Here is a 57,671-nt window from a genome sequence, read left to right as displayed (position 1 = left end):
AGACACCTTCGGCCGCGGCGCACCATCACCTCGCCTGGCTCAGGGTCCTCGCCGCGCGACCAGCGCGCCTATCAAACGGGTGGACAGTGTCCGGCAACGTGCATCAGTCGGCGCTCGTGGTATCAGGGCTAGCACCCCGTACAGTTGCCGCCATCGCCGCTCTCGCCGAGCCTGCGGCGCGCCGCCGCGCTCGTTGAAGGGACTACCGCCATGCCGACACACAGCCGTGCCGTGCCAGCTCACATCCTGCTCGTCGAGGATGACCCTGGCGACGAGCTCATGGCCCGGGAGGCGTTCGAAGACGACGCCCTCGATAGCCAGCTGCACGTGGCCCGCGACGGCGAGCAGGCCCTCGACTTCCTCTATCAGCGCGGCGACTTCACCAACGCGCCACGGCCCGACTTCATTCTGCTCGACCTGAATCTGCCTCGCGTCGATGGACGGCAGGTCCTTCGCGAGATCAAGAACGACGCAACGGTGGCCAGCATCCCCGTCGTCGTCCTCACGACCTCGGCCGCCGTCGAAGACCTCGTCGCCTGCTACGACGCCCACACCAACGCCTACATCACCAAACCCGCCGGGTACGAAGAGTTTATCGATGTCGTCCGGCAGATCAATCAATTCTGGCTCGACACCGTCCGGCTGCCCAGCGACGCCGCACAATGACGATCCTCAAGACCGCGCCGGCCGGGCATTGCCATCGCACCCACCACGTGCGCTGAATCCCGCGGCAGAAGTTGTTCTCGATGGTCGACGACGCCCGGACCGGGCCCAGTGACGACGATCGCAGCGATCGGCAACCCGGACGTCGCTACGACGCCCCCGGTCCCGCGCGTTCCTATACACGGTGTCGACGAGCACGGCGCGCTGCTGATCGTCAACCTGACCGGCGTGCCGTCCCAGGCCTCACCGCACGCGGCGTCGTCGTCAGCGTCTAGAACGCGGCTCGACGGCCGTGGCCAGACCCCTGATTCGACTCAAGCCTCATGAGGCGTTGCTGCGGGTCTTCCCGTTCGCGCACTCGACCAGGTGTTCACCATCGTTCGGTCCTGCACGACGTGGGCGTCGAGCTCTGACCTCGAACCTCCCGTCCCGTCCGGACCCGATCCGGTCAGCGCTCAGATCTGCGACGGATCAACGCACGTCAACGCCTTGTCAAGCTGCTAAGTGCACCGGCCAGCCCGGCTGCTCGGCGGCGAATATCGAGCTCACTCGCGCCACAGATCCCCGATATCGGCTACCAGCTTCCTCCTGGATGCTTGCAGTCCCCGGTTCCCGTCGGCCGTAGCGAGCGACCTGCTGATCGAAAAGCCGCGAGGCGCTGAAGTTCGGGTCGGTCCACGACTCCATGATCAAGCCACTCGTTCCGTACGGGCCCCACATGCGGATGTCGCCGTCAGTGACGGAGTCCTGAGTGATCTTCTCGACCATCGAGCAGCCGATGAAGCCCATGGACTTCGCGCTCCAGTTCCCGCCTGTGGAACTCCTGCTTGGCGTCGGATTGGTACCGCGGCTCTGGCGGACGTTCGATCAGGGGCTGGTAGTGCTGCCGGTACAGGCGACGCCGTCGAACGCGAACCTGTCGAGAACGAGTCGCTATTGTCGCCTGGAATCGCTCATAGGAGCGATTCGGAACCGCCCCTTAGGATGGTGCATGAAGGAGATTGTGGACGGTTGGCGTTGCGGCAGAACGAACGGCCCGTCGGTTCCGGACCAGCCTCCAGTTTCGCTCGATCAACCGGTCGGCCTGACTCGAACGCCGATCCCTTCCCGCTCGCGCCGCTGCAGGATTCGGCGATGACCCTTCGCCGACTTGCCGCTGCTCTTGCCGCCACCGCCTCGCTTGCCGGGTGCGGACCCGAAGCTGATGTGGTCAGGCCGAACAACCTCGTCGGCGCCTCGGCGAGCGCCACTCCGAGTGGGGCGCCAAGCCAATCGCCGGTTGAGGCGCCGACCGTGACCGTGGGAGCGCCGACGACTGTCGGGGTTCCGGGCGCGGCGACGACGAAAGCCGCGCCGGACAAGACAACCGCGGCGGTGCCAAAACCCACGAAACCGGCGGCGCCGAAAACGGCGAAGGCCGCACCGCCACCGGCGGTTCACTACAAAAACTGCGATGACGTCCGCGCGCAAGGGGGCAGCGCCGTTGTACCGCGGACAGCCTGGCTGTCGGTCAGGGCTGGACCGCGACGGTGACGGGTAGCCTGCGAGTAGCTGCCGCGCTCCCACTCCCGATCGGTGCACCCGGGGGGCCGTCATGCTCGGCGGGCTCCGCGCCGGCCGCCCCCTAACGCGTCGGCCAGGTGTAGCTGCTGGCCAGCCTGGCCCCGCCGATGCGGGTACGGGCCGACGAGAAGAGCCTGTGCCTTCGCATCCCGACCCGCGTGCCTACCTCGCCCACCCCGAACGGCTGCGAACGGCCGCTGACCGGCGCCACGCCATCCCACCCCGGCTGGTCCGCGACGCCAGGCTGGGCCGGCCCTTGGGCCGGCTCGTCCGCCCGGTCGTCTGGCGCGCTGACACGGACCCCGGTGCGTGACGTTGCAGCGCAGATCGGGGCCGCGCGGCTGTCGTACGCCCTCGTGCACGAGGGCAGCGGCGTCGGCATCATGACCGACCTCGACTTCCGCCGTCGTGTCGCGACCGGCGAGGTCGGCCTCGCCGCCCCGATCGCCATGCTGGCCTGCGCCCCCGTGCTGACCATCGCGGAGGACGCGATCCAGGCCGCCGCGCTGCTGAACATGATCGAGCACGGGGTACACCATCTGGTCGTCGCCGATCTTGCCGGGCGGCCGATCGGCGTGCTGCGCGCGGTGGACCTCGCCGGCGCCGAGGTGCGCGATCCGCTGCTCATCGGCCCGGCAATCGAAGAGGCCCGCGCCGTCGACGAGCTCGCCGCGGCCGGCCAGCTGCTGCCCGCGACACTGGTCGAGCCCGGCGCCGGCGGATTGCCGGCCACCCATATCGGCGCCATCCACGCGGCGGTCGTCGATGCCGCCGTGCGCTGCACCTGCACCCACTTCCCGCCCTCGACGGCGTGTGACACTCCTGGATCCTGCTCGGCTCGCTGGCCCGCCGGGAGCCGCTGCTGCTGTCCGATGTGGACACTGCGCTAGTCTGGGGCGAGCCTTCCGGCCGACGGGCTCGACTCGGGTACGGTGCGGCACGAGGCGCGCGAGGTGCTGTGGGTCCAGCAGCAGCGCGGTTTCACGCTATGCGCCAACGGCGCGAACGCCCACAACCCGGTCTTCAGCCGGGCTCGATCCGAGTGGCTGGCGGCCGCATGCGGCTTGCAGCACGACCCGACCCAGGACAACGCGCTGCTGCTCTCGGCGATGGTGGCCGACAGCCGCCCGCTGACCGACCCGCAGCTGGGCGACTCGCTCACTGCAACGGTCCGCTCGCACACCCGCACCAGCCAGTTCCTGCGTGCGCTGCCTGGGGTGGTGCGCCACGACCGGCGGCGACGGGGACGGGGCGACCGGGCCGGTCGGGACGTTCGGCCCTGAGCACGACCGCGGGCGCCCGATAGCGTCGATGCTGTACGGGCCGGAAGACGCGAAACACCCGGGGGTGACTCGGATGGCCGCCACGATGATCGTCGGCGCCCTGGCGGCGTGCACCTACGCCGTGCTGATCGCCCTACACGTCGCGGCGATCCGCCACGACCGCGGCGTCGCGGGGGCGAACCGCCCCCGGGTCGCCCGGTGGCTGGCGGCGAGCGGCGAACGGCGGCGGGCGCGCCGGGAGAGCAACGCCGTCCAGCGCCGCATCGACGGCGAACTCGACAAGGCCGCCTACCAGGTGACGATGGCGCAGATCGCCGCGCAGGACGCGATCGAGCGCCCGCTCCAGGTACCGAAGTCGCTGCTGTAGGGCCGCCGGCCGCTGGCGAGGACCACGGTCCTGTCCGAAGGAGGCGCCCGCCATGCACAAGGCTCTACTCGAGGCGGTGCGCGACGCCCGGCTCGCCCCGCCGATCCTCAACTCCCAGCCGTGGCGCTGGCGGACCCACCCCAATGCGGCCGAGCCGCACGCCGACCCGGCCCGCCAGCTGCTGCACCTCGACCCGCAAGGGCGGCTGATGACGCTCAGCTGCGGCGAGGCGCTGCATCACGCCCGGGTGGCGCTAACCGCCGCCGGCTACGAGCCCGCGGTCCAGCGGCTTCCCGACGCCCGGCGTGCCCGGCAACGCGGGACAGCGTCACGGCTTACCGCAGCATGCACGCCGGACCGACCGGCGCCCCTTCCTCGCGGGTGCCGTTCGATACGTTCGCCTAGTGTCCTGAGTCGTTAAATCGTCGTCAGTGGGTACAGGTGTGTTATGCCGTTGCCGACAGCAGTACCGATCGTGCTTACTGATGACGAGCGAGAGCAGTTGCTAGCGTGGTCGCGTCGTCCCTCGAGTGCGCAGGCCCTGGCGTTGCGGTCGCGGGTGGTCCTTGCCTGCGCGGCTGCCGGCGGGGCCGCGAACGGGCAGATCGCCGAGGAACTCGGCGTTTCGCGTAGCACGGTGACGAAGTGGCGGAACCGGTTCGCCGGTGATCGGCTCGACGGCCTGCTGGACGAGCCGCGGCCCGGCCGGCCCCGCACGATCGCCGACGCTGATGTAGAGCGGGTGATCACCACAACCCTCGAGACGACACCGAAGGACGCCACGCACTGGTCGACCCGCTCGTTGGCTGCTGAGGTTGGTCTGTCGCAGACCGCGATCTCACGGATCTGGCGGGCGTTCGGATTGCAGCCGCACCGGCAGGACGCGTGGAAACTGTCGAAGGACCCGCTGTTCATCGACAAGGTCCGTGATGTCGTCGGGCTGTACCTCGATCCGCCGGAACGCGCCGTGGTGTTGTGCGTGGACGAGAAGTCGCAGATCCAAGCACTGGACCGCACCGCCCCGGTCCTGCCGATGCTGCCCGGCACCCCGGCCCGCGCCACCCACGACTACGTCCGGGCCGGCACCTCAAGCCTCTACGCCGCCCTCGACCTGGCCACCGGCCAGGTGATCGGCTCCCTCCATGCCCGGCACCGCGCGATCGAGTTCAAGAAGTTCCTCCAGACCCTCGACCGGCAGGTCCCGGCGGACCTGGACGTGCACGTGGTGCTGGACAACGCCTCCACCCACAAAACCCCGACCATCAAGCGCTGGCTGACCGCCCACCCGCGGTTCGTCCTGCACTTCGTCCCGACCAGCGCATCCTGGCTCAACCTCGTCGAACGCTGGTTCGGGGAACTGACCACCAAGAAACTCCAACGCGGCACTCACCGCACCGTCCGCGCCCTCAACACCGACATCCGCGCCTGGATCGAGGCCTGGAACAACAACCCAAAGCCCTATGTCTGGACCAAGACCGCCGACCAGATCCTCGAATCCATCGCCCGCTACTGCACACGCATTAACGACTCACGACACTAGCTGCGCACCGCCGCCACCCGCGAGAGAGCGCACCTGTTCGTCCTCGCGGCCAGGACATCGAGTTTCTCCGGTACGCCGCTCAGGGCGCGCAGACCATGGAGGCCCGCGACATCCGGGCCACGCAGGACCTGCGGCAGTGGACACACCGGCCCGCGCACGCAGCCGACGGCATTGTGCCGGGCACCGTCTCGCCCTCTGTCGGCCGACCGCCCCGTACCGTTGCGCGACTTCACTCTCGGCGACGAGGCGACACTGCAGTCCAGTCCCGGCGACAACGCCGGCCGCCGAGTACCTCGCGGAGGCGACCGAGCAGGACGCGCCACTGGACTGGCTTGCCGCCGGGGAAGCCACAGCGCGGTGTGGCTGACGGCGACCTCCAACGGGCTGGCCGCCTCGCCGATCAGTAAGGTGATCGAGGTCCCCCGGCTCTCGCAAGCTGATCCAGCGCCTCCTGCCCGCCTCCGCGCACCCGCCGTCCGTCCTCCGCGTCAGCCTCGCACCCGCGTCGCGACCGCCCGACAGTCCCCGCCGGCCCACCGTAGACGGCTGATGAACTCACCCGTTCCAGCAGCATTGCGGTTCTGCGCGGTGCACGTTGACCGCATCGTCCTCCGCGCCCGGCCGCGGGGGCCGGCGATTGCTGGTATATGGCGCGGCCAGCCGGTGGCGGCCTCCTCCGCATCCCATCGGGACTGTGCGGAGAGGCCGCCACCGTGATCGGGTGCCATCCGGGCTTGGTCAGGCGTTGACCCTGGCCGGGGCCGCGCTCTTGGGGACCGCGAAGCCCGCGCTGCCCGGGGTCCGGGCGGCGTGCACGAGACCGGCCGCGCCGAGCAGGAACAGCAGGCCGGCGGCGAGGTACGCCACGAGCGCCGCCTGTCCGGCCTTGGCGCCGAACTCGCTGAACCCGTACGAAGTCAGCAGCAACCCCCGCAGCGTCTCACCCTTGAACACCGTCTCACGCGCCGCGTTGGTGTCGGTGAGCTGCTTCTGCACGTCGGCCACGGCAGCGGTGTCGCCGGACTTCTGGGCGTCGGCGAGCTTGGCCTTGAGCTCGGTCTGCACGTCACCGAGCTGCGCGTAGGTCTTGCCGCCGGCGATCGACTTCAGGTGCAGCCCGATGAACTCGTTGGCGTAGCACTCGGCCTGCTTGCCTGAGTTGAGCGGCTGGCCCGCGTACTCGACCAGGCACGCGGACTTCTTCTCCTCCGCCGTCAGCGTGTCCGCGGTCTTGAACGTGATCTGCTGCTGGCCGAGCTGGTCCTTGACGTAGTTGTTGGCGAAGTTGGCGTTGCTGGTCAGCACGATGCCGGCGACGAGGAGCAGACCGGCCAGGACAACCAGGCCGAGGCCGACGATGAGATCGAGGGTCTTGCGCTTCATGGTGCCCTCCCTGGGCTGCTGGATGCGCATTCAGCGTGGGGCGGCCGCGGCGCTGGCTGCAGAGTCGAAGCACCCTCCTCCGGCGGGACCTCCGGCCCGCTTCCAGCTGACGAGGCGGCGCTGATCGGCGAGTCGCTGCCGGTCACCCGGGAGTCCGGCGACGAGCTGTCCGCGGGGACCGTCACCGCCACCATCCGGGGCGTCGACGAGGTGGACCGGCCCGGTGCGTTCAGCGCTCTGGGTCGCATCGCTGCGCTGGTGGCCGGGCAGCCGCGCCGTCCGACACCGCTGCAGTGCAGGCTGGCCGGGCGGCCAGCCGGTGGGCGAGATGCTGCTAGCGACCGTCAGCCTCACCGTCGCCGCGGTACCGTAATCACGGCCGGCCGCGAACGCAACCGGGGCGTGGACGCTGCTGTCGCGGTGTCGCTGGCGCTGCAGCTTGGAGCGCTGTGGCGGCCTGGCTGCGCATGGACAACGCCCGAAGGAGGCGTGAGATGACCACCACCAGCAGCAGGCTCTTCCCTCTGGACCTGATGCAGCTGCCGAGCACTGTTCGGGATGCAAGCCGTCCGGGTCGAGGAGTACACCAACGGCGACACCTACGTGGTGCGCGCGGAGGCCCCTGGCCTGAACCCGGAGAAGGACGCGGACCGAAGACGTGGCGCCCTGCGCGGAGCGGGTAGCAGGCGTGCTCGACCAATAGGCGCGGGAGGAGACATCATCTCCGAGCGCAACACGGTCCTGCGATCGATACACCACGTCGCCCTCGCCGTCCGGTTCTGCGGCTCACTGATGGGAGCCGCCGGCCTCAAGGGCGCCGCGTCACAGGCGCGGCCGCGGGAACGGCTGGTAATCTCGTCGAACCGCTGGACGGTTGGCGCCGGCAAACTTGGCGGCGATGCCCGCGCACCTGACGGCTCTGCCAGTCTGTTGGCCGCCCAGCGCGGCGTGCCGGCGATGAGCGCGGCGAAGGCGGCCCTCACAGCTGGTGCGCTCGCGGCCACCGCGTACAGCCGCTGCCTCGGCCACCAGCCGAGGCCCGCGACGTCACGGTCGCCGGGGTTACCGGGCCAGCGTCCGGCACCCCCGAACGGATCGGCGTGGCGCAGCCGCCACTGGGCGGTGCCGGCGCTGACCGACGCTGACCGGCGCAGTAGTCGCCGTCACCGTGCTGGCCAGGCGAGCAGCAACGCCCCCGCTCGGTCGCTCGCGGCGTCGCCGCCCGGGCGCGCTAGGCGCTCCGGGTCGGCTGAGGCGAATCCCAGCGGCACTCGCCGAGGCGACCGCACTGACCATCGTCTCCGACGTCCGGTGCACCGTCGGGGCCGGTGGCGGCTCGGGCGCCGTGGCGTTACGGCGTGGAGATGGCCGAGAAGAGCTCGCCGACGCGATCATCGGGGAGGGCTCGGGCGACATCGGCCAGGGCGACCATGCCGACCAGGTCGAGCCCGTCGATGACGGGAAGCCGTCGTACCTTGTGCTGCGCCATCGTGTGCAGGATCGCATCGGTGTCGTCGTCGGCGCCGATGGTGACTGGTTTTCCTTCAGCGAGCTCGCCCGCACTGACACCGGCCGGGTCGCGCCCGCCGGCGATCACCTTCACCACGATGTCGCGGTCGGTGATCATGCCTTTGATGCGGCGGTCGTTGCCGCAGATCGGCATCGAGCCAACATGGAGGTCGGCCATCTGCTGCGCCGCCCGGGCGAGGCTCTCGTCCTCCCCGATGCAGGCGACATCGGGCGTCATGATGTCTCTCGCGGTCGTCATAGGTCCTCCTGCGCGTGCGTACCGGAGCTCCCTGGAAGCCGTGAACCAACCAGAGCTACCCATGGGCGACGCCGTTACACCGATCCTGGCACATCCTGCCGGCGACGCGCAGCATTCCCGTTGACCCCGCAATCAGGAGGTGAAAGTTGGATTCCGGCGGGTAGTTGTGCTGATCACTCGAATCTGTTCGGTACCGGTGATCGGAGAAGACGTATGGCAGACGTGCAGGACGGCCGCGGCAAGGTCATCGAGCTGGTGGGCAGGGCGCAGTCGGCGATGCTGACCACGATGACTCCCGCCGGGGACCATGTCAGCCGGCCGATGGCCGTGCAGGAGACGGAGTTCGACGGTGATTTGTGGTTCTTCGCCGCCGCCGATTCCGACAAGGTCCGTCAGATCCAGGCCGAGCCGCGGGTCAACGTGTCGCTGTCCAACGACAAGAAGAGCGAGTGGACCTCGATCGCGGGTACCGCTGAGATTGTCCACGACCCGGCCAAGGCTGAGCAGCTGTGGTCCAAGCCGTTGGAGGCCTGGTTCCCGGACGGCCCGCGCAGTCCCGGGGTGGCCCTGATCAAGGTGCATGCCGACACCGCCGAGTTCTGGGACGCCCCCACCAGCAAGGTCAAGCAGCTGCTGGGCATGGGCCGGGCGATCCAGCGTGACAACCCGGACGAGTTTCCGGTCGACAACCGCACCGTCGAGATGTGACGGCAAAGCCGGCGCGCATGGGCCGCCCGTCCGGCGGGTGGCTCTCGCTGGCCTAGGCGGTGATAACTCGCGCCGAAAGGTCGTCCGACGGGTCGCCGCCGCTGAGGTCCATGAAGCGAAGGCTGGCAGCGCCGCAACGCTCGATCGCCCCGTCAATTAGCCGTAGAGGGCGTGACCGCTCCGCGCCGCGGCGCATCACGTCGTCGCAGCCGCCGTTGAGCGAGACCAGCGGCGGCGGCAACGCGAGGGCGGCGTACAGCTGTGCGACAACGACCGGCGCCAGTAGCTGGCCGCGGATCGCCAGGTTGGCGTACTTCCGGCGCGGGTCGTCGACATTGAGTGAGCCAGACCAGGTCAGCCCACCCCGCAGGGCGTGCCGGATGTCCGCGGGCCGTGCAGTCCTCGCGCATACACCGCCCTATGTTTGGTGCCCGCCAGCCGGGTAGCTGCGCGGGGAACCTGGTATTGGGCCCGGACGGATTCGGGGTCGGGCTGGTCGAAGATGGTCCGGACCAGGGTCGCGACCCATGGCTGCGCCGTTCTTCGGGACCTTCGCCGGGAGGTTGCGCAGATAGTGCGTGCGCCAGCGTTGCCAGCCGGCGACGGCAGGGTGGCGACGATCGCGTTGACGAGGCCGCGGCGGGCGTCCGAGACGGCCAGTTTGACCCCCGAAAGGCCCTGGGCGGTCAACGAGCGCAGGAACGCCAGCCATCCCGCGCCGTCCTCGTCGGAACGCACGTCCAGGCCGAGGACTTCCCGGCCGCTGTCGGCGTTGACCCCGACCGCGCCCAGGGCGTGGACATTCACCGTCCGGCCATACTCCCGGACCCTCACCACGAGGGCGGTCATCCACACGAATGTGTAATGCGCCGCGTCCAGAGGCCGGTTGCGGAACGCCTCGACCTGCCCGTCCAGATGGGTCGTCATCTCCGACACCTGCGACTTCGACAGCGACGTGACCACGAGCTGCTCGACCAGCTTCTCCACCCGCCGGGTCAACACCCCCAGCAGGTACGCCCTCCCCACCATCACGAGCGCCCGTTCTGCCCGCCGGCGATGCTGCAGCCACCAGTCCGGGAAACCAGTCCAGGGAAATACGAACCCGAGCACCGCCACACTCGCTGCCGAGTTCCCGCACCACGCTCCGCACCTGGTCGCCGCCGGCCGCACGGCGCTGGCCTGCCTCCCGTTGCCCGGTCCCGATGGACCGATCGGCGTCATCACCTTCTGGTGGGACAACCCCCACAGCCCCGACACCGCCGAACGGATCACGCTTACCACCCTCGCCGGCTACACCGCCCTCGCCGTCCAACGCGTCCTCCAGCTCCAAGATCGCATCGACGCCGCCACCACCCTGCAGCAAGCCATGCTCACCGCCCTACCCCCGACCGAAGGGCTGCAACTGGCCGCCCGCTACCACGCCGCCCACGCCGGCGATCAGGTCGGAGGCGACTGGTATGACGCCTTCCAGACCACAACCGGCGCCACCATCATCGTCATCGGCGACGTCGCGGGCCACGACATCACCGCCGCCGCGCGAATGGGCCAGCTCCGGACCACACTGCGGGCCCTCGGCCACGACCGCGACGAAAAACCCGACCAGCTCCTCACCCGCACAGATGCCAACATCCAGCAGCTCAACCTGGATATCCTCGCTTCCGCGGTCGTCGCCCGCCTCGAACCGAACCCCCTCCAGCCCGCCACGTTCGACCTGTCCTGGTCCACGGCGGGGCATCCCCCGCCCCTGCTGCAACATGCCGACGGCAGCATCGACATCCTCACCGGCTCCGACCTGCTCCTCGGCGCCGACCACACCAGGCCTCGCTGCACCAGAATCGTCACGCTGCCGCCCGGCGCCACACTGCTGCTCTACACCGACGGCCTCGTCGAACTGCGCGAGATCGACATGCGCCAGCGCATCAGCAGACTTCGTGACCTGCTCGCCAGCCTGCACGACCACCCACTGGACCGCCTACTCGACACCCTCGTAGAGTCCCTCACCAGCCACAACCACGAAGACGACGTCGCTGTCATTGCCTGCCGCAACGTATCGCGGCCCTCGCAGACTCGACATCGGTCTCAGAACCTTGAACGCTCCTTCCGTTACGGTACGGACATATCCATGCGCCCGCGAGACGACGCTGGCAACGCTGTTCGAAAGGTCGCACGGACCCATCCCGATCCGCGTGATAGGGATGGATGCTCGTCGGCTATCGATAGCCGCGGATTTACGCCGGTGCTCCATCGGTGAGTTCAGCCCTTGCTCTGATAGTCCGCTTCGCTGGCGCCGGTGTCACCGTTGCCGCGGGCCGCCTTCTGGATGCGTCGCAGCTGGCGGTGGTGCACTGACGGCATTCGATGGGTGCACAGCTGTCTGATCAGCTCGATGCCGGTGGAGCGGCTGGAGAAGTACTCGGGGGCGGTGTATTGCGCCTGCACGAGCGTCTGCACCGCTTCGGTGGGCCGACCGCGGAGTGCGTGCAGCCGGGCCAGGTCGATATACAGCGCGCAACGCCTGGACGGCCTCCAGACGTTGCGCGGCTGCAGGCCGGCGGCGGCGCGGTCCGCGTCGGCATCTGCTCCGCGGTCCAGCGCGATGCGCAGCATCCATTGCCGGACGTTGGTGCTGCCGAACGACAAGCCGAACGCATCAGGGGTGCCGCGTGCAAGCCTCGCCAGCGAGTGTGCTTCCTCAAGATGGTCGGATACCGCCGACCATGACGAAGTCGCGCTGCGCGCGGCGGCCAACGCCGCAGTGAGGTGCAGCATGCCGCGGATCGACGCCGTGGGCGGATGTCCCTGCGGCAGCTGCCGCAGGCATGCTTCGGCAATGAGCAGAGTCCGGGTGGCGCTGTGACGGCGCGACGCGGCGTGCGCCTGGGCGAAGCCGGCAGCACCGAGCAGGAGCGGATGCCCGAACAGCCGCGCGGCGCGGGCGCACCGGTCAGCGGCCATGCCTGCGGTAGCGGTGTCGCCGAGCCCCCTGGCGATGAACACCGCGTCGAAACACAGGTGCGCCAGCAGCGGTAGCGCCGCCCGGCTGCCCGCATTGGCACCGCGGTGCGCCTCGATCAGAGGCTTCGGCAGCGCGGCTCCGGCCGCGGTGTAGCGGCATTCGGTCCGCAATCTCCGGATGCGGACGGCGCCGGTGTCGACACCGCTGCCGCTCGCCGTCCACAACGAGCTGGACGAGGGGAGCACCTCGTCCAGGCGGGTCCGAGCAAATGCCCCGATCATCGTGAGATCGCCTCTCCCGCGGCGCCTGCCGTGCACCGGCAGTTCGCTTCCCCCCGGGCAACCTGGTGAAACAAAATTTACTACTTCGTTGCCGGCTACCGGATTTGTTTCCGCCAATCGGTCAAGGGGTAGCCGCTCGATCAATTTCCGGACTGTTTGATAGGAGCGGCCGTGATGATGAGTCTGCCGGAAGTCACCTCCGGGCCGCGCGTGGGTGGCGGCGCTAATCGATTCATAGGCGTCGAACTCGATGCCGTCGATACTGACACCGTGGGAGGCTTCTGGGCGGCCGTGCTGCGCGGCACCCTGGCCGCGGACGGGCTGGGCGGCTGGCGGGTGCACACCTCCCGGCGTCACTCGGTGTCGGAGGTGATCTGGATCAATCCGGTCAAGCACCCGCGCACGGTCAAGAGCCGGGTCCATTTTGACTTGCGCCTCGGTGCCGAGTCACCCGACGCGCTGCTACGCGCGGGCGCTGTGGTGCTGCGCAGTCCCGGCCGTGACCCGTGGTACGTGCTGGCCGATCCGGAGGGCAACGCCTTCTGCGTGTACCCGTGCGGGCCGGACCGGCCAACCGGCATCTTCGAACTCGTGGTGGACAGCCGTGACCCGCACGCCCAGGCGGCCTGGTGGGCGGCCGTCCTCGGCGGCCGGGCCGAGGCGGAAGGCACTGCTGCCGCCGTCACCGGCGCCACGGCCCTTCCGTGGGACTACCTGCTCTTCGACGCGGTCCCGGAGCCCAAAACCGTGCCGAACCGGATGCGCTGGCACATCGAACTGGCCCAGCCCGACCCGGGCGGGCTCGTCAAGGCCGGCGCCACCCTGCTCGACGTCAGCGGTCCACAATCCGACCGGTACTGGCACCTCGCGGACCCGGAAGGCAACGAGTTCTGCGCACACGCTGCTGCCCGATCGCGCTGACGGTGTCCGCGAGGATGGAAATCTGGCACCGACGCCCCGTTGCCTTTTCGGGTCCCCGTAGGGGACGTTCGGTCGCCTGGTCCGGTATGACTTACCACCCCTGTCGTGTGCATGATCCGGTGGTGTTGTCGCCGGGCTGGGTGGCGCCGATGGACCGCTGATAGGGATACGACCGCCCGGCGTGTTGGGGTAGGTCTCTTCGTAACGTGGCTGTCGCCAGTCGACGCCAGCGGGCGGCCAGGGCTGGGGCCCGTAGCCCGGGGAGGCGATGTGCACGGCGATTACCAGGTGTTCCTCGGGTTGGATGTCGGCACGGACGGCCATCATGCGGTAGCGCTGAACCGCGAGGGCAAGCGGCTGCACGACCCGGCGCTGGTCAACACCGAGGCGAAGCTGCGGCAGGTGTTCGACCGGCTCGCCCGGCACGGCCGGGTCCTCGTCGTGGTCGATCAGCCGGCCTCGATCGGGGCGCTGCCGGCCGCGGTCGCCCGGGCCTGCGGGCATGAGGTGGTCTATCTGCCCGGGCCGGCAATGCGCCGCATCGCCGATCTGCACCCGGGCGCGGCGAAGACGGACGCCCGTGACGCGTTCGTCATCGCCGACGCCGCCCAGACGTTGCCACACACGCTGCATCGGGTCGACATCGGCGACGAGGCTCTGGCTGAGCTGGAGGTCGTGGTCGGCTTCGATGACGACCTCGCCGGTGAGCCACCCGGATCAGCAATCGCATCCGCGGGCTGCTGACCCAGATCCACCCCGCACTCGAGCGGGAACTCGGACCGAAAGTCTCCAGCACAAAGCCGTCCTGGACTTGCTGTCGCGCTGCGGCGGCTCGGCCGGCCTGCGCAAGGCCGGGCGGTCGAAACTCGCCGAGATCGTCCGTCCGCACGCGCCGCGCATGGGCGAACGCCCGTCGAACGCCTGGTCGAGCAGATTGTCACCGCGCTGCGCGAGCAGACGGTGACCGTCCCGGGCACCGCCGCGGCGGAGACGATCCTGCCGAAACTGGCCGAGGGCCTGCGCGCGGTGCTGCGTCAGCGTGACGGTGCTCGCCGGCGAGCTCTCCAGCGCCGGCGGCGACTATGTCACTGCCTTCGCCATGTACGAGTCGAAGTACCGAGGGTCAAGCCAAGAACATCAATCTCTACGACTACGCCAGACCGTCAAGTAGTGGCTATACCGGGCCGCTGCGTCGCCGCCCGCTACCGGGGAAGACACCACGTCGGAAGGCCAGGGCCGATCGGCTCGCTCGCGTCGTCGGCGCCGTTCAGGCCACGGACCGGTCGACCGGCGGCGCGCGATACGCGCGGCCCGCCGGTCCGGGTGGCGGCCGTGGCAAAGGTCGCCAAACGGATCGGACACCAAGGTCCTGTCGGCGCGCAACGGACTGCGGCCCGGAGCGGTCGGGGCAGGCACGAGGGTCTTCGTGGCCGGCACCATCCAGGGCTCCGGGACGTCGGCGTCATACACGGCGGCCTACGTTCTGATGCACAATCAGCAGGCCGGCGCACCGCAGTCCGGTCCGCGCCGTCGACGGCGCCTACGGCTGAGGCCATGACCGGCTGATGCACCAGCATCGGTGCCCGCAACGTCCGGGCACCGATCGCGCGCCGCTGAACCTTTTGTTGTGTGCGTCTGCTCAGACAGAGGCCCGCGCGGGGTTGTGGCTCAGTGTGTTACCGCGCTTTGTCCTGCAGTTCTGCGCGGACGGATTCGGTGAGGTCGTTCCAGGAGTCGACGAACTTCTGGATGCCTTCTTCTTCGATGGTGGTGAACACGTCGTCCAGGTCGACGCCGGCACCGGTCACGGCCTGGATGACCTGCGCCGCGTCGTCGTAGGTCTGCTCGATCGGTGTGCTGAGGGTTCCGTGGTCGGCGTAGGCCTTGAGCGTCTTTTCCGGCATGGTGTTGACCGTGCCGGACGCGATGAGGCCGCTGACGTAGAGGGTGTCGGGGTAGTCGGAACTCTTGACGCCGGTCGAGGCCCATAGGGGGCGCTGCGGCGCGGCTCCCTGCTGCTGCAGCGCTCGCCACCGGTCGGAGGAGAAGACCTCCACGTGGGCCTGATGGGCCAGCCGTGCGTTCGCCAGCGCGGCCTTGCCTTGCAGGGACGGGTCGGCGCCGGCCTTGTCGAGGCGTTTGTCGACCTCGGTGTCGACGGGGAGACGAAGAAGGACGCCACCGACTCGATCCCTTCCAGCGATGCGCCGCTCCGCGCTCGCTGCTCGAGCCCGGACAGGTAGGCGTCCATGACAGACCGGTACCGTTCGGGGCTGAAGATGAGGGTGACGTTGACGCTGATGCCCTGGGCGATCGACGTGGTGATGGCCGGCAGAGCCTGTTGGGTCGCCGGGATCTTGATGTACAGATTGGGCCGGTCGACCAGCCACCACAGGTGCGCGGCCTCCGCCGCCGTGGCGTCGCTGTCGCGGGCGACCCCGGGCGACACCTCCAGTGATACCCGCCCGTCGCGGCCGGTGCGCTGCGCCACCGGGGCGAGCATGTCACAGGCGTCGCGGACGTCGGCCGCGGTGATGGTGCGCAGCGCCTCGTCGACGCTGACGTTCCGCACGGCCATCGCGTGGACCTGGTCGTCGTAGGATGCCGAGCCGCTGATCGCGGCGGCGAAGATGGTGGGGTTGGTGGTGACGCCGACGACCGAGTAGTCGTCGATCAGCGACTGCAGGTTGCCGCTGCGGATACGGTCACGGGAGAGGTCGTCGAGCCAGACGGCCACCCCCGCCTTCGACAGTTCGGCCAGCGGCTCGTTCTGCGCCATGATCAGTGCCTTCCGGTTCGGTGAGCGGACGTTCAGCGGTCACCGGTGGGATGGTGCAGGACGCCGGCGCTGTCCGGGCCGGTGGGTGCGGCCGGCGGCCCGTCGGCGGCGGCGAGGCTTTCCCGGGCGGCTGCGACGACGGCGTCGGCGGTGAGGCCGAACCGCTCGTACAGCACGGCGTAGGCGGCGCTGGCGCCATAGTGGTTGAGCCCGACGATCCGCCCGGCGTCGCCGACGAACTCCCGCCAGCCCATGGCGATCCCGGCCTCGACGCTGACCCGGGCGCGCACCGCGGGCGGGAGCACCTGCTCGCGGTAGTCGCTGTCCTGCGCGGCGAACCACTCCCAGCACGGCAGTGACACGACCCGCGTCGGGACCCCGTCCGTCTCCAGCGTTTCGCGGGCGGCGACCGCGATCTGCACCTCCGAGCCGGTGCCCATGAGAATGACCCGGGGGGTTCCGCCGCTGGCCTCGGCCAGGACGTATCCGCCTCTGGCGGTCCCGTCGGCGGACCCGAAGCGGGTGCGGTCGAAAACGGGCAGATTCTGCCGGGACAGCGCGAGGCCGGCCGGGCGGTCGCTGTGCTTGAGGATGGTGCGCCACGCGACCGCGGTCTCGTTGGCGTCGGCCGGTCGGACGAAGTCCAAGCCCGGGATCGCCCGCAGTGCCGCGTAGTGCTCGACCGGCTGGTGGGTGGGGCCGTCCTCGCCCAGGCCGATGGAGTCGTGCGTCCAAATGTACGTCACCGGCAGTTGCATGAGGGCGGCCAGCCGGACCGCGCCGCGCATGTAGTCGGAGAAGGTCAGGAACGTCCCGCCGTAGACGCGGGTGCCTCCGTGCAGGGCGATACCGTTCATGATTGCGCCCATGGCGTGTTCCCGGACGCCGAAGTGCAGGGTACGCCCGTACGGGCCGCCGCTCCACATCTTGGTCTGCCGGTCCGGGGGGAGGAACGACGCCTCGCCTTTGACCGCGGTGTTGTTGCTCTCCGCGAGGTCGGCCGACCCGCCCCACAGTTCTGGTAGGACGGGGTAGAGCGCGGCCAGAACCTCGCCGGAGGCTTTGCGGGTGGCCACACCCTTCGGGTCGGCGTCCCAGCGCGGCAGCCTGTCGGCCCAGTCCGAGGGCAAGGTGCGGGTGGACATGCGATCGAGTAGCGCGGCGCCGTCCAGGTCGGCGGCCCGCCACGTGTCGAATCGCTGCTGCCATTGCGCGTGCGCCTGCCGCCCCCGTTCCGCGACCCGCCGGGCGTGCTCGAGAATCTCCGGGGCGACAGCGAAGGTCTTGCCCGGGTCGAAGCCGAGGATCTCCTTGGTCGCACGGACCTCGTCATCGCCGAGCGCGGCGCCATGCGCCGCACCGGTATTCTGCTTGTTCGGAGCCGGCCAGGCGATGATCGTGTGGAGCACGATCATCGATGGGCGGCCGGTCTCGGCCTTCGCCGCGGCCATCGCCCGGTCGACGGCGGCGAGGTCCTCACCGTCATGCACGTGTTGCACATACCAGCCGTAGGCCTCGTAGCGCCGGCCGACGTCCTCGGTGAACGCGATCTGCGTGTCGTCCTCGATCGAGATCCGGTTCGCGTCGTACACCAGGACGAGATTGCCCAGCTGCTGCGTGCCGGCCAGCGACGACGCCTCACCGCTGACCCCCTCCTCCAGGTCACCGTCGGAGGCGAACACCCACACGGTGTGGTCGAACACGCTGCGGCCTTCGGCGGCGTCGGGGTCGAGCAGGCCGCGTTCGCGGCGGGCAGCCATCGCCATGCCGACGGCGTTGCCGACGCCCTGGCCCAGCGGCCCCGTCGTCGTCTCCACGCCCGGGGTGTGATTGACCTCCGGGTGACCCGGGGTCAGCGAACCCCAGGTGCGCAGTGCCTGCAGGTCGGCGAGCTCGAGGCCGTAGCCGGACAAGAACAGCTGGATGTAGAGGGTCAGGCTCGAGTGCCCCATGGAGAGCACGAACCGGTCCCGCCCGGCCCACTGCGGGTCGCCCGGATCGTGGCGCAGCCACTTCTGGAACAGCAGATACGCGGTCGGCGCGAGACTCATGGCGGTGCCGGGATGCCCGTTGCCGGCCTGCTGCACCGCGTCCATGGCCAGCACCCGTACGGTGTCGATGGCGCGCCGGTCCAGCTCGCCCATCCCCTCGGGCAGGGTCGGACGTGGTTGCACAGGGCTCCCGGTCGGCGCATCGCTCGCAGCCTCGGCCGACGCCTCGTCGTGCGTACTTCTCGTCCCGGCGGCGGTATCCGTATGATCGGCGGCCATCGGGCCCTCCATCATGTTCGGCGGTCAACGCGCAGCCGCAAGTTGGACTCCTGTGCCACCTACCCCAAATGCCGACTTGAACGCGGACCCCACCCAACAATCTTTCCGGGCGAGGGTCACGTCCGCCGCAGCCGGGGAGAATCGTGGCCGTCACCCGGTCACCTCGCGCGGATTGCGCGCGGAAGGCCACCGTTGCGATTGCGCCCCAACACCCTGGCGGTATCGCATGCCCCTGCCGTCGAGCTGACAGCCGCGCTGATGTCTGGCAAACGCCTCCCGTGCCTGATCCGCCACCGCGGGCAGTGGACATACGGCTGCCGACCTATCCATCATCAGCTGCGTGGAGCTCGTGCGGCTTCGCGGTTCAGCCTCCATCCGGATTGCGATGGCGAGCAAGTGCAACGGCACGAACCTGCCCCGTCGAGGTGTCGCGGATGGCGTGCAACGTCCGGCCAACTGCCTGCTGCGACTGGCTGGCATCCGTCAGTTCGAGTACCCGGGCTGCGTCAGTGTGGACTGGGCCAACCCACCCGGCACCGAAAACGGCGAGCGCAACCGCTCCATGGCGTGCTCGTCAGTGACGATGACCCGTCGAGCCGGCTCAGGTTCTACCACGGCCGACGGCGTGCAGAAGAGGCTGACCTGCTCATCGCTGTACCAACTCATGCTGCAGCTCCGGTCCAATGACAGTGGCGATGGCGGATCGAATCCCTGCAGGTCGAGAACTTATGCATCGGCGCTGGCGACTCACCAGCGGATTACGTCACACCCGCTGCGGCAGCTACCAGGTATCAGGGTGCGACCCCGAGCATAGCGATGGCGGGACCGCCAGTGTGGCTGGCACGCTCGTGGCCGGCTCGACCGGCTTCGATCGCCACCTCGTACGCTCGACACAATCGCCACAGCTGAGAGGCTGCCGGCTGGCGGCAGGACCGGATCCGGTGCCGGACCAGGTGCTGGCCTCCCGGTCGGGGTTCCGCTGAGCGGCGGGAACAGCAGTCTGCACCTTCGACGCGGCGTCCCACGCTGTCGGACCTCTCCGGCGGGCAGCATGATGGGCATGAACGACCACGAGGATGCCGGCACCATCCGGGACCGCGCACCGAAGGCGGGCGAGCCACCCTGCGCCCGCGCTGGAGACCTCCGCCGCCGTATGCGGAGAGACATCCGCGACACGGGCCCGACGACGCGCTCGGGGCCTGACCCTGAGCCACTCGTGGTCGTCAAACCGACGCTCGGCAATGTCGCCCTGGCGCTCGACGCGGGGTCGGTGCTGCTGTCCCGCTGTGACTTCGGCGCGCCACGCTGAGTGATAGCGTGCTCGGCAGCGGTGAGCCGACGTTCGTGCCCGACCCGTCGGTCGATGCGCGTACCGCCGAGGCGATCCGGATCGTACTGCAGATGGGCGCCACCATGGCCGCGCCGGCGACCGGTAACCACGGTGTTCACGAGGTGCTCATGGTCGCCCACCGGCACGGGCCATTTTGGAGCGGCCGACCTGGAGCAGTTCACCGCGTTCTCCGCCCACGCCGGTCTGGCGCTAGACGTCGCCGCCTCGCGCCACAGCGGATCGTGGCCGACGTCGACGGCTCGCCGGAGGCGACCACCGCGATGGAGTGGGCAGCCGCCGAGGCCGAGCGGACCCGAAGTCGGCCGTACGTCCTACACACCTACCAGCTCGGCTGTCCGGCGACCTACTTCAACCAGCCGACCGCACCCCTCGCCGCGGAGGCGCAGCGGTGCGCGAACAATCTCGTCGCCGACGCCGTCACCGGCGTCTGGACTACTGCCGGTTCAGGTGGTGACTCGGTGGGTCAGGGCGGTGCGCGGCGGCCGCCACCAACGGTGCGCAGGGCCGGCGGGACCCGAACAGGACGACGAACTGTTTGTCGCGGATGACGGCTGTGCAGAGCGCGTTGCGTTGCAGGGGCGACGCCGGCCGGGCCGTGGTGCATCGGGGTGAGGACCTGGATGTCGCGGCGCGGCTCGAGGCCGGACTTCGCCAGGATGCGGGTGCAGGCCACGTCGGCGGTCAGCGCGGCGGCCTCATAGGATTCCTCGCACGAGAACAGGAAAAGGTTGGTCATACCCTGCAGCTGTGGGGATCCCCGGCGTTGATGTGGTGCGCGTTGACCACGACCCCCGACCTGGGCGTCCTGCCGGAACCTGCGCGAGCTGCATCTGCGGCGCGTTGTCGGTGGCGAGGACGTCACGCAGGACCTCGCCGGCACCGACCGACGACAGCTGGTCGACGCCCCGACGAGGTCGCACGTTCGCGCCGGGCGGGACCGTCTTGACCAGCTTATTGGTCTGGATCAGGTCGAGCATTGACCCCTCGTCCAAGACGAGGACGTCGAAGTCTAGGGTTGTTGCGGTCGAAGGCGGCGTCGCCGCCGGGACGTAGCTGCAGCAGCCGGTGCACGATCACGGCGGGGTGGCCGGTGAGCTCGGCGAGGCGTTTCGCCGCCCGGCCGGCAGGGGCGACCAGGGCGACTTTCGCTTTCTTCGCGGCGGCGAGGGTGACGATGGAACGGACGATGAAGCTCACGCTGCAGCCGGGACCATCAGTGAGGACGCGACCTTCGACGTCAACGCGAAACGCACCGCTTGCTGCAGCTCCGCGGCAAGGGTATGCCGGTGCGGGCGCGCAGCTAGGTGAGGGCCTTGGCCCAGTCGACGCCGGCAACGTGCGGCATCCGGCCGGCCCGCTCCAGCAGTAGCTGGCGAGACCGGTCTCGCCGCGATGGAACGGCACGAGGTACACCGCGATCGCTGGCCCGTCCGGTCCGTGTACCAGCTCCCGGGCCACCCCCTCCTCGCTGGCGAGCCGTTACGGCTTGGACTGCACGACAGGAATCGACTCCTGGGCGTACTGCTTGAAGATTCGCACCGCCGCCAGGGACGTGGACACGCCGACGACTTGGAGGAAGACCATCCACCTCCTTGATCGCCTTTGCTCCTGCCACGCGGCGGTGATCTTGGCGGTTTGTCCCGGGCCCAGCCCCGGGACCTCGATAACCGGCCAGGTTTCTCCTCGACGACGCGGAGCGTGTCGAGGCCGAAGTGGGTGACGATCCGTTCGGTGAACACCGGCCCGACGCCCTTGACCAGGCCGGAGCCGAAGTAGGGGTTGAATGCCCGGGATGGTGGCGGGCAGGACCGTGGTGTACGACTCGACCTCGAACTGCCGCCCGTACTTCGGGTGGCTCGATCACCGTCCGACGAGACGGAGCTTTTCCCGGGCTGAGCGCCGAGCAGCGCCCCGATTATCGTGAGCAGTTCGTCTCTGCTGCGACTGGTCGCGACCCGAGCCACGGTATAGCCGGCGTCCTCACTGACGTACGTCAGTACGTCACACGCTTCATAACCGCGTCGAGCACGACTCAAGGCGGTCGTCCAGCGGCGGGCGCGACGATCACGGCGACCATCGTGCCCGGCCATTCGATTGGCCCGCCACCAGAGCGACGCAGGGCGAAGACGTGATTGCGGGCGGGCGGTGCGCTGATGCGCCCGCCCGCCGCAGCGGCGTCGACCCGTCACCGCAGTCGATAGGGCAGTACGGAAGCGGGGACATCCTTCGATTTACCAGGATGTGCGGTACGCAAACCTTCCAAAGCCGACGGCGCCGGGCGCTCGAGGGATGAATGTCGCCGACGTGACCCGAGGCGGCTCGGCGATGCCAACCCGTCAGCCTCGGTGCCGGGACCGAGCGAGACCATGCCGCGTGGCCAGGCTCGCTGGAATGAGGAACCGCTCATGCGCTGTCGAATCTTCCGCGTAAGCGCGTAGGACCGGCAACACGTCGACCCTATGTGCCCCTGTAGGTCATCGTCCGCCGCCGCGGCGCATTCCGCGACAGCACGAACACTAACTCTTCTCGGTCCTCCGGCGTAGCAGGTTACACACGGAACGATCTCGTGAGATCGACGGATGGAGCATCATCCACCGGGACGTCATCGCTGCCGGACGGCGGCGGCTGGCCGAAGCTGCGACGTTCCGCCGGTATGCTCTGGGGTTGCATGCTGGCCGCCGACTGGCAATACCAGAGCTGTGCGGGGTGTTTCGTCGAGTTCGAGATAGGACCTGCGTGGGCAGTGGTGACGGTGCGACGTTCCCGGCTGACGATGAGCGCCCTGGTGTGCTGGCACGGACGGGTCTTACGGCGGCCCCGGACACGACGTTTGACCGGTTCGCCTCGTTGGTCCGGCGGGTGTTGCACGTGCCGGTGGCGCTGATCAGTCTCGTCGAGGCGGACCGGCAGGTCTTCCCCGGCGCGTACGGGCTGACCGATCCGTGGCAGCAGCGCCGGCAGACCCCGCTGTCACATTCGTTCTGCCAGCACGTTGTTATCGCCGCTGCACCGCTGGTGATCGAGGACGCCCGGTCCGATCCGCGGGTGGCCGGGAATCTCGCCGTCCCGGAGCTCGAGGTGGTGGCATACGCGGGGATGCCGCTGACCGCTGACGACGGCGCCGTGCTCGGGACGCTGTGCGCGATCGACACGGCCCCCCGCCGGTGGACGCCGGACGAACTGGCCCTGCTGGAGGATCTGGCAGCGGCCTGCTCGGACACTCTGCGGCTGCGGATCGCCCACAGCGACGCGCTGCACCAGGCGGGCGATGCGCAGGCCCGGTGGGTACAGACGGACGCGGCGTTCGACCGCAGCCAGCTTCTGCTGCACGCAAGTGTCGCCCTGGCGGAGACCAGCACCGCCCCCGACGTAATCGACGCGCTCCGGGACCTAGTCACCGGCACGTTGGATCCGGCGTACATCGGGTTGTCTCTGCACGACGGGTACGGCCGTATGGACCTGCGGTCGAGCCAGACGCTGCCACCCCAGGTCGCGGACCGGTGGGACCGCTATCCGGACACCGCGGCGACTCCGTCCGCGCTGGCAGTCCGTACCGGCGCGCCGGTCCTGCTGCCAGACCTGACGGCGGTGCAGGCGGTGACGCCGGACGCCGTCGACACGTTCACCCAGATGGGCTGGCAGTCCGCGGCCAGCGTGCCACTGCCGAGCCCGACCGGCCCGGTCGGGGCGTTGACCTTCGTGTGGGAACAACCGAATGCGCTCGGCGAGGCCGAGCAGGCGGTCCTGGCCGCTTTAGCTGGTTACGTGGCGCAGGCCCTGCAGCGTGCTGAGTTCCTGGCGGCCCGGCAGACCGTCGCCGCCGTACTGCAGCGGGCGCTGCTCAGCGCGGTCCCGGACGTGGCGCCGTTCGAGGTCGCTGCCCAGTTCGAACCCGCCGTCCGCAGCGAACAGGTAGGCGGGGACTGGTACGACGTGATCCGCATCGACGCCGAGCGTCTCGCCATCACCATCGGCGATGTCAGCGGGCACGACATCGGCGCGGCCGCGTTGATGGGCAAGCTCCGCAGCAAGCTGCGGCTGCTGATCGCCGACCGGCAGGAGACGCCGTCGGCGCTGCTAGCCCGCCTCGACGCCGCCAACCACACCCTCGGCGACACGATCATGGCCACCGCCCTACTCGCCGTAGTGGAACCCGACCCCGCCGGTGGGCACATACTGCACTGGTCGAACGCCGGCCACCCCCGCCCGCTGCTCGCTACCGGCACGACCGTCACCATCCTGACCGGGCACGATCTGCTCCTCGGCGTCGACCCGACCCGGCCACGCTCCGACCACACCCATCCGCTGCCGCCGGGATCGACGCTGCTGCTCTACACCGACGGACTCATCGAATCCCGCGGCCAGCATTACCTCGACCGGGAACAGCAACTGCTACACACCTTCGCCGGTCTCGCGACCACACCGCTACCGGACTTGCTGCAGACGCTCTACACAACATTCGCCGGACCCGACCACGAGGACGACGTAGCGCTCCTCGCCGTCCGGACCCCCTAACCGGCATCGCAACCCGTCACACGTAGGTCCGCGCAATCCCAGCAGACCGCCACGGTCGCCCGTAGCAGGCCGACCGGATCACGGCCCGGATTCAGCTCGACTCGGGCGAGCGCCTCCACCGGCACCTTCGCCCGGGCCGCCTTGCCGATCGTGGCCCGTTCAGCGTTGGTCGGCGCATCCGCCCGCGGATGGCGGCGATCCGGCCGCGCGGACGCCGGCGAACGCAACGGTCCGCGGGGCGGCGAGGCCTTTTCGAAGGGGGCCCTCGCCGTCGCGGGTTTCGAAGTCACCGACGTCTGCGACGACGCCTCGGACCGTGCGGCGCTGCGGTCCGACCGGCTGCGGGCCGGCCGGTTATGGGCCGCCGTGGCCGGCGCGCGCCCGGACGCCCCTGCCGCAGACTTCGCCGCCAATCCAGCGGCCTCTCGTCGGCTCGTCTGCCTGCGTTCCCGCGTCGCCATGTTCCCTCCCCCGAGGTGGCTGCTGCGTGTCAATCACGGACCGATCCCACGAGGTGGGCACGGCCACTTCCTGAAACGGCTCCGGCTAGCCGCCAATGGTTCTACCCGAGCAGCCGTCCCCTAACATGCTTGCTCCGGCGAACGCCACCCGAGGAAACGCGCCTCAACCACAGCGTCCGGGAACTTCCGGAATCCCCGGCGCTGGCTGACGAGACGGTTTAGGCACTCAGGGCAGTGGTAGGTGTTACATCTAGAGCAACTCAAAGTCCGTGCCAGTAGCCGGTGTCAGCCTAGCGGGCGGCCTTGTCGCCTTGCAGACATGCCGCACAAGACCAGGATTTCCGTGTCTCGCCGCACGGGCTGTGCGGAAGTGCGAGGTTCACGCTGGCCCCTTGCGTTTGGAGACATGACGTGGACGCCTTCCCGCCGCTCGTCATCGACCGATTCGGTAACGAGGCCGGCGAGGCGGCGATGCACCGGCTGGGCTTGACCGAGCACGTCTCGAGCTGGGAGAACGCCATCCGCGAGCCGACCGGCCCCGGCCACGCCGAGTACTGGTACCTCGACGCGCACCTCAACGACGACAGCATCGTGACCGTCACACTCGCCACCAAAGACCCCGGCGGCGACCCGGACCGCGACCTCACCCCCATCGCGCTGGTCCACTACCACAACCCGAACGGCGTCTCCCTGACAGCGGAAACCGTGTTCGCCGGCGGCGAATTCGCCGCCCGGCGCGACCACAGCGAAGTCCGGATCGGGCCGAACACGCTGACCGGCGACCTGCACCACTGCCACCTCGTGGTCAACGACCCGCACATCTCACTGAACCTGACGTTCAACGCCACCGTCCCACCGGTACGACTCGGCACCGGCCGCAAGATCGTCAGCGCGCGCGAACACTACATCGGCTGGCTCATCGCCATGCCACACGCCCACGTCACCGGCACGCTCACCACCCACGGCCACACCCGCCAAGTTCACGGCGACGGCTACCACGACCACACCTGGTGCAACGTCCCCGTCACCGAATACCTCTGCGAGGGCTACCGAGCCCACGGCCGACTCGGCGACGAAATCCTCATCTTCGGTTCGGATCGCAGCACACCATCCACCGGCGAACTGACACTGCCGTTCCTCGTCCGGTTCCGCGACGACCACCTCACCGTCACCGACCGCCGCGGCGACCTCACCGTCGAACGCCACCGCCCACACCGAGCCGACCTGCTCACCGACCACCTCCAATTCTCCTGGCACAACCCGGACAACCCCGAGACCATCACCATCGACGTCACCGACACCGACCTGCTCCGCACCGACATCCAACAAGCCTTGCGATACCGGCAATACCGAGGACACGCCACCCTCAACGCCACCATCGACGGCCGGACACAACCCCCGAAAACCGGCACCCTCATCTTCGACAACATCCAACTCGACTGACGTGCCACGCACCGCGAACAGATCCCCTCGCGGACGACTCGGCGGTCAGTGCGCTCATGACGGCCTCCGCGTCACGGTTTTAGTCGTGCCTTCGCTATCCCTCCGCCGGCGCATACGCCAAGGGTGGCAAGCCCGCCGACGTCGGCGACCCGCCTCGGCGACCACGGGCCGGTGGGCGGCCGAAGCTCCCGCGCCGTGTCCGGAAATCGCGCGGCCCACGCTCCGCCAAATACAGTGCACCGATCGAGACGATCGTGTGCATACCGGCCGACGCCCCAGGCCGGCCTGACGTCGACGCAGCTGGCCGGTCCTGTCCCGCGGCCGTTGGACCGGCCCTCGTGGCAGACCCGGTTCCTGGCCCTGCAGCTCCTCATGGGAATGACAGACGGAACGGTCCCTATCGACCGGGCCGACGATCGCGTTGCCGACCGCAGGACGGCGGCATGAGGCTCCGGCGTATCTTGGCGCGCGCGTCGGCTGGTTGGCCCCGCCGATCACGAACGGCACGCGGCGGGGCTCACGCCGCGCCGCGGCTGCACTGCGCACGGCGACGCTGGCTTCGCGAGTCCTCGTCGAACTGTCACAGCCTGGGTTGCGCGGCTGACTAGCTCAGCGCCTATTGCGACAGCGTTGCGTGCTCGTACGATCGCTCAGGCGACGCGTTCGATGACATCGAACGACATGCTTTCGGATTCTTCACCATCGCGCGGACCGAATGAAGCGCGAATGGCGTGACCATGACGCTGGCCCTGAGGCCGACCGGGTACGCGGTTGCCACGGCTACCGCTCCTTGGTCGGTCGCAGCGGCTGTGGCCAGGCGGCAGTGATTTCGGCACTTAGGCTGGCACGCGGATACTCAGGACGCTGGCGTCGTCGCGGCGTGTGCTGGCGTGGTGGAGCAGGGTTGCGGCGATGAGTTGCGGCGCGTGGGCGAACAGTCCGGGAAAGTGGAGCGGGTCCCACCGGGCGGTGACGCCGTCGGAGTGCATGATGAATACGTCTCCAGCCGTGACGGGCGTGTACTGCTCGTGCACCGTTGGGAGGTGGCGGCCGACGATGCCGGGCTGGCATCGCAGCGGGCGCCGCGTTCCCGTCGGACTAATGGTTGCGCAGGTCAGGTTGCCGACGCCCGCGAACCGGATCAGGAGCGTGGTGGTGTCGAGTTCGGCGATCGCGACGGCGGCGCCCCGGGTGTCGCGCAGGACCTGATGCAGGATAGTCAGGGCGTCGGCCGGCGAGGTCGCCGGGATGCGGTTGAAGGTTTCGATGGCGGAGGTGGTCGCGCGGGCGGCGAGCGGTCCATGCCCGAGCCCGTCAGCCAGCAGCACCCGCACGCCGCGGGCGGTGGTCTGGACGGCATATCCGTCGCCGCAGGGCAGGTGCGCGGTGAGCGGTCGCGTCGTGCCGGAGGCCAGGTGCGGCCGCGGTGCGATGTCGGGCCAGATCTGTGCGGCCAGGGTGGTACCGACGCCCGGATGTGAATACCGATCCCGCCAGGCGGCTTCCCAGGTGAGCGGGTCGATGAGGGGGCCGGGAGTTGCCGCGGTGAGGCGGCAGTCGCGGACGGCGGCCTGGGCGTCGGCGATCCCAGGGCCGCGGTCGGTGGCGATCACCTCGACCCCGCCCTGGCGTGCGGCGCGGACCGGCCGGATGAGGATGGCGCCGTCGATAGCATGCTTGATCACGTTCGTGGCCGCCTGGGTGACCACCATGGCCAGCTGGGCCAGCCGATGCGGCTGCAAGCCGACCAGGTGGCCGAGATGTTCGGCGGTACGGCGCGCTCTGCCCACCGTGGCGCGGTGGTCAAGGTTCAACCAGACCCCTGCCTCGAGGAGCCCGGTGTGATCGTGGGGCACTACTGATCCACTCCGGTATTGATGTGCTGCGCAGGAGGCGCCGAAGCCCGCCGCGCGGCGGCACGCTGCGGCCATGCAAATGGAGCTTCGCGGGAAAGGGTTTGCCAGCCCGTGCCTGCCGCACCCGCGATCGGGTGCGCCGACCACCCGCCGGCCGGTGGCTTCATCGGCCGCCAGCGGCCAGCGGGTGTGACGCTCAGGTGTCGTTGCGTGTCTGGTTCTGCCGCGACGATGCCGCTGGCGGGCTGGCGGGCGGTGCCGGCCAGTTCGCGGTGGTGAGCGACGTGAACTCGGTGTCGACGAAGTCGTGGTCATGGCTGATGAGCTCAACGAATGCGGCGTCGAATCCCCGGTCCCACTCGGGTGACAGCCCTGTGCGCGCACCCGGCATCACCGATCACCTCCTCTCGTGCAGTGTGCTGCCGCCCCTGGTGCCCGGGGAGTTGCCACGGAGCGGGTTGCGGGCCGAACCTCAGCTGTTGAGGACCTTCTGGTCCGTGCCGGAGAGTCCAGCAACGGTGATTTTGCGGGGCTTCGCCCGTTCGCGGACCGGAATCCGCAGCACCAGGACCCCGTTGTGGTAGGAGGCCTGGATGTTGTCGGTGTCCAGGGCGTCGCCGAGGAACAGTTGACGGGAAAACACCCCGAGCGGTCGTTCCGACAGGACCGCCTGGGCTTCGTCGCCGAGGTCGACCGGACGCCGTTCGCATCGCACGGTGAGTACGTTGCGTTCGACGTCGACGTCGATCGCGTCCTGGCCGACGCCCGGCAGATCAAAGGCGATCACGAATTCGTCGCCGCTGCGGTACGCGTCGACCGGCATAGCGGCCGGATGTGACCAGGTGCCGGCGGCCGTCGCGCCGAGCAGCTGCTGGGCGATGCGGTGGACCTCGGTGAACGGTTCGCTGCGCATCAACATTGGTGCACCTCCTGGACTCGACGGAACAGTCAATGCGCGATACCTTCGTTGTATCACGTCGTCGTTTGGACGACAAGCCGCACGTCAACGAGAAGACGACCGATGTCGAGAGGCGCTGCCATCACCACCACAGCCGGCCCCAATGACCACGCCACCGCGCCTGCCATCGCGCTCGATACGGTGCTCACCACCCTCGCCCGCACCAACGACGGCAACGACGTCCAGCCGGAACACATCCTGACTGCGTTGACGCTGCTGCGGACACTGCAGCAGCAGCTCGAGCACATCGAGCCGGAACTGGTCGCCGCCGCCCGCCGCGCCGGGGTCAGCTGGCAGGGCCTGGCCACGGCCATGGGCGTGGCCAGCCGGCAGGCCGCCGAACGCCGCTACCTGCGAACCGCCAGCGGAAACCCCACAGACGGCACGGCCGCCACCCGGGAGGGCCGGGTCCGCGCCGAACGCGATCACCGTGCCGGTACCCGGGCAGTAGCCCGCTGGGCCAACGACCACACCGCCGATCTGCGGCGCATCGCCGGCCAGGTCGCCGCACTCACCGATCTGCCCGCCACAGCCGCCAGCGACCTCGACGCGCTGCACGTCGCCCTCGGCGCGGCCGACGCCGTCACCCTGCCTGCCCGGCTCGCCGCCCTGCGCCAGTACCTCATCGACCGCCACCCCCACCTAGCCGACCAGATCGGCCAGATCACGACCGCCACGAACGACGTCCGCCATGCCACGCAGCAACAACGCGACCAACGCCATCCCGACCCAGATCCGGCCAGCAGAGCCGGGTAAGCCGCCCGTCACACCGCATCCGCCAATCGCTGCCAGCCGCCGACCGCGACGGTCTGACTGCGCCCGCGGCGCCCGACGAGGAGAACTGCTCATGGCGAGCGACGTCGCGGACTGCGGCAGTCGCCGGCACGCGTCGTCGTGCTCCGTGTCAGGTCGACCCAGGCGCCCTCTCGCCCGGCTGCACTGCACGCAGGTCCCCGCCCCCGGAACCCGACCTCGGCGAGCTGCGGCGGCCACAGGACCGCCATCGCCTCGGTCAGCACCGGATCCTCCCGGGCCATGGCGAGAAAGCTGCTCGTTGCTCATGCTGACCACACCAGGCCCACCCCGCCAAGCGCGATAATGCCCGTCAACGGATGGACGGTCGACCGAAAATGGTCGATCCGGACCCGACAACGACCAGACATGGCCGGAACAACTTCAACGTGCCGTCGTACAACCACTACAGTGCCGAGCTCGCCCTGCTCTATGTGGCGGCGTTCGCGGTGCAGGAACTCCGCAACTTCTGCGACTTCATGCAGCGCCATCCAACAGTCCACATCGCCGACTGGGGCACTACCCGCGACCGCTGTGACCGAGTGTGGGACGACATCTCCTACCTGTGGTATTCCGGTCACCGACCGCATCACTACGACCGGGTACACGAGGCGAACAAGCAGGCATTCGCCAGCGCTAGGGCGGGAGACGGCGCCAGACCATGCCCGCGTGACCCTCACTCAATTCCAGACGACGAGGTCTCCTATTACAGCGACCCGATGGAGCGCCTCGTCAAAATGCATACCAGCTTCAGGGAGTTGACGACCGGCATCGGTTTCCAGTCACCGTTGCCCCGCGAAGACGCGAGATTCCGCTGACCGGCTGCGCTGGCATACACGGCCCGACTCGCTTGCCGTGGCCGCCGGCTTACCGCCGCTAGAGGGAAGGCAAGGTCGGTCACCTTCCATGTTACGCACCGCCCCGACGGGAAGCCGCTCTCCGAACGTCCGTTGAGCACGTGACCGCGCGGCGCGCTCGGCGCCGCATATGCCCCGCGACCTACTCCGATCGAGCACCGTGCTCACAGTTCGGCCGTCGACTCGCTGCTGCATATCAATCTGACTCGCTATTTGCTATTCCTGGGCGACGCCATCCAAAGTCCACTTCAACCGTTCCAGGACGAACCACGCCGGAAGGCGTTCCTGCTCTAGGCGGAGGTAGGTTCCATTGTCGGTGGAAATCGCGGCCAAGGAAGCTGCCTCGGCGTCTGTGAGGTTGGGTTCCGGTGTGTCGGCTCGCGTCTCGTCTCCGACGGCAAGAGCCTTGTGTTCTTCGAGCGTGACCGGGTCCATGAGGACGGAAACGAGGCCCGGAAGTTGGGTACGGGCCCGAGACAGCAAGGTGAGTCCGGCGCGGTCGAGGTCACCCCAATACAGATGACGCGCACCGCTCAGCCAGCCGATGTTGCTCAGCACATTGAGATGGTTGCCCAACGAGTGGATGATCACGGTACGAGTTTGGTCCGGAATCAGGTACGCGGACTCCTTGTTCTCGACGATGAGAACTGTCCGGGGGCGGACGGGCAACACATCGATTTCAGGCAGGGGCGCGCTGACGTGTCGGAGGCCACCCACCAGTGCTCGATCGGCAGGATCGACCAGGATCACATCCACATGTGCGGGCAGGGACACCAGCCCCAGCGGGTCCAGATCGTCCTGGTCCAGATCCTCTTCTAGTTGCTCGGTGCCGAAGTCCGACCGGGGGGTGAGGTTGAGGCAGGCGAGAACGAGCCAGCGATGCCGCGCAAGCCATTTGGTGTGCATCCCCACGACAGGCACCTGGCGGATCGTCAGTCCAGAACGTGGGTGTTCGGTGAACCAGACCGCAGCATCGATGAGGATCTTGAAATCGGCAGGTTCCAGATCGACGATCTGTTGTAGATGCGGGCGCAGCCGCGCCGCGGACGCTCCGCGCGGCAGGGCTTTCAGCAGAGTCCATCTGACGCTCGCCGTCGACCAGTGGCTGCTGAGGTCCCGGTCAAGTGCAACGAGATCCTCGACCGTGGTCAGGTCAAGATGGGTAGGTACCTCTTGGGTACCCACAACAGTTTGTCGGGTTGCGGTGCGCAGTTGCGCGGTCGGGTGCGCCCTGGACCAGTCCCGCCAAGCCCGCACCCATCGGCCGACCACGGCGGAATCGCGGGCGATGGTCTGCGCCGACGGCGCGTCGAGGGAGAACGAGCATGCGGCCTCGGAGTCACGCAGGAGCCAATCACGCCACTTGTTGCGGTACCGGGCGCGTATCTGAGGGAGCACCGTGGAGGCATCGCGCACAGCGCCTACTCCTCTTCCTCGAGCCGCAGCGCCTCGGTCATGGTCATCGGATAGATACGCACACGCGCCGGCTCGTCGACGTCGACGTTGATGTAGGCCACCGTTTCTACGTAGCCCTCGAAGGCGGTCGCCTTCTCTCTGGGGGCCCCGACGATCAGCTGGAAGCCTAGGGCCCGCAAGGCCGACAGAGCTCGGCCCGTGTAGTCACTGTCAGCCTTTACGAAACCCTCGTCGAGGATGATCGATGCGTATCTAGGTGGCCCTTCGTGGCCGTCGCCGAGGCGGAACCGGAGTGCAGCGCCGAGGATGAACGCAATCAGTTCCTGGCCTTCGCCGCCGCTCATGCCAGAGACACCGTCATGGACGACATCGACCCCGTCAGGGCGGGTCTCGATGGCTTGGAACTCGACGTGCTCGCGCGCATCGAACACTCGACGCCGCCAGGCCTCCCCGGCTTTGGACTGGTCGTCGAGCTTGGCCAGGTGCTGGCGGAGGCGCGTGAATGACTTCTCGACCTCGTCGGCATTCCGTTCGGTGTCCATACCAACGGTGTTGCTCGTGTATCGGGTGATGATCTGGCGGAACTCCTTGAGGTCGCTGCTCGGCCGTTCGACCGATTCGATGCTCAATGTGGCATCCGCCCGGAAGCGCACGTGACGCAACACGCCGTTGATGGGATCAAGCCCACGCTTGATGCTGCGAGCGTCATCGTCGATCTGGACAAGCAGCCCGCGCAGCTGCCGGTTCATGTCTTCGTCGACCTTCGCCAGCCATGCGTTCTTCGCGCGTGGCAGATCGTCGGTGACGAGCTGCTGATAGATCGCCAGCACCGACTGGAGCGAGTCGATTGTACCGTCCGTCTCGCGTGCGGTTCGCTCGTCCAGATTCCGGTAGGCGGCAATGTGGCCCACCACCGCAGCCTCAAGCTGCTCTCGGTTGTCGCGATGCCGTTCGATCTGGCCGCGCAGGTGTTCCATGGCCGATCTCAGACTGGCGGTGACCCCGGCAACGCCGGCGGGCGCGGCGAACGGGGTTGCGGCGAGCGCGCCGCGCTCGTCGCGGTCGAGCGGCACCGAGGCCTCGACCTGGTCCTTGGCCTCGTCCATGACGGTCACGAGGTCGCCCCATTCCTGGTCGAGTCTCGCCTGCTCGTCCTCGCAGAGCTTCACATCGCGCCTGGCGATGATGGCCTCTTCACGCTGCTTCGGAAGCAGTTCGGTCAGATGCGTAACTTCGGGAGAGTTGGCCTGCGCAAGCTGCGGCTCGAGTTCGGCCATGCGCCTCTGCGTGGCCGACGTGTCGATCTGGTCCCACACCAGGTCGATGCGGATCGATTGCAGCGCCTCGAGCCGCCCGCGTGCCTTGTTGCGCCGCAGGTCGGCCTCATCGGCCGCCACCTTGGCGACCTGGAGCTCACGCTTGACGGACTCGAGCTCGTCTGCCAGTTCCTGCAGCAGCCGATGGGTGTCCCATCCGAGCCAGGGGTAACGCAGGCGACGGTCATCCTTCGTGAATCGTTGGCGTGAGCCTGTGCGCATGCCAGTCGGCGTGATCGAGCCGCGTGCCCAGTCGGGACGCCGGTGGTCCAGCTCCGTGTCGGTCTCCACACACCAGTAGTTCACGGTCTCATGTAGTTCGCCGGCAAGCCAGCCTCGAAACGGATGATCGGCGATGTCGAGCAGCGCTGGGACACCACCCGCCGGCACCGCGGGCATCGATGCGTCGGGGGTGGCGAGGGCGAGCGTGATCGATCCGCGCATGTCGTGGTCGTGTACGTATCGGCGAACACTGGCGAACTCACGGCCATCGACTAGAAGGGTACTTGACAACGGCAGGAGCAAGCCGACGACGGCCTTCTCCCACCGGCGGTGCTCAGGTTTGAGCTGGAGCAGCTCGCCTGCGTAGCGGAGCCGGTCGATCTCCATGTCCAGGTCGGAGGCGATGCGCATACGACGTTCATCAGCCTCCTCGGGGATGAGGCTGCGGCGTGATCGTAGTCCGGCAAGCTCGCGGTCTTTCGCATCGACGTTCTGGCGAAGCTGCCAGAGCTGTCCTGCGGCCCTCGTTGCTGCCTCGGACTCGCGCGTCAACACCGTCTGCTCTTGAGCGGCGAGGTTGTCGAGACTGGCATGCGTGAGGGTCACGTCGCCAGGCGAGGTGGGCAGTGGCAATCCGAACACGGCGAGGCGGCTCGTGGTACGACGGCGCACCTCCTCAGCCCGCCCCAGCGCCTCCTTCGCATGTTCGAGGTGCAGTCTGATCAGCTCCGAACGGTCACCTCCGGCCGCGGTGAGACGAGTGATCGTCTCCTTTTCCCGTCTATCGGCCGCCTCGGCCGCCTTCACGGCGTCCGCATGCTGTTCGTCGATCGCTGCCTTGGCTAGCCGGTTGTCGTCGATGGCGACATCGGCCCACTCAGCGATCTTCTCGGCATGCCAGACGTGTATCCGTGTCGGGCCGTCCCCGTCCTGCCTCAGCAGCCGGCTCTTGGCTGAATAGTCGGAGCCGGCCGCGCTGTACTTCTCGGCGATCACGGGTAGCGGGGCCAGCGTCTGTGTACGGCGCCGCGCCGCGCCGAACTCCTCGTAAAGCCGTGACGCTTCCCGGTAGGCCTCAAGGGCGACGTCCCACCGGGTCAGCGCGAGCGGCTCGGTTAGCACAAAATCCTTGAACAGCGCATTGATAGAGAAGATGCCCTTGGACGCTTGAGCTCGCCGCAGCAACTGCATGGCGAGGCGTTGCGACTCGTCGGTTGAACCCATCCCCATGACGGTGCGCATCTTCGCGTGCACCCGCGCCTGCGATGCATCCACGACGTCACCGCGATTCTGATCGATGAGACGCTCCAGCGAGGTCTTCGACAATGGGGACGCGCCCTGTCGGACGGCGGTGATTCCGTTGAGCTGCGCAAGATCGAAGTAGTCGTTGACGAATCCATACACCGTGGCGTTGTTGATCGCCTCCGGTCCGTCGGCGTCGGAACCCACCCAGGCAAGCCGGAACGAAGTCGCGCGCCGACCGTCGCCGGTCTCCCAGGTGATTGCCGCACCGCTGGGGAACCCTGGCCCGCCGGGCGGTCGTAGGTAGTTCGTCGTCGAGGAGCGCCGGTTTTCGTCTTTGCGCTGGTCCGTGTGACCGCGCGCGTAGGAGTACACGGTCCGTTCCCGCTTCTTGCCGCGATCGTCACGGGCAGCCTGGTTGAACTCCTGCGGGTTGGGCAGGATGACCGAAGCCATGGCGTCCAACAACGTGGACTTCCCGCGTCCGGACGGGCCGACGATCGCGGTTCCTGACCGCGCCGCTGTCATGGTCTGCAGGCCCGAGTACGCACCCCAATTGAGAATCTGCACCAGGCTGATCCGGAACTGACTCGCGCCCTGCCCGTCAGTGACGATGAAGGGCAACACATTCTCCGGGTTCGGTACCGCAGCCGCACGAGGGGCTGTCACGTCGGCTCCCCGTTGGCGGAATCGTCACTCACGTCTGCAGCCTGGGCTGCCTCGACGAAGTACCGTTCGAGACGCATGACCTCGTCGACGCCGATGAGCGGGACCACTGCGGGCGAGACGGTGAACAGATAGTCCGCGTCCGGATTCGGGGTCATCAGCCGCAGCTCGGCCACGGCGCGGATGGCGGCGTCCGCCCGGCGCTCCAGACGCGCTTCGTCGCCGTCGTCGTACTCCCGAAAGGGGCGCAGGAACTCGGCCACTTGAGTTCGAGTGATCATGACCGGCTCGTCGGTCGCGTCCAAGTATGTGTGCTCCTTTCGCAGGAACACCAGCAACAGGGACGCGTCACGGTGCAGCGGCTTGTCGCGGCGCAGCAGCTTCGGTGCGTCTTCTGCCGGGTCCTGCCGTTTGAACGCCACTTCATAGTCCCTGTCGATGACCAGCAGCAGGTACATGTCGGCGAGGCGCTCACGAATCTCGTGCTCAAACGTCAGCAGCGCCTCCCATGCGGAACGGTTCCGCGACCGTGTGATGAAGCGGTTGGTCAACAGAGTCGCTAGCGCTCGACGTGCGGCGTGGGGCAACTGCGATCCGCCCGGACCGGATGGCTCATCGCCTTCGAAGCCGTACTCGTCGAGATCGTCGTCAGCCACTGAGTGGTCGTCGAGGCGGTCGAAGCCTTCGCTCACCGTGTCTCCTTGATCGGGACGGGCCGGTCGAAGACGACGTACGGCAACGTGGCCATGAGGGCAGTGGCCCGGTCGCCGGCCAGCCGCACCGTCTCGGCGAGAGCGCCGTCGACGTGCCCGTGCATGACCGCAAGGTCGAGCAGGCTCACCAGGGCGCCCAAGCGCTGGAAGTCCTCCGGCGTGGCGTCGAACACTTCGGCACCGGTCACCAGCGACTGGTCGGCCAGCAGCCTGTTGATGGTCTGCCCCACGGCGCGCGGGCTGGTTCCGGCGGCCAGTCGAAGCGCGGCCCGGTCCTCCGTGGGAAGCGCCGCCCGCTGCTCGGTCACCTCGACGATGACCTCTTGACTACCCTGGTCGCGCCACAGCTGCGTCTGCGAGATGTCGACGACGGCGAGCGGGCCCACACCAAGCACCTCCAGCGGAACGTACCGCTGCCCGGGCTGGGCCTGTACCCATCCGGCACCGGCGTGCAGGGCGCGGTCAGCCAGCGTGAGCAACCGCTGGTGACGGCCGTGGGCGGCACGCGTCAGAAGTCGCCGCAGCGATGCGGACCAGCGTAGATAGCTGTTCTGCACATCAAGCTCCGCGGCCAGGAGGTTCGACAGCATGCTGTCGAGCTCCGCACGCTGCGCCGCGGTCATATCCCTCTGCGCGAAGTCCTGCGAGAGGATCTGGTCGACATCGGCGCGGAGCTGTTCGGTTTGCCGGGACGAGAGCATCCGGGAGAACCCGAGATACGCCGTGCCCTGACTCGTCTTCGACAGGAGATCATTCTCGTGGAGATATTCCTCGACGAGGTCCGCTTTCGGCGGTCCCTGGACCATGGCCCGTCGTGCAACCTCCTGGTGACGGCCTTCCACCATCGTGCGTAGCTGCCGGAAGTCAGCCGGTAGAGACCGGGTCATGGCGAGAATCTCGCGCAGTTGTTGCTTCATTTCATCCAGCGTCGCGAGCCGTGCCCGGCCGGATGCGATCTCGGCGCGCCGCTTGCGCAGCTCTACGATCTGTTGGTCGATACGCCGCACTTGAACATTCCGGTCCGGATTGGTCATGTCAGCCAAGAGCCGCACCGCATGGGAGATGGAGCCGAGGCGGGCCCCGCTGACGGTTGTCTCGCCTTCGACTAGCTCTCGGACGAATCTGAGCGCTCGCAAGGAGTACGGCGACAGACGGTACCGCAGGCGCCCGTTCAGCGCTTCGGTCTCCAGCCATCGTTTGTCGATCCAGTCGCGGCAGTGTTCGGCTGGCGTAAGGCTGCCTTGCCATTCCGGAATCCGTTCGCGAGCCTCGGAGACACGTTCGTGGAACCACTCAGCGGAAACCGATCCGTCAACCTGCTCGAGGTGCTCAGCGAACAGCGGCAACACCCAGTCACGCGAGTACGCCTTAAGTAGCGTCAATGTCGGATTTGCGCCCAGCGCCGCCCGAATCTGTTCGCCGGTGATCTTCATGACCGCCCTCCGTCAAGCCCCGGGCTTGTCACATTACTTTGAAACGTCGCGATCAGTCAGTCCGCGAAGTCCACGCGACGACGGCCGAGGAACTGGACGCGGGAATAGACCGGGGCACTCGGGTCAACCTGCCGTCCTCCCTCCGCGGCCTCGTCGAGCACGTGTCACTCAGCCTCAACGAGCTCCGACCCAGGAGCGTGGGCATCCCATGACGGTCACCGGCGCGGACCGCGTCACGACCGGGCAGCCCGGTGATACGCCCTCCCGACTGGCCGGGTCGGCTCGCAGTGCGCCGCGATCAGGCCGTGTCGCCCACCTGTGCAGCCCCGTTGAATCGACCTTGGGGCATCGCTACGATCTCCGCATGAACACCTGTGCCGTGGCTCAGGTGCCACGCTTTGGGGGCAACGTCCCCCCTTCGACACCAGAATCCGGCGCACACGCCGTTTTTGAGAGCCGCGTGTTCGAGCGCATTCGAACACGCGGCGGTGGCATCTCAGCCACCTGTCCATGGCCGTCCTGCTGAGGTCCGGTGGTCGACATGACCACAGAGCCGATCCGGCCGGTCATCCCCTCTGTACAGCCGTACACCCGTGCCGTGGTCCCGCCGGCGGTCAGCCCGACGCGATCGCGTGGGCCGTTGCCTTTGGCCAGGCTGGCAGAGCGGCCAGCCGGCACACTCCGGTTCGGCCTCGCCACCGTCGACACGAACGGGCGAGTCGCCGACAGCACCTTGTTCGCGGCCCTCGGCTGGACGGACGGGACGCGCTCGGCATCCGCACCTGCGGCGGTCTGGTCCTTGTCATCGCCGACGAGCATGGTGTGTTCCAGTTCAAGTCGCCCGGGTTTGTGCGGATTCCGGTGTCGGCGCGGCGCTGGTGCCATCTTCCGCTGGGTGAGCGGGTGCTGCTGGCCGCCGACCCGGTCAACGGGCTGCTCGTCGTGCTCCCGCCCGCGGTGCTTGAGGACGTGCTCGGCGGGCTGCTGAGCACGCGGCTGCGGGAGGCATCGTCATGACGGCTGTAATGCCACCCGGCCGTGAGGCCGACATCGAAGCTGCGCGGATGCTGCTGGCGCGGCTCGGGGTGTCACCGGCGGACCTGGTGCAGGCAACCGTGCAGCGGCGTGAGGTGCCGACGTTCAGGGAGTATCTGCCGGTGGTCCGCGCCTCGGTGACCGCTGGGACGCTGCGGGCGTACAGCAGCTACTGGAATCGCATCGAGCACCAGTGGGGCGAGCGCCGGATGGACGACGTGAAGGCGTCGGACATCAGTGCCCTGGTGGAGTTCGTCAAGGCGAACGGTGTGATCCGGCGTAACGCACGGTCCGGCCGCTCGGCGGCGGAGAACCGGCCAACCCGAACACAACATCGACCGCCTCATCCACTGGGCACGACTCCTCACCATCCCCACCCACCTGCTCTGGTTCACACAGCCGACCTTGGACGCCTCGATCGTCGTAGAGCCAAACCCGCCAGGCCTGGCGTCCGGCCTCGATGCCGCCAAGTCCTCCGACGGTGCTGGCCGTGCGGGCTCCCATGACGAGGAGGAGCCGTTGTACCGACGAACAGTCCTGTACGGCATCGTCGGCGCGCTCGGCGTTGCCCGCGATGCGCTCCCCGAGGACGATTGCATGGAGGCGGTGCGGCGGAATGTCGATCGGGGATTGCGGGCGCCGGTCACTCCCAGCGATGTCGAGGAATGGGAACGCACCGCCTGGCAATACGCCCGCGAGGTAGGCGCAGTGCCTCCGGCAACGGTACTTCCGGAACTCCTCGTCGACCTCGATGAGGCGCACGCACGACTGACCGAGGCCGACGACAAACTCCGTAACCGTCTGGCGCGGGTGTGCGCAGAACTCAGCGCGCTCACCGCCATCGCACTCATCGCTTCCGACTCACCCGGACCGGCCCGGCGTTTCTGGCGCACTGCAGTACGCGCCGCCGACCAGACGACGGACCACGCGTTGCAGGCCCGCATCCGAGGCAGACGTGCGGTGTTCGCGTTGTACGACGACCTGCCCGTGTCGACTGCACTCTCGATGGCTGAAGATGCGGTGACCGTCTCAGACGGACACGCCACCGCCGGCGCCGCCAGCGGCTACGCCGCACGCGCTCAAGGATTCGCCCAGTTGGGACAGCACAACGAAGCCCGCCGAGCCCTCGGCGACCTCGAGGCGACGTTCAAGCGCCTCGGGGCAGCGACCGTTGACGATCGGCGATCGCAGTGGGGCTGGAGTCAGCAGCGCCTGCTGCACGTCGCGAGCTTCGTTTACGCCCATGCTGGCGACGCCTCCCGCGCAAGCCAGGCCCAAGAGTCCGCGCTTGCGCTCTACCCCCGCTGCTCTATCAAGGACGCGCACAAATCGAACTCCATCGAGCAATGTGCCTGGTCATGGCCGGCGATCCAATCGAAGGCGCGCGCCACACCACCCGGACGCTTACCAGCCTGCCCTCCCCACTGCGACACGACGCCCTGATCCACCGCTCAGCTCAACACGTGGTCGAAGCAGTACCCGCGAAGGCGGCGAACGACCCCGCCGTCTGCGAAGCTCGTCACATGCTCACTTCGATCGCGGCCTCACATGACTGACTCGCAGAACCTGACGTTTGCCCACTTCTCAGCCGCTGACGCCGAACAGATCCTCGAATCGGTCGTCGCGCCGATCTATGCGGCCACACACGCAGACGTCATCTCGAGCGCCTTCTACGACCCGGACCGCTTCCTGCAACGCGTGCGCGGATACATGCGCTCGCCAGGATTCGAACTGGTCACCGCAACGGCCAAGGCAGAACCTGCCGGTCTCGCTCTCGGCTACGCGCTAACCGCAGGCGCCCGCTGGTGGCAGGGGCTGACCACCGAGGTAGATCCCGACGCCATCGCTGAGAACGGGCACCGCACGTTCGCGCTTTGCGAACTGATGGTCCACCCCAAGCTACAACGCCTGGGAATCGCCCGCGCCATCCACGACGAACTTCTGCGCAGCCGCCCAGAAGATCGCGCAACCCTCCTCGTCCGAGACGACAACACCGCCGCCCAAACCGCATACGCAAAATGGGGCTGGACCAAGCTTGGCAAACTCCAGCCATATCCGGACTCGCCGAACTACGACGCACTACTCCTGCCGCTTCGCGCCGGAGCCATTTGAACTGTCGACGATCTGAACGATTTTGCGGCAAGCCGAGGGCCCATCACGCAGGCGGCCTTCGAGGGACTGAAAGCCAAGCTACGGGGAACAATCCAATCTGGGCTGCGATTAAGGGTGCTTGGTCGGGGACAAGCCCCGAGCTGAAGCTTGCCGTGGTGTTGATCTTGGTACTGAGGCTGAGCTTGTGGACTGCCGGGATCGCTACCGGCGGCTTCTGGCCATGTGGGACGGCGGCCCGTCATGCATCCCCGGCTTCGAGGACTGCGAAGTGGTCCTGCCGCCGCCGGGCTTTCCGGGCCTCGCTCCCGCGCTGCTGCTGCCGGATGAGAAAGGTGGCTCGGTGTCGCTTGAGTGGGCGTTGGCGCCGATCATTGCGGGCTCGAAGATGCGGGCGGAGGCGCTCGCGAGGACTGCCGCAGCGTTTGCCGAAGCGGAGTAGCGGCTTAGAGCGTGTTGAGGAGTGCCCTGGTTGCCATGGAAGGGCTCGGCAAGCACCAAACGCAACTGATCGACATGGTGCGCGAGCTCGTCACCGCGGGGATACTTGATCCCCGCACGGCGCGCCACGTGAGTCGGGACTGTATGTCAGCGCGGCGTGGCTGGTGGTCCCGGCGCAGCCGATGCGCGCAGATCCGCTAGCAGCACAGCTTGACCCGACAGGACACCGGTCAGGATTTTACGGGCGACGGCAAGCAGTTCGGCGACATCGGGGCTGGTCAGGGTGTAGTAGACCGCTGATCCTGCTTTGCGGGACGCGACGAGGTTCGCCCGGCGTAGCACTGCCAGTTGTTGGGAGAGGTGCGCCGGCTCGATGCCGACTTCTGGCAGCATCTCCGACACGGCATGCTCGCGCTCGCTGAGCAGTTCGAGAATTCGGATCCGGGCGGGATGAGCGAGGGTCTTGAAAAACTCGGCTTTGAGCTGGTAAAGCGGCCGACTCGCCACACTCCACCCCCTTTGCCTGGCGTGCGGAACGTGCGCTGGTCGGGGCATCCGGATCGGAGGTGCCGCTCGATTGGCCCCGCCAGGTCGCAGTTCATTGCCCGACGCGGTGACCCGCTGCGAAGTTTAGCAAGTCGTTGTGCAGCAGTTTCGAGGCTGCCCGTGTCCGGCAACGGTGACGGCCGCCGCAAGGTCCTCTGTGGTACTCGAGCGAGAGGCGCACATCGCGGGCGACTGCAGTGCCTGGGGCAGGTGGGGCGCGCCACGGGACAGGGTCACGCCTCTATCCATTCAGCACGTGCGCAATTGCTAGATGCTGCAAGTGCGCGAGCTCTATAGTCGATAGGTTGATGCCACAAGTCCCGGCTCGCGGCAGAGGCCGACGTTGATGTTCGCGCGTTCGGGTCTGCATAAACCGCCGTTAGGAGGCTGACGGGTGACGATCGCAGCGCGCGCGGTGCCCCATCGCGTCGCTACGATTACGATCAGTCACCTGCCGTTCATGCGGCCTGGTCCGTCATGAGGTTCCTGTACACCGCGCAAGCGACGGGTGACGGTGTGGACGTGATCCTCGCCGGCGAGGTGGACGAGAGTTGCAGCGACGATGTGTACCAGATCATCGTCGCGGTGATCGACACGGGCCCGGCCCGGATCACCGTCGACCTGCGTGGCCTGGTATTCATCGACGATGCCGGCGTCGCTGCGTTCGTAGGTGCGCACCGATCGGCTCAGGCGCACAGGACCAGTTTGATAGTGGCCAACGCTCGTGGGCAGGTTCGCCAAGCACTGAGTTCGGCTGGTGTGCTGCGCCGCTGAGTGCCGGTGGTCCGGGCGTGTCGTCGCAGAAGTTTCCCCGGCCGGAGGCCGGCTCAGATGGAGCGCCTCGCTCAAGTGCGCGGGTAGCCAGCGCCGTCTGGCGCGTCGCGTTTCGAAGTTGCTTGCCGCTGACTGCCAGCGCCACTGCGACTGCTAGAAGCGATCCAGCCTGCAGCCACTCGCCAGCATGCGCTCCGGGGGCTGGCGGTTGAAAGGGGCCGGTCTATGGCTGTGATCGGCGCGTCGCGGCGCCGCTGGCGGTGCCGCTGTGTCCGGCGCCGTCGGGCGGCGGCGGGTCGTTGACAGTGTGGTGCAGGACGTGGGTGCGGGCGTACTTGATGGCGGTGGGGGTGTCGGGGAAGACCCGGCCGTCGCGGCGCAGCTGTTCGGCGACGCCGAGGGTGTTCAGGATCTCTTCGTGGCCGGGCGCGATGCCGGACAGCAGCACGGTGATGTCGCGGCGTTGCAGGCGGTTGATGGCGTCGCCGAGCACGTGTGCGCCGGTCGCGTCGACGGTCGAGACCCGTGACATGCGCAGGATGACCACTCGCACGTCGGCGATCTCGGACAGTTGCAGCAGGAATCGGTGGGCAGCGGCAAAGAACAGGGGCCCGTCGAGGCGGTAGGCGACGATGTGTTCAGCGAGCAGCGCGTGTTCCTCGGCGCTGTGGTCGCCGCTCTCCAGGGGGACCGGTTCGATGCGGGCGGTGCGGGCGACCGCACGCAGCGCCAGTACGACCGCGACGCCGATCCCGATCGCCACGGCGGTGACCAGGTCGAAGGCGACGGTGACGGCGAAGGTGAGGATAAGCACCAGCGCGTCGCCGCGGGTGGAGCGGGCCAAGGCGAGCAGGGATCCGGCCTCGACCATGCGCACGGTGGTGGCCAGCAGAACCCCGGCCAGCGCGGCGAGGGGTATCCGTCCGACCAGCGGCCCGGCGGCGAGCACGATGACGGCCAGAGCGACGGCGTGGGTGAGTGAGGCGAGTTTCGAGCGGGCGCCAGCGCGCACGTTGACTGCGGTCCGGGCGATCGCCGCGGTGGCGGGGATGCCGCCGAATACGGGCGCGGCGAGGTTGGCCAGTCCTTGCCCGAACAGTTCCCGGTCCGGGTCGTGGTGTTCGTTGACGCTCATCGCGTCGGCGACGGTGGCCGACAGCAGACTCTCCAACGCGGCCAGCGCAGCGACCGCGCCCGCGGCGGGGAGCAGCATCCGCACGGCGTGCACGTCGAGGAACCCCAGCGTCGGGCTCGGCACACCGGCGGGCAGGGACCCGATCCGCGCCAGGCCGATCGGGGCGGTCTCGGCTACCGCCGTCGCGGCGGCCACGCCGAGCAGGGAGAACGGCACACCGGGGCGCCACCGCGCCCCGAGCAGCATCAGCGCCGCGACGCCCACGGCCACCGCGATGGGGGCCGGGTGAGGGTGGCGCGCGAAGCGGGCGACCGCGTCGGCGGCCACCGACCACACCTTGTCACCGTGCGCGCCCACGACGCCGAGAGCGGCCGGTAGCTGCTGCAACGCGATGACCACGGCGATCCCGGCGGTGAATCCCTCGATCACCGGTGTGGGCAGGTACCGCACGTAGCGGCCGAGGCGAGCTGCCGCCAGCGCGATGAGGATTACCCCGGCCATCGCGCCGACCATCAGCACTCCGGAGGCGCCGAACTGGGCGATGACTGGTACCAGCACCACCGTCATCGCGCCGGTGGGTCCGGACACCTGCAGGTTCGAGCCGCCGAAGATGGCGGCGATCGCACCGGCGACGACCGCGGTGACCAGGCCGGCCTGCGCGCCCATGCCGGAGGTGACCCCGAACGCCAACGCTAGCGGCAAGGCCACCACGGCCACCGTCAGCCCGGCGAGCAGGTCCGCGCGCGGTGCGCGGCGGACCGCCGTGAGGTCGCTGCGCTGAGGCAGCAGGCCGGTGAACCTGATGCCCAGCGACCGGGTCGCCTGCGCGAGGCTCACTGCTGCCCTGCGCTGCGCAGCTGCGCCAACAGTTCGTCGCGGTCGGTCAGCAGGCTACCGAGGATGCGCCGGCCGGCGGCCAGCAGATCCGCCACGTCCGGGGTGCTCAACGCGTACACCACCAGCGATCCCTCCCGTGACGACGACACCATGCCGGCTTGACGTAGGACCGCGAGCTGCTGCGACAGATTCGACGGCTCCACCTCGATCGAGGTGAGCAGCTCCCGCACGGGCTTCGGCCCGTCCTGCAGCAACTCCAGCACCCTGATGCGTACTGGATGGCCCAAGGTGCGAAACAGCTCGGCCTTGGCCTGGTACAGCGGCACCGTCATGCCTGCCTCCATCCCAATTCCCCCACTCACGCCATCTGGGACGCCGACATCATGACTTTCAGAGATTAGCAATTCAGCAACCTTTGGGAAGGGTAAGGCAACGATGGGGTGGGCGTCCCGCCCTTGGCCGACGGGACGCCCGGACGCCGGCCAACCCATCGGAGGGGGAAGACGGAGGGCCGGCAACCGCGACCGGTCAGGGCGACGCCCGTTGCGGCGCGGAAGACCGCACGTCCTCGGCAGGTCGGCCCGCCCGCCCGCCGAGGATCCTGGCGACGATCTCGCGGGCCGGCGTCAGCGGGGCGGCCACCTGGGCGCGGGTCACCATGTAGCACACCGTGGAGCCATCCTTACGGGATGCCACGAGGTTCGCCCGCCGCGACATCGCCAGGCGCTGCGACAGATTCGGCGCCTCGATCCCCACCGCCGCCGCCAGCTCGGCCTCCGCCTGCTCCCGCTCACCGAGCAGCGCCAGCGCCCGAATCTGGACCGGATGCCCCAGCATCGTGAACAACTCGGCCTCGAGCTGGAACAGCGGCTGACTCGTCACAACGCCGCCGCGCCATCGGCTGAACCATCCGGAACCGGCCTTCCGTGCGGGTTCTGCCCGGATCGGCGCCGGGACGCCTCCACCGCGGCGACCGCCGCCGCCACCGTCGGCACGACCCGAGCGTCCAGCACGTCCGGCAGCAAACGGTCGCCGACAACCGGTCCTCGCCCACCAGCCCGGCCACGACGTCCGCGGCGGCCAGCAGCATCGCGGTGCTGATCCGTGGGGCGCGGGCGTTGATCGCACCGCGCAGCAAGCCCGGCAGCACCACGGCGTCGGTGAGCTGGTTGGCAGCGTTCGGCCGGCGGGTTGCGAGCACCGCAGCCAGCCCGGCCAGGTGTGGCTGCCGGATCTTCGACTGCGATTCGGCCAGGGTGAACACGATCGGGCCGGGGGCCATCGCCGCCAGCAGTTCGCGGCTGAGCGCTGCTGAGCGGCTCAGTCCGAGCACCGCGTCGGCGCCGTGCAGCGCCTGCTCCAGTCCGCCGCGCACCCGCCGCGGATTGGTGTGCTCGGCCAGCCATACCTCGTGCGCGGGCAGCGGGCCGCCCGCCGCGGCGCACAGCACCCCGCCCGGCGTCCACACCAGCACATCACCGGCCCCGCTGCGCAGCAGCAGCCGGGTGAGCGCCGTACCGACCACGCCCGCACCGAGCACGGCGATCCGCGCACCGCGCAGCTGCTTGCCGACCACCCGCAGCGCATTGCGCAGCGCCGCCAACACCACCACCACCGTGGCGTGTTCCGGGTCGTGCAGTACCGGAATGTCGAGCTGGTCCTGGAGCCGCCGCCGTACCTCGATGCAGCGTGGCGCGGCGACGCCGTCCAGGTTGATACCGCCAAACATCGGCGCCAGCGCCAGCACCACCGTGGCCAACTCCTCAGCACTGGTCGCCGACAGGCACACCGGCACCGCGTCGATGCCGGCCAGTTGCGCAAAGAGCGCCGACTTGGCTTCCATCACCGACAGTGCCGCCAGCGGACCCACGTCACCCAGCCCGAGCACGGCGGTCCCGTCGCTGACCACCGCCACCCGGTTGAGCCGACCGGTCACGACGTCGGCGACCGCCGGCTCGGCGGCGATCCGCGCCGCCAGGCGTGCCACCCCGGAGCCATGCACCAGCACCACGTCCTCGGCCGTGGACACCGGCGTCCGCGGGCGCACCTGGATGCGCCCACCCACCGACATCGCCCACAACCGGTCCGCACAGCCCAGCACCTGACCGCGGCGGCGGCCTGCCAGCTGCAGCAACCGCCGCAGCGACGCCTCATCATCCACCCGCACCAGCAGCCGCCGTTGATCCGCCGACGGCGATGACAACGGCTCTACACCCCACCCCGGCTCCAGGAAGTCCAGTACTGCACCGGGGACGTCGCCGGGCGTGGCACGCATCGTCAGCACGGCCGCGAAGGCCGGATCACCTCCCGGCCGCGCCCACCCCTCGGATGCCGTTTCCATAAGTTGCCAACTTTAGCAAATGGACATCTGCTGCGGGAGCCGACGCTGCGATTCCATCGATCGAAGGGCCGCAGCGGGACCTGACTGCCCGGACGGCCGGCATCGGCCGTCCGGCTGGCGTCGTCCCCCGCGTTGTGACTCCCGCCACAGCTGCTCAGCTCCTGGTCATCTGCCGAAGTGAAGAGGTCTTCAATTGCGATATCGATGCTGAAGGATACAGGACCGTCCCGCTATATCAGACAAAAGCGGCGTTTTTCCGCACACTGGGTCACCCGGTGCGAATCCGAGTCCTGGAGCTGCTGGGAGACGGTCCGGTGCCCGTGCGGGATCTGCTCGCACACATCGACATCGAGGCATCCAGCCTGTCCCAGCAATTAGCGGTACTGCGCCGGGCCGGGATCGTGATCTCCACCCGGGAAGCCGGCACAGTGCGGTACGCCCTAGCCGGACCGGACGTGGCTGACCTGATGCGCGCCGCCCGCAGCTTCCTCACCCAAATCCTCGCCGGGCAGGCCGAACTGCTCGACGAACTGCGTGAGGACCCCCTCGCGTCGACCCCTACCGGACCGCCGGGGCAGCGGGTCGCCGCGTGAACCGCTCCGCCCACCCGCACAACCCCGTCGCCGCGACCCGACGGCAGGCGCCCCGCCCTGCACACCCTGGTGTCCGGATCCCGATCAGGAGAGTGGCAAAACCGATGCCTATCGCCCAGCGCACAGCCTGGGACGCCTACCTCACCATCACCTACGGCTCCTGCCGGCGCTGCACGACCCGGACGCGACCGACACGGTGCTCAACGCCCACCTGGGCGCAACCGCAAAGCGGATCCTGCGCTACGCGCCGCTGTGGGGCGAACACGGGCCGATGCTGCTCAGCGCCCTGCACAGCGTGGTCCGCCTGCATCGGGCAGGCGAACACGGCGACCTTGGCATCCCGATCCGGATCATCTGCTACCGGCGCCTCGCCACTTGATCATTCTGTTAGGAGTTCTAAGCCGCTACTCCGCTTCGGCAAACGCTGCGGCAGTCCTCGCGAGCGCCTCCGCCCGCATCTTCGAGCCCGCAATGATCGGCGCCAACGCCCACTCAAGCGACACCGAGCCACCTTTCTCATCCGGCAGCAGCAGCGCGGGAGCGAGGCCCGGAAAGCCCGGCGGCGGCAGGACCACTTCGCAGTCCTCGAAGCCGGGGATGCATGACGGGCCGCCGTCCCACATGGCCAGAAGCCGCCGGTAGCGATCCCGGCAGTCCACAAGCTCAGCCTCAACAAGCTGACTCACCGTCATACCGTGCGCTCGCGCGATTCGTCCGAGATCACGCCACAGATCATCATCGAGCCGCACACTCCGACTCTCCTTCGGCCCGCCCTCACGCGGCGGACGACCACGACCACGACCGGTGAAGTCCACCGAATAAACGGAGCACATATAATATGAGGGGGCTCGATGGGGTGATCGAGCACGGCGGGGGTGGTAGGCGTTGGCGTTGCCCACCAGCATCGCCCACCGGCCCGCACCGGCCCCGCGTGGTGGCCATGATCAATTCCCGGACTATGCATCACATGGGCACGGCGGCCTTCGTCCAACCGAACCCGAACCCGACCCGGCCCGGCCCGGCGGCAGCCTTCAGCCGTCGAGGGCGACACACCCGGCCGGTGATAATCAGCCGAGCGCGCCCCAGAGTCGAACACCACCCGCCGTCGGCCACGCTGCCGACGAGGTTGCGCGCGACCGACTTCGACCAAACCATGCTGGACGATCCGTCCAACACCCACACGAGTCCCCTTATCGCCATGCTGGCGCCGTTCATCGTCGCGGTCATCGGCCGGGCGAAGTCCTGGTCGCCGGCGTCGGTGCGTGCGCTCGCGCCAGCAGGTCCGCTCGGAGGAACGCGGCCGGCACGCGGCGAAGGACACCTCCCAGGCCGACGTCCGGAACGTGAAGCCCGGGTGGCTGCCGCCGGGCGTCGTGCGAAGACCGCCCTGGTGTGCCCGGAGCCGCCGCGCCGGGACGAGCCGGTGATGTGGACGCCAGGAACGGCGGCCACGAAAGTCACCCTCGGATGGTTCAGGCAGGTGATGGCCACCATGTTCAACGCTCGCTAGGCTTCGCAGCCATGACGAGCTACCACGGCGTCGCCACCCTCATCCTCGCCAGCGGCGAGCGGGCGTCGGGCCGTGTCAGCGCCACCACGGGCACGCGCGGCGGCATCGAGACCTGGTCGGCGGCGTTCGCTCCCGACGATCCGGCGATCGACGTCCTCAACGCCTCCGACGACTGCCAGCTCGAACTCCCCGACGGCCGGACCGGCAACGTGGTCATCGCCAGCACCGGCAACCTGCTCGGCGGGACGACAGTGCGACTCACCCTGACCGGGTCCGGCCCGGCCCCGTTCTAATCCGCTACCATCGGCGGCGCGGCCCGCGCCACAGCAGGCCGACCAACGTTTAGCCCCGCCTCGGTCCTTCGGGATCGGGGCGAGGCTCGTTTTGTCGTGTCAGACGAGCCGATGCGGACCGATCTCGCCTCGCTCGACCGGTGGTTGCAGCAGGGACGTGACCGCCCGCTTCGCCACGATGGCCAAACTCCCCACGATGACGGCGATGGCGCCGACATGGCCTTCCCGTTGGCGATGATCAAAGCGATGCTTGCCCACCTCTACCTCGCCTGGATCCACCCCTTCGGGGACGGGAACGGCCGGACCGCCCGCCTGATCGAGTCCCAGCTGCTCCTACAGGCCGGAGTGCCCGTGCCGGCAGCCAACGTGGCAGCCACGCCAGCTACGACCCACCGCTGATTCGGTTTCTTGCACGAGCGCAGCAGCGGCGCCAGCGCGACGAGGCCGGCGGCGGCGATCGGGTAGGTGCCCGGCCCGGGACGCCGACCGCTGTGGTCTGGGCGTCGGCGAGCCACAGCAGCAGCGTGGCGCGCCAGCGGCGCGACTGGGATACGCCACTCACGCTCTTCGAGCCAGCCCGACAATCCGGCCTCAAGCCGGACCATCCTGGCCTGGGCACGAGTGCTGCAGGTCTGCCGGAGCTCGTGGTACTCGTCGCCGCGGAAGTACCACACCGGGCCGCCGACGTGGTACACCTTCTGCCGGTCGAAGACCAATCCCACGGTTGATACTAACGGCGCGTCATCAAGAAGCCCAGGCCGTTAAGAGTGGCCTCGGTTAGGCAGACCGCCGGGTCGCCGCCCGAGTGCGTCGTGAAGGCCCAGAGCTGACCACTCCACACAATCGAGTCGAGCCCGGTCGCGAGCGGAAATCGCCGCGACGTGTTGGGGAACCTTTTGCGGTCGGGAGCGATCGCAAAAGTGTGTCAGCAAACCCCGATATGTCCGGATGTTCGACTGGCCGAAGCAGCGGCTTGGGCACCGGCACGGCCGACGCCATAGGCGCAGGATGTCGCGGCAGAAATGCGGGATTAGGCTGCACGACGGTCAAGGTATCGGCCGGGCGCCGCCGACACGCCGGTTCATGCTGAATCCGACCTCAACCGGCCAGGAGAGGATTGAGCCGCAAACAGGCGCGGCCTATGCCTCCGTGTTAGGACGGCATCCTGGGCCGCCACCTGCTACGAGCTCCCGGAAGCTTCGGTACCGGTCCTGAGTGGACACCTCCCATTCTGTAGTTCGGGCGTCAAGGGCTCAACCAAACGACCGTCTGTCACCCTTCCGAGGGCTGCCGCTACGCCGGTTGAGACCGTACTCCCGACTGGCTGCGCTATCGGTATGTGCACACGCTTCCGGCGTATGCGCTGGAAGCTGGGTCAAATCCCCCTTCAACACGCGGCGCCAAGAGACACCCGACGTTCATATGGAATGCAACTTCACCTCTCGTTGCTCCCTCGGGCCGGATATCGAGCGCTCAGTCGCGGCGAGGGGCAACCGGGGCGCTCAGGCCGGCCGTGAACAGCCGGCGGTCGACCTCGTTCAGGGCCAGTCGCAGCGCACCCAGCGCGACGCTGTCCGCGCCCAGGGTGGAGGCGCGCACGTCCGGCATGCGCAGGCACAGCTTGGCCAGTTCGCGACGCAGCGGCTCGAGGACCAGGTCGGCCGAGCGGGAGAAACCGCCGCCGAACACGACGACCTGCGGGTCCAACGCGAGGACGAGTGCTGCGGTACCGATGGCCAGGTCTTTGACGTAGCGGTGCACGGCCGTCCGGGCGTCGCGGTTGCCGTCGCGGGCGGCGTTGAAGACCCACGCCGCGGCATCGTCCGGGTTCACCGTGGCCGGGACACCGGGGCACCGCTGCAGGTGTTCCGGCGCGGTCAGCCACCGCACCGCCCGCAACGCGCCGATCTCGCCCGCCGCTCCCCCGTACCCTCGGCGCAGTACACCGTCGATGATCAGGCCGGCGCCGTTTCGCATGCCGGCCAGGAGGAACACGATGTCGTTGGCGTCACTCGCCACGCCCTGCCAGCGTTCGGCCAGGGCGGCGAGCTTGCAGTCGTTCTCGACCACGATCGGGCAGGTGAAGCGGTCGCTGAGGTGGGCGCCGAGGTCGACGGTCTGCCAGCCGGGCAGCGGGGTGAACAGGGTGGTCTTGCCGCTGGCGTCGACCGGGCCGGTGACGCCGACCGAGACGGCCCAGATGTCGTCGGCGGTCTTGTCGCCCTCGTGGAGGACCTCGGCGAGGACCTGGTCGAGGGCGCGGAGCCGCTCGGTGGGGCCGGCGTCGGCGTCGACGGAGCGGCGGGCGGTCTGGATGACGTTGCCGTCGAGGTCGGCGAGCAGGGCGAGGATCTTGTGGCCGCCGACGTCGACGCCGATGACGTGGCCGGCGGTCGCTCGGAAGCGGTAGCGGCGGGCCGGGCGGCCCACGACGCTGCTGGCGCCCGGCTCGACGATGGTGGCCCAGCCGCCGGTGACGAGGCCCTGGGCGATCACGTCGACCGCGGGGCGGGACAGGCCGGTGAGCTTGGCGAGCTCGGTGACGGTGGCCGGGGGCTGGTCCCGCAGCGCCCGGACCACCGTCAGTGAGTTGAGCTCACGCAGCCGCGACAGGTCGGTTCCGGTGATGACCTGATCCGCCACGGTCTGCCCCTCCAGCACGAGCCAATATTGCTATGGACTTTACAAAGTACTATTGGAACGCGATGCTGTCGACGGTGATCGTGCTGTTACCGCCGTACCAGAACCCGAGCGCCAGCTGGGACGGGCTGGCCCGGTTGATGCCGTTCGCGACCATCGGGACCTTGATGTCCTGATACGACGCCGTGATGGCCGGGTGGCCCCCGCCGTCCAGAACGAAATCCCCAAATACCTTGGTGGTACCACCGATGCTGAGGCTGAAGTGCGCCTGCTCTCCCCCGCTCGCACCCTTGACGCGCACCACGAGGTACGTGTAGCCGGACACGTCCTGGCCGACGTCGGAGCCGAACCAGCCGCAGTTGTTGTACTGCAGGGCGAGCGCCCCGCCGGACACCACGCCGTTGCCGCTGCCGTTGAGGAAGCAGTTGCCGCCCGTCCACCGGCCGAGGTCGTTCTTGGCCGCGGATGGATAGGCCGGGGTGCCGTCGAAGTCGTCGAGCACCAGGCCGGTCGGTGGCGGCTGGGTGGGTTGCGTCAGGGTCACGGTCACCGAATTGCTGGACGGTGAGTCGTAACCGGCCGCGTCCCGGGCCGTGACGGTGTAGCTGTGCGTCCCGTACGGCACGTTGGTGTCCGTGTAGCTCGTCCCGGTCGGGGATGCCACCAGGGCACCGTCGCGGTACAGGCGGTACCCGGTGACGCCGACGTTGTCCGTCGCGCCGGTCCAGGTGAGCGGGACCGACTGGCCGTTCACGGTGCCCGCGGACAGTGTCGAAGCCGTCGGTGGCGTGCAGTCGCCGGTGCAGGTGCCGACGGTGACCGCGTTGGCGAGCACGTTGAAGCCCTTGGCCGCGTCCCACGTGCCGGTGTTGGCCAGTCGCACCGAGTAGGCGGCGTTGCCGCGCAGCCCGGTGGCCTGATCCGGCAGCCACAGCGCCAGCTTGTACGAACCGGACGCCATCGCCGGCAGGGTCACCGTCTGCGTCGGGACCGTGACCGCGCCGGACTTCCAGGTGCGCGGATCCAGGCCGGTCAGCTGCACGTTGTACCGGTTGGTGCCGTTGTCGAACACGAGGTACACCGGCCGCGGTTTGATGATGCCGGCGTAGCCGTCGTTGACCAGGTGCGCGGAGAACGTGAACCCGGAGCCGGGCGCGGCGGCGTTGGTGAAGGTCGCGTCGGCCAGCCGCAGCCGGTAGCCCAGCTTCCGCTGAATCCGGTGGTACAGGGTCTCGGCCGGATCGGCGCCTGATGCGGCCGTGTTCACGTTTTTCCAGAGGTCGGTGTTGACCGCCGCGTAGTCGGCGTTGATCTCCGTCCAGTGCTGGTGCGACAGCTCGTACTGCGCGTTCACACCCGCCGTGTCGTTGCCGCCGCTCGCGTTGCACGTCTCGCCGCCGACGATCTTGTTGCCGCCGGTCGAGGTGACGTAGTCGTACACCCACTGCTTCTTCTGGGCGACGTCGAACCAGCCGAGCCAGGAGTTCTGGTCGTACGTCCCCATGTCGGCCGAGTCCGCAAGGAAGCAGTCGTCGTGGAAGCCGAGCCGGTCGAACTCGGCCGTGGTGAGCAGGCAGTTGTTCGGCAGCGTGCACCCGGCCGGCGGCGAGGTGCGCTGGGCGAACTCGTAGTTGAAGATGGGGTACCGGATCGCGACCGGAATCGAGGCCGGGGTACTGCTGAGGAGCTTCTTGACCAGCCGGTAGCGGACCGGTGCCTGGCTTTCCTCCGAGGAGGCGGTGTAGGGGCTCGAGTGCCACTCACCCCAGGCGCCGAAGAAGCCGGCCTCGAGATGCATGATGACGTCCGCGTTTGCGGCCAGCACCGGGGCGAGCTGGTCGATGTGGCGTTCCATCTGCGGTTCGGTGACGGCCGAGTAGCCGTCCCACACGTACGCGGTCCGCAGCACGATCTTCAGCCCCTGGGCCCGGATCGCGGCCAGGCCGGTCCCCAGGTTGTCCAGCAGCGCCTGCGGCAGGTCCGTGGTCTGGTACTTGTCGAGGTGCAGGTACGAGTGGATGAGCGTGTTGCCGTCGGCCTTGGCCCGGGCGAAGGTGCGGTCGAGCATGTCCGGGTTGAAGCCGGGGATGGTGTTGCTGGCGTAGTCGTTGACGGACGGGTCGTTGATGATCTCGTACCGGTTGTGGAAGCCGCGTTCCGGGTTGGTGAACACCGTGGCGTAGTCGCCGGTGTACGTGGCGGTGGTGGTGGCGGCCTGGGCGGGGAGTGCCGGGCCGAGCAGGGAGAGGGCCAGGACGGCCGCCGCCACGGCGGCCGCCCGGACTCGTTGGATGGGTCGCATCAGTTGCTGAAGGAGAAGCTGTCGATGGAGATGGTGCTGTTGCCGCCGTACCAGAAACCCATCGCGAGCTGCGCGGGGCTGGTGCGGCTGATCCCGTTGGCGGCCATCGGGATCTTGATGTCCTGGTAAGCGGTGGTGACCGAAGGGTGCCCGCCGCCGTCCAGAACGAAGTCACCAAAGACTTTCGTCGTCCCGCCGAGGCTCAGGTTGAAGTGCGCCTGTTCCCCGCCGGCGTTGCCCTTGATGCGCACGACGAGGTAGGTGTACGCCGACACGTCCTGGTTGACATCGGAGCCGAACCAGCCGCAGTTGTTGTACTGCAGGACGAGCGCCCCGCCGGTGACGGCGCCGCTGCCGCCGCCGTTGAGGAAGCAGTTGCCGCCGGTCCACTTGCCGAGGTCGTTCAGGTTCGATGACGGGTAGGCGGGTGTGCCGTTGTAGTCATCGAGGACGAGGCCGGTGGGTGTGCTCGAACCGGACGTCGTCACGGTGATGGATGACGAGTCCGCCGATGTGTTCCCGGCCGCGTCGTAGGCCCGCACGGTGTAGGTGTAGGCGGTGGATGCGGTGAGCCCGGTGTCGGTGTAGGACGTGCCGGTGGCGGTGCCGACCTGGGTGCCGCCCCGCATCACCTTGTAGCCGGCCACGCCCACGTTGTCGGTGGCCGCGTTCCAGCTCAGCGACACGCTGCTGGACGTCTTCGACGGCGAGGTGAGTCCATTGGGGACGGTCGGCGGTGACGTGTCGGAGGACCCGGCCGACGTGGTCACCGACAGCGCCGACGACGACGCCGAGGTGTTGCCGGCGGCGTCATAGGCCTGGACGGTGTACGAGTAGGCCGTCGATGCGGTCAGGCCGGTGTCGGTGTACGACGTGCCGGTCGCGGTGCCGACCTGGGTGCCGCCCCGCAGCACCTTGTAGCCGGCCACGCCCACGTTGTCGGTGGAGGCGTTCCAGCTCAGCGAGACGCTGGTGGCGGTCTTCGACGGCGAGGTGAGGCCGGTCGGGGTCGACGGGGCGGTGGTGTCGGCGGTGCCGCCGCCGACGCCGATGGAGCCGAGGCCGAGCCAGCCGTCCGCGTTCTGGGTGGCGTTGCCGAACCGCAGCTTCTTCGCGGCGGGGCTCAGCGCTTCGAGCGGGTTGCGGACCTTCAGCACCAACTGGTAGCTGCCGTTGGCCACGCCGGTCAGGCTGACGTTGGATTGGAAGTACTGCGGGTAGCCGAAGTCGCGGTACGTCGGGTCGGCGCCCACGTTCCAGTCCGGGAACGCGCGGACCTTCAGGGGCTGCACCGTGCGCAGGTCCCAGGGGGTGTCCCAGGTCTTGACGACGGTACCGGCGGAATTCTTGAGACCCAGTTGGACTGTCCACGGGTAATAGAACGGGGCGACGCCGTTGTTGGTGAGCGAGACGCCGATGTTCGCCGACCCGGTGACGCTGTTGCTGTAGTAGGCGTGGGTCGCGGACAGGTCGTAGCCCATGAGCCGCACGGCCGCGGCCACGTTGGGGTCGTCGGACGCGTAGCTCTGGCTGGTCTGGTTGATCTTCCAGGTGGTGTGTTCGAGCTCGATGCAGGCCTTCATGTTGTCGACCTGGCCGGAGCCGCCGGGCCACGAGGTGAACGCCGAGGACTGGATTTCGGGGCGCACCTCGCCGCCCATGGAGTCGGTGACCCACTTGTTCTCGACGCCCATGTTGAGGGCGCGCTGGAGCTGGGCGTAGTCGGCGCCGCCGAGGGACTGGGGCAGGGTGACGCCCTTGAGGGGGCTGCCTTCCTTGTAGCAGAACGAGTCGTCGTGGTACCCGATGTCGCGCGCGTTCGCCGCCCCGCCGGCCGAGTCCGGGTAGCGGATCTCGAGCTTGGTGGTGTTGAAGGCGTTGTCGAACGCGGCGACGATCTGGGCGGCGTGCGCGTCGGTCGGCATCAGGTTCGGGTAGCCGTCGGCGGTGTCGGTGTCGAAGGGCCAGGTGTGCCATTCGCCCCACAGGCCGACGATGCCGAGGTTGATGAAGCCGATGCGCGGGTCGCCGTCGTAGCGGGCGCCGAACGCGGCGATGAAGTTGGTGACGGCGGAGAGCAGGTAGGCGCTGTCGTAGTCGGGGCTGACGGTGCCCCAGAAGGTGTTGTTGCGGTACGTGACATGTCCGTCGAAACAGTGCGGGATGGCGTTGCCGGGGTGGCTGCCGGTGCCGCCAGGGTACTCCATGTAGAACCGGATGGCGGCCTGGTTGCCGTATGAGGCGATCTCGTTGAGGGCGTTGTCCACGATGGACCAGTTGTAGGTGCCGCAGTCGGTGGCGCTGGTCATCACCTCGGACAGGCCGAAGTAGCTCCAGGCGAGCGAGCGCGGGTAGCCGGAGTTCTGGTTGTCGCCCGGGAAGTAGAAGCGGGCGAAGCCCTTGAGCGGGTTGTCCAGGGGGCTCGGGGCGGCGGTGAGCGGGTGGTCGGTCAGGCTCGGGCTCGGTGACGCCGGCGGGGCGGGCCGAGCGGGCGGTCCGGCCGGCACCGGCGTGAACGCGCTGGCGGTGTGGGGTGCGAAGACCAGCACGGCACTGGCGGCGACCGTGCAGAGTGCGACGGCGCGGGCGAGGCGCTGCCGCAGGGGTGTGCGCATGGATCGACCTCCGGGTTCAGGGGGCGGAGTGCTCCTCGTACGCCGATTCGATACGAGGAGGTGTTGACAAACTTTCCATGAGCTTCATCATTATTAGCGGCCGAACACCCCCGGCCGCAAGACGCTAGCTTCGAAGATCTTCGATCCATGAAACGAGGTCGGATCGTGACGATGCGCAACGCCGTCGCGGTGCCCGCCGCGCCGCCGCGCCCGGATCCCCCCAACGAGCCCGGGCCGCGCCGGGCCCGCGACGACCGGTGGGTGGCCTGGCTGTTCCTGGCGCCGGTCCTGATCGGATTCGCCGTGTTCTACCTGTACCCCACGATCCGCGGCGTCTGGTACAGCCTCACCGACTACAGCCTGCTCAACACCCCGACCTTCGTCGGCGGCGACAACTACGCCAAGCTGGTCACCGACGCGCAGTTCTGGAACTCGCTGAAGGTCACCGCGTACTACGTGGTGCTCAACATCGGCTCGCAGACGATCCTCGCGCTGCTGCTGGCCGCGCTGCTGCACCGGCTGACGGGCTCGGTCATGGTCCGGGCCACGATGCTGCTGCCCTGGCTGGTGCCCAACGTGACGGTCGGGCTGCTCTGGATGTGGCTGCTGGACGCCAACCTCGGGTTCGTCAACCACCTGCTGGGCATGGTCGGCATCGACAACAAGGCGTACCTGCAGTCCCCGGACTGGGCCATGCCGTCCGTCGCACTCATCAACACGTGGGCCTACACGGGGTACACGGCGCTGCTGCTCTATGCCGGCATGCTGCAGATCCCG

The 57,671-nt window shown here is 68.5% G+C and carries 50 protein-coding genes and 3 pseudogenes (1 of these 53 running past the window's edge); 27 read left to right on the top strand and 26 right to left on the bottom strand.

The window, feature by feature from the left end; genetic code table 11:
* Nucleotides 1-210 precede the first annotated feature (210 nt).
* Nucleotides 211-666 carry a response regulator gene (locus tag ACQP00_RS19635; protein ID WP_433221096.1) on the top strand — a complete coding sequence of 152 codons (456 nt, stop codon included), beginning with the start codon at nucleotides 211-213 and terminating at the stop codon, nucleotides 664-666.
* 489 nt (nucleotides 667-1,155) lie between these two features.
* Here the strand turns inward: ACQP00_RS19635 and ACQP00_RS19630 are convergent, their stop codons facing one another.
* Nucleotides 1,156-1,452: a hypothetical protein gene (locus tag ACQP00_RS19630; protein WP_433221094.1), complete on the bottom strand. Its 297-nt coding sequence runs from the start codon at nucleotides 1,450-1,452 to the stop codon at nucleotides 1,156-1,158.
* Nucleotides 1,453-2,116: 664 nt separating this feature from the next.
* Between ACQP00_RS19630 and ACQP00_RS19625 the strand changes: the two genes are divergently transcribed.
* The 5 genes from ACQP00_RS19625 (at nucleotide 2,117) to ACQP00_RS19605 (ending at nucleotide 5,416) form a co-directional block, all read left to right on the top strand.
* Entirely contained in the window at nucleotides 2,117-2,203 is an 87-nt protein-coding gene (locus tag ACQP00_RS19625; protein WP_433223907.1) for an excalibur calcium-binding domain-containing protein, read from the top strand.
* Between the two features lie 328 nt (nucleotides 2,204-2,531).
* Nucleotides 2,532-3,116: a CBS domain-containing protein gene (locus ACQP00_RS19620; RefSeq protein ID WP_433221092.1), complete on the top strand. Its 585-nt coding sequence runs from the start codon at nucleotides 2,532-2,534 to the stop codon at nucleotides 3,114-3,116.
* A complete protein-coding gene (locus ACQP00_RS19615) occupies nucleotides 3,053-3,532 on the top strand; it encodes a hypothetical protein (RefSeq protein WP_433223905.1) in 480 nt (159 codons plus the stop codon). Before ACQP00_RS19620 ends, ACQP00_RS19615 begins: the two co-directional genes overlap by 64 nt.
* Nucleotides 3,533-3,582: 50 nt before the next feature.
* Complete coding sequence (locus tag ACQP00_RS19610; RefSeq protein ID WP_433221090.1) at nucleotides 3,583-3,876, top strand: hypothetical protein; 294 nt, start codon at nucleotides 3,583-3,585, stop codon at nucleotides 3,874-3,876.
* A 448-nt stretch (nucleotides 3,877-4,324) separates the two neighbouring features.
* The gene (locus tag ACQP00_RS19605; protein ID WP_433207943.1) at nucleotides 4,325-5,416 is read left to right on the top strand and encodes an IS630 family transposase; all 1,092 of its coding nucleotides are present in this window, start codon (nucleotides 4,325-4,327) and stop codon (nucleotides 5,414-5,416) included.
* Between the two features lie 738 nt (nucleotides 5,417-6,154).
* Here ACQP00_RS19605 and ACQP00_RS19600 read toward each other — a convergent pair.
* The gene (locus tag ACQP00_RS19600; protein ID WP_433221088.1) at nucleotides 6,155-6,799 is read right to left on the bottom strand and encodes a hypothetical protein; all 645 of its coding nucleotides are present in this window, start codon (nucleotides 6,797-6,799) and stop codon (nucleotides 6,155-6,157) included.
* On the opposite strand from ACQP00_RS19600, the gene ACQP00_RS19595 reads away from it, so the two are divergent.
* On the top strand, nucleotides 6,779-7,297 hold the full coding sequence (locus ACQP00_RS19595) for a hypothetical protein (RefSeq protein ID WP_433223903.1): 519 nt from the start codon (nucleotides 6,779-6,781) through the stop codon (nucleotides 7,295-7,297). The two genes, ACQP00_RS19600 and ACQP00_RS19595, sit on opposite strands and share 21 nt — an antisense overlap.
* A gap of 853 nt (nucleotides 7,298-8,150) precedes the next feature.
* Here ACQP00_RS19595 and ACQP00_RS19590 read toward each other — a convergent pair.
* Complete coding sequence (locus ACQP00_RS19590) at nucleotides 8,151-8,567, bottom strand: CBS domain-containing protein (protein ID WP_433221086.1); 417 nt, start codon at nucleotides 8,565-8,567, stop codon at nucleotides 8,151-8,153.
* Between the two features lie 213 nt (nucleotides 8,568-8,780).
* Here ACQP00_RS19590 and ACQP00_RS19585 point away from each other — a divergent pair, with 213 nt between their 5' ends.
* Nucleotides 8,781-9,275, top strand: a complete 495-nt coding sequence (locus ACQP00_RS19585) for a pyridoxamine 5'-phosphate oxidase family protein (protein ID WP_433221084.1) — start codon at nucleotides 8,781-8,783, stop codon at nucleotides 9,273-9,275.
* A 354-nt stretch (nucleotides 9,276-9,629) separates the two neighbouring features.
* On the opposite strand, the gene ACQP00_RS19580 is transcribed toward ACQP00_RS19585, so the two are convergent.
* Nucleotides 9,630-10,391, bottom strand: a complete 762-nt coding sequence (locus ACQP00_RS19580) for a transposase (RefSeq protein ID WP_433221082.1) — start codon at nucleotides 10,389-10,391, stop codon at nucleotides 9,630-9,632.
* A 73-nt stretch (nucleotides 10,392-10,464) separates the two neighbouring features.
* On the opposite strand from ACQP00_RS19580, the gene ACQP00_RS19575 reads away from it, so the two are divergent.
* Nucleotides 10,465-11,526 carry a PP2C family protein-serine/threonine phosphatase gene (locus ACQP00_RS19575; RefSeq protein WP_433221080.1) on the top strand — a complete coding sequence of 354 codons (1,062 nt, stop codon included), beginning with the start codon at nucleotides 10,465-10,467 and terminating at the stop codon, nucleotides 11,524-11,526.
* 2 nt (nucleotides 11,527-11,528) lie between these two features.
* On the opposite strand, the gene ACQP00_RS19570 is transcribed toward ACQP00_RS19575, so the two are convergent.
* Entirely contained in the window at nucleotides 11,529-12,512 is a 984-nt protein-coding gene (locus tag ACQP00_RS19570) for a hypothetical protein (RefSeq protein ID WP_433221078.1), read from the bottom strand.
* A 174-nt stretch (nucleotides 12,513-12,686) separates the two neighbouring features.
* Between ACQP00_RS19570 and ACQP00_RS19565 the strand changes: the two genes are divergently transcribed.
* Both ACQP00_RS19565 and ACQP00_RS19560 read left to right on the top strand, forming a co-directional pair.
* Nucleotides 12,687-13,433 (top strand): VOC family protein, encoded by a 747-nt coding sequence (locus ACQP00_RS19565; RefSeq protein ID WP_433221076.1) that lies wholly within the window; start codon nucleotides 12,687-12,689, stop codon nucleotides 13,431-13,433.
* A 270-nt stretch (nucleotides 13,434-13,703) separates the two neighbouring features.
* A pseudogene (locus tag ACQP00_RS19560) lies at nucleotides 13,704-14,573 on the top strand (IS110 family transposase); the annotation flags it as partial.
* A gap of 536 nt (nucleotides 14,574-15,109) precedes the next feature.
* Here the strand turns inward: ACQP00_RS19560 and ACQP00_RS19555 are convergent.
* From ACQP00_RS19555 to tkt, 3 genes and pseudogenes are all read right to left on the bottom strand, one after another.
* The gene (locus ACQP00_RS19555; RefSeq protein WP_433223901.1) at nucleotides 15,110-15,523 is read right to left on the bottom strand and encodes a transaldolase family protein; all 414 of its coding nucleotides are present in this window, start codon (nucleotides 15,521-15,523) and stop codon (nucleotides 15,110-15,112) included.
* A 131-nt stretch (nucleotides 15,524-15,654) separates the two neighbouring features.
* A pseudogene (locus ACQP00_RS19550) lies at nucleotides 15,655-16,212 on the bottom strand (transaldolase family protein); the annotation flags it as partial.
* Nucleotides 16,213-16,244: 32 nt separating this feature from the next.
* The gene (tkt, locus tag ACQP00_RS19545; protein ID WP_433223899.1) at nucleotides 16,245-18,356 is read right to left on the bottom strand and encodes a transketolase; all 2,112 of its coding nucleotides are present in this window, start codon (nucleotides 18,354-18,356) and stop codon (nucleotides 16,245-16,247) included.
* A 1,186-nt stretch (nucleotides 18,357-19,542) separates the two neighbouring features.
* Between tkt and ACQP00_RS19540 the strand changes: the two genes are divergently transcribed.
* Nucleotides 19,543-19,791: a hypothetical protein gene (locus tag ACQP00_RS19540; RefSeq protein ID WP_433221074.1), complete on the top strand. Its 249-nt coding sequence runs from the start codon at nucleotides 19,543-19,545 to the stop codon at nucleotides 19,789-19,791.
* Between the two features lie 625 nt (nucleotides 19,792-20,416).
* Here ACQP00_RS19540 and ACQP00_RS19535 read toward each other — a convergent pair.
* A pseudogene (locus tag ACQP00_RS19535) lies at nucleotides 20,417-21,923 on the bottom strand (AAA family ATPase); the annotation flags it as partial.
* Between the two features lie 778 nt (nucleotides 21,924-22,701).
* Between ACQP00_RS19535 and ACQP00_RS19530 the strand changes: the two are divergent.
* Nucleotides 22,702-24,348, top strand: coding sequence for a GAF domain-containing SpoIIE family protein phosphatase (locus tag ACQP00_RS19530; RefSeq protein WP_433221072.1), 1,647 nt, complete (start codon nucleotides 22,702-22,704; stop codon nucleotides 24,346-24,348).
* Between the two features lie 872 nt (nucleotides 24,349-25,220).
* On the top strand, nucleotides 25,221-26,252 hold the full coding sequence (locus tag ACQP00_RS19525) for a lipocalin-like domain-containing protein (RefSeq protein ID WP_433221070.1): 1,032 nt from the start codon (nucleotides 25,221-25,223) through the stop codon (nucleotides 26,250-26,252).
* Nucleotides 26,253-27,088: 836 nt separating this feature from the next.
* Here ACQP00_RS19525 and ACQP00_RS19520 read toward each other — a convergent pair.
* The 3 genes from ACQP00_RS19520 to ACQP00_RS19510 all read right to left on the bottom strand — a co-directional run bounded on the left by ACQP00_RS19520 (nucleotide 27,089) and on the right by ACQP00_RS19510 (nucleotide 29,027).
* Nucleotides 27,089-28,066: a SpoIIE family protein phosphatase gene (locus tag ACQP00_RS19520; RefSeq protein WP_433221068.1), complete on the bottom strand. Its 978-nt coding sequence runs from the start codon at nucleotides 28,064-28,066 to the stop codon at nucleotides 27,089-27,091.
* Between the two features lie 238 nt (nucleotides 28,067-28,304).
* Nucleotides 28,305-28,502 (bottom strand): hypothetical protein, encoded by a 198-nt coding sequence (locus ACQP00_RS19515; protein ID WP_433221066.1) that lies wholly within the window; start codon nucleotides 28,500-28,502, stop codon nucleotides 28,305-28,307.
* A gap of 78 nt (nucleotides 28,503-28,580) precedes the next feature.
* Nucleotides 28,581-29,027 (bottom strand): Hsp20/alpha crystallin family protein, encoded by a 447-nt coding sequence (locus tag ACQP00_RS19510; RefSeq protein WP_433221064.1) that lies wholly within the window; start codon nucleotides 29,025-29,027, stop codon nucleotides 28,581-28,583.
* Between the two features lie 102 nt (nucleotides 29,028-29,129).
* Here ACQP00_RS19510 and ACQP00_RS19505 point away from each other — a divergent pair, with 102 nt between their 5' ends.
* Nucleotides 29,130-29,822, top strand: coding sequence for a hypothetical protein (locus ACQP00_RS19505; RefSeq protein WP_433221062.1), 693 nt, complete (start codon nucleotides 29,130-29,132; stop codon nucleotides 29,820-29,822).
* Nucleotides 29,823-30,196: 374 nt separating this feature from the next.
* A complete protein-coding gene (locus tag ACQP00_RS19500) occupies nucleotides 30,197-30,676 on the top strand; it encodes a hypothetical protein (RefSeq protein ID WP_433221060.1) in 480 nt (159 codons plus the stop codon).
* Nucleotides 30,677-30,931: 255 nt separating this feature from the next.
* Here ACQP00_RS19500 and ACQP00_RS19495 read toward each other — a convergent pair whose 3' ends face one another.
* Genes ACQP00_RS19495 through ACQP00_RS19480 form a run of 4 tightly spaced genes read right to left on the bottom strand, consistent with a single transcriptional unit; the run spans nucleotide 30,932 to nucleotide 37,723 of the window.
* Nucleotides 30,932-32,131 (bottom strand): Wadjet anti-phage system protein JetD domain-containing protein, encoded by a 1,200-nt coding sequence (locus tag ACQP00_RS19495; RefSeq protein ID WP_433221058.1) that lies wholly within the window; start codon nucleotides 32,129-32,131, stop codon nucleotides 30,932-30,934.
* 5 nt (nucleotides 32,132-32,136) lie between these two features.
* A complete protein-coding gene (locus ACQP00_RS19490; protein ID WP_433221056.1) occupies nucleotides 32,137-35,535 on the bottom strand; it encodes an ATP-binding protein in 3,399 nt (1,132 codons plus the stop codon).
* A gap of 41 nt (nucleotides 35,536-35,576) precedes the next feature.
* Nucleotides 35,577-36,269: a DUF4194 domain-containing protein gene (locus ACQP00_RS19485; RefSeq protein ID WP_433221054.1), complete on the bottom strand. Its 693-nt coding sequence runs from the start codon at nucleotides 36,267-36,269 to the stop codon at nucleotides 35,577-35,579.
* Nucleotides 36,266-37,723, bottom strand: coding sequence for a DUF3375 family protein (locus tag ACQP00_RS19480; protein ID WP_433221052.1), 1,458 nt, complete (start codon nucleotides 37,721-37,723; stop codon nucleotides 36,266-36,268). The genes ACQP00_RS19485 and ACQP00_RS19480 overlap by 4 nt, the downstream gene beginning before the upstream one ends.
* Nucleotides 37,724-38,545: 822 nt before the next feature.
* On the opposite strand from ACQP00_RS19480, the gene ACQP00_RS19475 reads away from it, so the two are divergent.
* The 4 genes from ACQP00_RS19475 (at nucleotide 38,546) to ACQP00_RS19460 (ending at nucleotide 41,309) form a co-directional block, all read left to right on the top strand.
* Nucleotides 38,546-38,740 (top strand): hypothetical protein, encoded by a 195-nt coding sequence (locus ACQP00_RS19475; protein WP_433221050.1) that lies wholly within the window; start codon nucleotides 38,546-38,548, stop codon nucleotides 38,738-38,740.
* 423 nt (nucleotides 38,741-39,163) lie between these two features.
* Nucleotides 39,164-40,201 (top strand): hypothetical protein, encoded by a 1,038-nt coding sequence (locus ACQP00_RS19470; RefSeq protein ID WP_433221048.1) that lies wholly within the window; start codon nucleotides 39,164-39,166, stop codon nucleotides 40,199-40,201.
* A 105-nt stretch (nucleotides 40,202-40,306) separates the two neighbouring features.
* Nucleotides 40,307-40,870, top strand: coding sequence for a GNAT family N-acetyltransferase (locus ACQP00_RS19465; protein ID WP_433221046.1), 564 nt, complete (start codon nucleotides 40,307-40,309; stop codon nucleotides 40,868-40,870).
* Nucleotides 40,871-41,054: 184 nt separating this feature from the next.
* Nucleotides 41,055-41,309, top strand: coding sequence for a hypothetical protein (locus ACQP00_RS19460; RefSeq protein ID WP_433221044.1), 255 nt, complete (start codon nucleotides 41,055-41,057; stop codon nucleotides 41,307-41,309).
* Between the two features lie 146 nt (nucleotides 41,310-41,455).
* On the opposite strand, the gene ACQP00_RS19455 is transcribed toward ACQP00_RS19460, so the two are convergent.
* Nucleotides 41,456-41,815, bottom strand: coding sequence for an ArsR/SmtB family transcription factor (locus ACQP00_RS19455; protein WP_433221040.1), 360 nt, complete (start codon nucleotides 41,813-41,815; stop codon nucleotides 41,456-41,458).
* Nucleotides 41,816-42,370: 555 nt separating this feature from the next.
* Here ACQP00_RS19455 and ACQP00_RS19450 point away from each other — a divergent pair.
* The gene (locus tag ACQP00_RS19450) at nucleotides 42,371-42,628 is read left to right on the top strand and encodes an STAS domain-containing protein (RefSeq protein ID WP_433221038.1); all 258 of its coding nucleotides are present in this window, start codon (nucleotides 42,371-42,373) and stop codon (nucleotides 42,626-42,628) included.
* Nucleotides 42,629-42,851: 223 nt separating this feature from the next.
* On the opposite strand, the gene ACQP00_RS19445 is transcribed toward ACQP00_RS19450, so the two are convergent.
* The 4 genes from ACQP00_RS19445 to ACQP00_RS19430 all read right to left on the bottom strand — a co-directional run bounded on the left by ACQP00_RS19445 (nucleotide 42,852) and on the right by ACQP00_RS19430 (nucleotide 46,941).
* Nucleotides 42,852-44,600 carry a SulP family inorganic anion transporter gene (locus ACQP00_RS19445; RefSeq protein WP_433221036.1) on the bottom strand — a complete coding sequence of 583 codons (1,749 nt, stop codon included), beginning with the start codon at nucleotides 44,598-44,600 and terminating at the stop codon, nucleotides 42,852-42,854.
* The gene (locus tag ACQP00_RS19440) at nucleotides 44,597-44,932 is read right to left on the bottom strand and encodes an ArsR/SmtB family transcription factor (RefSeq protein WP_433221034.1); all 336 of its coding nucleotides are present in this window, start codon (nucleotides 44,930-44,932) and stop codon (nucleotides 44,597-44,599) included. The genes ACQP00_RS19445 and ACQP00_RS19440 overlap by 4 nt, the downstream gene beginning before the upstream one ends.
* A 196-nt stretch (nucleotides 44,933-45,128) precedes the next feature.
* Nucleotides 45,129-45,437, bottom strand: a complete 309-nt coding sequence (locus ACQP00_RS19435; protein WP_433221032.1) for a transcriptional regulator — start codon at nucleotides 45,435-45,437, stop codon at nucleotides 45,129-45,131.
* Nucleotides 45,391-46,941 carry an NAD(P)-dependent malic enzyme gene (locus ACQP00_RS19430; RefSeq protein ID WP_433221030.1) on the bottom strand — a complete coding sequence of 517 codons (1,551 nt, stop codon included), beginning with the start codon at nucleotides 46,939-46,941 and terminating at the stop codon, nucleotides 45,391-45,393. Before ACQP00_RS19430 ends, ACQP00_RS19435 begins: the two co-directional genes overlap by 47 nt.
* A gap of 275 nt (nucleotides 46,942-47,216) precedes the next feature.
* On the opposite strand from ACQP00_RS19430, the gene ACQP00_RS19425 reads away from it, so the two are divergent.
* Entirely contained in the window at nucleotides 47,217-47,534 is a 318-nt protein-coding gene (locus ACQP00_RS19425) for an ArsR/SmtB family transcription factor (protein WP_433221028.1), read from the top strand.
* A gap of 196 nt (nucleotides 47,535-47,730) precedes the next feature.
* Nucleotides 47,731-47,913: a hypothetical protein gene (locus ACQP00_RS19420; RefSeq protein WP_433221026.1), complete on the top strand. Its 183-nt coding sequence runs from the start codon at nucleotides 47,731-47,733 to the stop codon at nucleotides 47,911-47,913.
* A gap of 25 nt (nucleotides 47,914-47,938) precedes the next feature.
* Here ACQP00_RS19420 and ACQP00_RS19415 read toward each other — a convergent pair whose 3' ends face one another.
* Nucleotides 47,939-48,283: a hypothetical protein gene (locus ACQP00_RS19415; protein WP_433221024.1), complete on the bottom strand. Its 345-nt coding sequence runs from the start codon at nucleotides 48,281-48,283 to the stop codon at nucleotides 47,939-47,941.
* A 377-nt stretch (nucleotides 48,284-48,660) separates the two neighbouring features.
* Between ACQP00_RS19415 and ACQP00_RS19410 the strand changes: the two genes are divergently transcribed.
* Nucleotides 48,661-49,044: a hypothetical protein gene (locus tag ACQP00_RS19410; protein ID WP_433221022.1), complete on the top strand. Its 384-nt coding sequence runs from the start codon at nucleotides 48,661-48,663 to the stop codon at nucleotides 49,042-49,044.
* A gap of 11 nt (nucleotides 49,045-49,055) precedes the next feature.
* On the top strand, nucleotides 49,056-49,337 hold the full coding sequence (locus tag ACQP00_RS19405; RefSeq protein WP_433221020.1) for a hypothetical protein: 282 nt from the start codon (nucleotides 49,056-49,058) through the stop codon (nucleotides 49,335-49,337).
* 99 nt (nucleotides 49,338-49,436) lie between these two features.
* Here ACQP00_RS19405 and ACQP00_RS19400 read toward each other — a convergent pair whose 3' ends face one another.
* A complete protein-coding gene (locus tag ACQP00_RS19400; RefSeq protein ID WP_433224391.1) occupies nucleotides 49,437-49,595 on the bottom strand; it encodes a hypothetical protein in 159 nt (52 codons plus the stop codon).
* On the opposite strand from ACQP00_RS19400, the gene ACQP00_RS19395 reads away from it, so the two are divergent.
* Nucleotides 49,554-49,736, top strand: coding sequence for a Fic family protein (locus tag ACQP00_RS19395; protein ID WP_433223897.1), 183 nt, complete (start codon nucleotides 49,554-49,556; stop codon nucleotides 49,734-49,736). The genes ACQP00_RS19400 and ACQP00_RS19395 overlap by 42 nt on opposite strands.
* 1,074 nt (nucleotides 49,737-50,810) lie before the next feature.
* Here the strand turns inward: ACQP00_RS19395 and ACQP00_RS19390 are convergent.
* From ACQP00_RS19390 to ACQP00_RS19380, 3 genes are read right to left on the bottom strand one after another with little or no spacing between them, the layout of a single operon-like run.
* Nucleotides 50,811-51,998 carry an ROK family protein gene (locus ACQP00_RS19390; RefSeq protein WP_433221018.1) on the bottom strand — a complete coding sequence of 396 codons (1,188 nt, stop codon included), beginning with the start codon at nucleotides 51,996-51,998 and terminating at the stop codon, nucleotides 50,811-50,813.
* A gap of 31 nt (nucleotides 51,999-52,029) precedes the next feature.
* Nucleotides 52,030-54,279, bottom strand: coding sequence for a DUF4832 domain-containing protein (locus ACQP00_RS19385; RefSeq protein ID WP_433221016.1), 2,250 nt, complete (start codon nucleotides 54,277-54,279; stop codon nucleotides 52,030-52,032).
* Entirely contained in the window at nucleotides 54,279-56,894 is a 2,616-nt protein-coding gene (locus ACQP00_RS19380; protein WP_433221014.1) for a fibronectin type III domain-containing protein, read from the bottom strand. The genes ACQP00_RS19385 and ACQP00_RS19380 overlap by 1 nt, the downstream gene beginning before the upstream one ends.
* A 147-nt stretch (nucleotides 56,895-57,041) precedes the next feature.
* Here ACQP00_RS19380 and ACQP00_RS19375 point away from each other — a divergent pair, with 147 nt between their 5' ends.
* Nucleotides 57,042-57,671, top strand: the 5' portion of a protein-coding gene (locus ACQP00_RS19375; protein WP_433221012.1) for a carbohydrate ABC transporter permease. It continues 333 nt past the right edge of the window; 630 of the gene's 963 nt are visible here — the first part of the coding sequence; its start codon is at nucleotides 57,042-57,044; its stop codon lies beyond the right edge, outside the window.

Origin of the sequence: Dactylosporangium sp. CS-047395, from assembly GCF_050942185.1 — a bacterium.
GTDB lineage: Bacteria > Actinomycetota > Actinomycetes > Mycobacteriales > Micromonosporaceae > Dactylosporangium.
Note: the sequence above shows the minus strand (reverse complement) of the source record. Positions and strands in the feature narration are given on the sequence as shown.

Coding starts and splice junctions, on each gene's coding strand:
- ACQP00_RS19385 (WP_433221016.1), bottom strand. CDS start 54,279: ATGCGACCCATCCAACGAGTCCGGGCGGCCGCCGTGGCGGCGGCCGTC.
- ACQP00_RS19405 (WP_433221020.1), top strand. CDS start 49,056: ATGACGAGCTACCACGGCGTCGCCACCCTCATCCTCGCCAGCGGCGAG.
- ACQP00_RS19540 (WP_433221074.1), top strand. CDS start 19,543: ATGAACGACCACGAGGATGCCGGCACCATCCGGGACCGCGCACCGAAG.
- ACQP00_RS19440 (WP_433221034.1), bottom strand. CDS start 44,932: ATGACGGTGCCGCTGTACCAGGCCAAGGCCGAGCTGTTTCGCACCTTG.
- ACQP00_RS19565 (WP_433221076.1), top strand. CDS start 12,687: ATGATGAGTCTGCCGGAAGTCACCTCCGGGCCGCGCGTGGGTGGCGGC.
- ACQP00_RS19570 (WP_433221078.1), bottom strand. CDS start 12,512: ATGATCGGGGCATTTGCTCGGACCCGCCTGGACGAGGTGCTCCCCTCG.
- ACQP00_RS19610 (WP_433221090.1), top strand. CDS start 3,583: ATGGCCGCCACGATGATCGTCGGCGCCCTGGCGGCGTGCACCTACGCC.
- ACQP00_RS19590 (WP_433221086.1), bottom strand. CDS start 8,567: ATGACGACCGCGAGAGACATCATGACGCCCGATGTCGCCTGCATCGGG.
- ACQP00_RS19605 (WP_433207943.1), top strand. CDS start 4,325: ATGCCGTTGCCGACAGCAGTACCGATCGTGCTTACTGATGACGAGCGA.
- ACQP00_RS19500 (WP_433221060.1), top strand. CDS start 30,197: ATGGTCGATCCGGACCCGACAACGACCAGACATGGCCGGAACAACTTC.
- ACQP00_RS19630 (WP_433221094.1), bottom strand. CDS start 1,452: ATGGGCTTCATCGGCTGCTCGATGGTCGAGAAGATCACTCAGGACTCC.
- ACQP00_RS19600 (WP_433221088.1), bottom strand. CDS start 6,799: ATGAAGCGCAAGACCCTCGATCTCATCGTCGGCCTCGGCCTGGTTGTC.
- ACQP00_RS19585 (WP_433221084.1), top strand. CDS start 8,781: ATGGCAGACGTGCAGGACGGCCGCGGCAAGGTCATCGAGCTGGTGGGC.
- ACQP00_RS19435 (WP_433221032.1), bottom strand. CDS start 45,437: ATGCTGGGGCATCCGGTCCAGATTCGGGCGCTGGCGCTGCTCGGTGAG.
- ACQP00_RS19635 (WP_433221096.1), top strand. CDS start 211: ATGCCGACACACAGCCGTGCCGTGCCAGCTCACATCCTGCTCGTCGAG.
- ACQP00_RS19510 (WP_433221064.1), bottom strand. CDS start 29,027: ATGTTGATGCGCAGCGAACCGTTCACCGAGGTCCACCGCATCGCCCAG.
- ACQP00_RS19505 (WP_433221062.1), top strand. CDS start 29,130: ATGTCGAGAGGCGCTGCCATCACCACCACAGCCGGCCCCAATGACCAC.
- ACQP00_RS19395 (WP_433223897.1), top strand. CDS start 49,554: ATGGCCTTCCCGTTGGCGATGATCAAAGCGATGCTTGCCCACCTCTAC.
- ACQP00_RS19430 (WP_433221030.1), bottom strand. CDS start 46,941: ATGGAAACGGCATCCGAGGGGTGGGCGCGGCCGGGAGGTGATCCGGCC.
- ACQP00_RS19380 (WP_433221014.1), bottom strand. CDS start 56,894: ATGCGCACACCCCTGCGGCAGCGCCTCGCCCGCGCCGTCGCACTCTGC.
- ACQP00_RS19465 (WP_433221046.1), top strand. CDS start 40,307: ATGACTGACTCGCAGAACCTGACGTTTGCCCACTTCTCAGCCGCTGAC.
- tkt (WP_433223899.1), bottom strand. CDS start 18,356: ATGGGCGAGCTGGACCGGCGCGCCATCGACACCGTACGGGTGCTGGCC.
- ACQP00_RS19480 (WP_433221052.1), bottom strand. CDS start 37,723: ATGAAGATCACCGGCGAACAGATTCGGGCGGCGCTGGGCGCAAATCCG.
- ACQP00_RS19625 (WP_433223907.1), top strand. CDS start 2,117: ATGACGTCCGCGCGCAAGGGGGCAGCGCCGTTGTACCGCGGACAGCCT.